Raw genomic sequence first — 56,766 nt, 5'->3', positions numbered from 1 at the left:
CGCCGAGTAATCCCCCCATGCAGTATTTGCCAGAGACCAAGGCAGCCGTTCAAGGCTGCCTTTGCACATCCGGCCCCGCCTTTCGCATGCAGCAATAACAATGATCAAACTGCAAGCATTCCAGCTTGTCAACACGACAAGGAAATAATTGTCGTATTTCTCACAGTAAGTAACATCAAGCAAGCTTTTGCCGTTACAGCCAAGGCCGCTTTACGCTATCATGAAGATACCGGCCCTCTGCTCGCGCGCGCCGGCTTTTTGAAAGTGTGATTGTGGAACAGATCGGCAACTTCAGCGCTTCAGGCTGCAACATCGGCGATTTACAGCTATTTCGCGATGGGGCGGATAGCCAGACGGCCGCCATGCTGGCGCCCTGCCCCGTCATGCGCCTCGAAGCGGGCGAAGCCATTGCCGACACCCAGGGCACCAGCCTGTACATCGTGCTGCGCGGCTCGCTGGCCGTGGCGGCCGACACCCACACGGGCATGGATGACGGCACCGTCAGCAAGGTCTTGCCCGGCGAAAGCGTGGGCGAACAATCGGTGCTCGACGAAGCGAGCAACCTGGCCGCCATTTCCGCCCTCGAGGAAACCGATTTGCTGGTGATCGACGCGGCCATCGTGTGGGAATTGATCGAACAATCGAACGGTCTGGCGCGCAACCTGCTGCGGCTGCTGTCCTTCCGCATCCGCGCTGCCAATGCCCTGCTGCGCCGGCGCCAGAAACTGGGCGAGTTCTACCGCCAGCTGTCGATGGTCGACAGCCTGACGGGCCTGTATAACCGCGCCTGGCTGACCGATTTATTGCCGAACATGATAGTCACGGCCCACGGCAGCAACTCGCCCCTGTCGCTGGTGATGATAGACCTCGACCATTTCAAGCGTTTCAACGACACGCACGGCCACCAGGCGGGCGACCAGGCGCTGCGCATCGCCGCGCAAGTGCTGGGCGCCGCCCTGCGGCCCACGGATTTTGCCGTGCGCTATGGTGGCGAGGAAATGATGGTGATCTTGCCCGATACCAACGAAAACGTGGCCCTGCGCGTGGCCGAGCGCCTGTGCGAGCGCATGCAGCAAGCCGTCATCTTCGCCGACATGCGCAGCCCGCTGCCGCACATCACGGGTTCCTTCGGCGTGGCCAGCCTGGCGGCCGAACAGGACGACGAAGGCCTGATCGCGGCGGCCGACGCGGCGCTGTACCGCGCCAAGGCGAACGGCCGCAACCGCGTAAGCACCTGATAAAAAGCCCATGGCGTCGTGGCATTGCCTCGCCGTAATTCGTACCGTCTTCGGCAATGCGCCTGGCCCTGGACATTTTCTCAGGCGCTTCCCGCACCTCAAGTAAGGATGATGCTCAGGCAGCCTTGCTGTCGGCCGGCTTGGCAGGCGTAGTTGGCGCCGCAACATCATCCTTCTTGCTGCTGTGCGCGGCGACGAAGTCCGCATAGCCCTTCTGCACCAGCGTATACGTCTTGTCGATATTGCTGGCGATATCGCCTTGCAATACTTTCAAGCCGCCCAGGATATCGCGCGCTTCCTTGAAGCCTTTTTCCATGCCGCCGCTGATGGTGTCCATGAACTTGGTCAAGGCCGTGTCGTCGTCCAGGCCGGGGTTCTGCTTTTTGAACGCGTCAAAAAACCCCGTCGACAGCGATACAATGCGGCTCGCCGTCGCTTCGGCGCTATTGTCCTGCGAGGCCGCGTTCTGGATCGCGTCGTCGCCGTACTGGCCCTTCAGCGCTTCATTGATGTTGGTGATGGCCGTCTTGTACAGCAGCGCCAGCGGTTCGTTTTCCGAACCGATCGACACATTCAGCGACGCCTGCATGATGGAAGCGTTCAACTGCAGCTTGGTGCGGTCGTTCACGCTCATTTCAGTGTTGACGCCGTCCTTATGCTGGACTTTATCGTCCTTGCCGGCAACACCCGTACTGACGGAAGTCACGGAAGGAGCGGAATTGCCGCCTGCGGCGATGGGAATTGACACGATAGACCTCCTTGAACGGGCAATGTATGCCACCATGCGGGAAACGCGATGATGACCATCCTCTCGTGTAGTATCGGCAGGTTTTCAGAAAACTGAAGCGGCCCGGACAATTAAGATAACAATTAAGCAAGTAACGACCATCAATGACTACCCAGACCTTTCTTTGGCACGACTACGAAACCTTTGGCGCCCAGCCGCGCCGCGACCGCCCGGCCCAGTTCGCCGCCATCCGCACGGATGCCGACCTCAACGAGATTGGCGATCCCATCATGCTGTATTGCCAGCCCGCCAATGATTTCCTGCCCGACCCGCAATCGTGCCTGATCACGGGCATCACGCCGCAGCAGTGTCTGCAGCTGGGCGTGCCCGAGCACCAGTTTGCCGCCACCATCGAAGCGGCGTTTTCGGAGCCGGGCACCATCGGCGTGGGCTACAACACCATCCGTTTCGACGATGAAGTCACGCGTTTCCTGTTCTGGCGCAACCTGATCGATCCGTATGCGCGCGAATGGAAGAACCATTGCGGCCGCTGGGACATCCTCGACGTGGTGCGCATGACGCATGCGCTGCGCCCGGAGGGCATCGCATGGCCAAAGCGCGACGATGGCCAGACCAGTTTCAGGCTGGAACACTTGAGCAAGGCCAATGGCCTGGTCCACGAAGCGGCGCACGATGCGCTGTCCGACGTGCGCGCCACCATCGCCCTGGCCCGCCTGATCAAGGAAAAGCAGCCAAAGCTGTTCGAATTCTGCCTGGCCCTGCACAAGAAGGACCGGGTCGCCAGCGAAATGGGCATGCACCTGGCCGCCGGCGAGCGCCAGCCCTTCCTGCACGTGTCGGGCATGTTCCCCGCCGAACGGGGCTGCCTGGGCGTCGTCTGGCCGCTGGCCACGCATCCGAGCAATAAAAATGAGATCCTCGTCTGGGATTGCGCCTACGATCCGCGCGAACTGTTTACCCTGGACGCCGACACCATCCGCACGCGGCTGTTCACGCGCAAGGACGCCATGCCCGAAGGCATGACCCGCCTGCCCGTGAAAAGCGTGCACCTGAACAAGTCGCCCATGCTGGTGGGTAATTTAAGGACCCTGTCGCCGGCCATGGCCGCGCAATGGGGCATCGACCTGGACGCGGCAAAGGTCAACGCGCAATTTGCCGCCACGGCGCCGAACATGGACGCCATCTGGGCCGAAGTGTTCCAGCGCCCGGGCGCCAATGCCGCGCTGGACGTGGATGAAGATTTGTACAATGGTTTCGTCAGCAACGACGACCGCCGCCTGCTCGAATCCTTGCGCCGCGACACGCCGGCCAAGCTGGCCACGGCCCGGCCCTCGTTTGCCGACGAACGCCTGCAGGAGCTGCTGTTCCGCTACCGCGCCCGCAATTTCCCGCAAACCCTGAGCGAAGCGGAAAGCCTGCGCTGGGAACAGCACCGCGCTGCCCGCCTGTTCGACGGCGACGGCGGCGCCCGCACCATCGAAATGCTGTTTACAGAAATCGATACCTTGTCGGAATCCGTGGATGAGCGGGGGGAAGAAATCCTGGGCGAGCTGTACGACTATGCGGAGATGGTCGCGCCCATGCGCGATTAGTCGCACCTGACCAAACCTGCTGCGCGTCGGTATAGGTGGCCTGCGATGCTCACCGTACTACAGTACGGTTGCGCTTCTCGGCCACCTCTCCCTTCCGCTCGCTACGGTTTTGTCAGGCGCTGTGTTGCTGACTATATATCGTTCTTAAACCGAACGGTGCGCATTGATCGCATCGCGCGTTTCAATGGCCACGCGGCGCGCCGCGTCGGCGAAATCTTCGCCCGCCTGCGGCGTGGCGTAGATGATGGCGCGCGACGAGCTGATCATCATGCCCATGCCGTTCGCCGTCTGGCCCGCGCCGACGGTGGCGGCAATGTCGCCGCCCTGGGCGCCGATGCCGGGCACCAGCAGCGGCATGTCGCCGACGATGGCGCGCACCTGCGCCAGTTCTTCAGGGAAGGTGGCGCCGACGACGAGCGCGCACTGGCCATTCTTGTTCCATTTGTCGGCCACCAAACGCGCCACGCGCTGGTACAGGGGCACGCCGTCCGTGTCGAGGAATTGCAGGTCCGAGCCGCCCGGGTTCGAGGTGCGGCACAGGATGATCACGCCGCGGTCTGCCCACGCCAGGTAGGGGTCGAGCGAATCCTCGCCCATGTACGGGTTCACGGTGACGGCGTCGGCGCCGTAGCGCTCGAACGCTTCGCGCGCGTACTGCGTGGCCGTGGCACCGATGTCGCCCCGTTTCGCGTCGAGGATCAGCGGGATGTGCGGGTAGTTCTCGCGCACGTAGCGGCAGATGTCTTCCAGCTGCTTTTCCGCGCCCAGCGCGCCGAAATACGCGATCTGCGGCTTGAAGGCGCAGGCCAGGTCGGCCGTCGCATCGATGATGCGCGTGCAAAAGGTGGTGATTCCATCGGGCAAGTCGCGCAGTTCGGCCGGCAGTTTCGCCAGGTCGGGGTCCAGTCCCACGCACAGCAGGGAATTATTGGCCGTCCACGCGGCGGATAATTTATTGATGAAATTCACGGCACACCTTCTCTATATTCAGTTGCAAACCCCGTATTGTAACGCGGCGCAGGCTTGCCACGGCGTCGCAACGCGGCCAGGCGCCGCGGCCGGCGCTTATTAAACCGACATTGCGAGCCGTTTCAGGTATATTTGCCTCACCTCCCTTACTCTGCACGGAACCCATCATGCAAATCACCAATCAATTCACCAAATGGCTGCGCCTGGCGCTGAGCGTCACCGTCCTGGCCGGCATCCTGACGGGCTGCGGCTACAACGACTTCCAGAGCAAGGACGAGGCAACCAAGGCTGCCTGGGGCGAAGTGGTCAACCAGTACCAGCGCCGCGCCGACCTGATTCCCAATCTGGTGAACACCGTCAAGGGCTACGCCACGCATGAGCGCGAAACCCTGGAAGCGGTGACCAAGGCGCGCGCTGCCGCCACCAGTTTCCAGATCACGCCCGAAGTGCTGAACGACCCGGCCGCCTTTGAAAAATTCCAGCAGGTGCAGGGGCAGCTGTCGTCCGCCCTGTCGCGCCTGATGGTGGTGTCCGAGAAATATCCGGACTTGAAGGCCGATACCAGCTTCCGCGACTTGCAGTCGCAGCTGGAAGGCACGGAAAACCGCATCACCGTGGCGCGCCAGCGTTACATCACGGCCGTGCAGGATTACAACGTGCATGCGCGCAGCTTCCCGAACAACCTGACGGCCATGATCTTCGGCTACAAGGTCAAGCCATCGTTCACGGTGGAAAACGAAAAAGCCATCTCGACCGCGCCAACCGTCAACTTCGGCAAATAAGATGAAAGCCTGGTCTTATCTGGCGGCGCTGGCGACGGCGCTGCTGCTGTGGACGACGCCACCGTCCGGCGCGCAGGGCTTGCAGCCCGTGCCGCCGCTGGCGGCCCGCGTGACGGATAACGCCGACATGCTCGATGCCAAGCAGAAAGCGGCGCTGGAAGGCGTACTGGCCGATTACGAAGCCAAGACGGGCAGCCAGATCGCCGTGCTGCTGGTCAAGAGCACGGAACCGGAAGCCATCGAGCAATACAGCATCCGCGTGACGGATGCGTGGAAGCTGGGCCGCAAGGGCGTCGATGACGGCGTGCTGCTGATGGTGGCGAAGGACAATCCCTCGTCCCTGCGCCGCCTGCGCATCGAGGCGGGCCGCGGCGTGCAAGGCGTGCTGACGGATGCGCAATCGAAACGCATCCTGCAGGACGTGATCGCCCCCCATTTCAAGCAAAACGATTTCTATGGCGGCCTGGTAGCCGGCGTGGGAGCGATTGCCACCCTGCTGAACCAGGAGCAATTCCCCGCCCCGGCCCAGCAGAAAGCGCCGGCCACCGTGGAAGCGGGCGGCATGACCTTCTGGCTGCCCTTGCTGTTCTTCGGTTTTCTCGTCGTACTGACCCTGTTCCGTTCGCGCGGCGGGCCTACGCGGCTGCAGCGCGGCAGCAACTGGTCCAGCGGCGCCACCGGTGTCGTGCTGGGCAGCATCCTGAACCAGGCGCTGAACAACCGCAGTGGCGGCGGCTTCGGCGGCGGCGGTGGTTTTGGCGGTGGCGGAGGCGGCGGTGGTTTCGGTGGCGGCGGCGGCGGTTTTGACGGCGGCGGCGCCTCGGGAGATTGGTAATGACGAAACAACTGACATTCGGACAACGCTGCGGACGGGCCCTGAAGCACTTGCGGGGCACGCCCGCGACGGCGCGCCAGGCCTTTCCGGAACGCACCCTGAAAGCCATCGAGACGGCCATTGCCGACGGTGAAGCGATGCACCAGGCGGAAGTGCGCCTGATCGTCGAGGCGGCCCTGACGCCGGGCATGGCTTACCAAGGCGTGAGCAACCGCGAGCGCGCGCGCGAACTGTTCGCCCAGTATGGCGTGTGGGATACGGAAGACAACGTTGGCATACTGATCTACATCAACCTGGCCGAACATCAGGTCGATATCGTAGCCGACCGCAACGTGGGCCGGCGCGTCACGCCGGAGCAGTGGCAAGCCGTGTGCCGCACCATGACGGGCGGCTTCAAGGACGGCAATTACCACGACAGCACGCTCGATGCCTTGAAGCAGCTCAATACCCTGCTGCAAAGCCACTTCCCCGCCAACGGTACGCGCGGCAACCAGTTGCCGAACGAACCCATCCTCCTCTGATTCCTGTCCAGGGATTAAAATCTGCCATTGCCGCGCACAATGGCAGCGCGCCCCACCCGCCCAGGAGAACACATGAAACTGATCAATAAAACCGCCATCGTCACGGGCGCCACGCAAGGCATCGGCCTGGCCTGCGCCACCCGCCTGATCGCCGAAGGGGCGCAGGTGATGCTGGTCGACATCAAGGAAGAAGGCGCGCAGGCCGCCGCCGCCCTCGGCCCGCAGGCGCATTTCTTTTGCGCCGACGTCAGCCAGAAGGCGGACGTGGACGCCATGCTGAAGGAAACCCTGGCCCAGTTCGGCCACATCGATATCCTCGTCAACAATGCGGGCGTCACGCACGCGGCCGATTTCCTCGACGTGTGCGAAGACGATTTCGACCGCGTCATGCGCATCAACCTGAAATCGATGTTCCTGTGCGGCCAGGCCGTGGCGCGCGAAATGGTCAAGCGCAGCAGCGGCTGCATCATCAACATGTCCAGCGTCAACGCGGAACTGGCGATCCCGAACCAGGTGCCGTATGTGGTGTCGAAGGGTGCCATCAACCAGCTGACCAAGGTCATGGCCCTGAACCTGGCGCCGCACGGCGTGCGCGTGAACGGCATCGGGCCGGGCACCATCCTGACGGAACTGGCCAAGCAGGCGGTATTGTCCAGCCCGCAGGCGCGCCACACGATCTTGTCGCGCACGCCGCTGGGCCGCTGCGGCGAACCGGAGGAAGTGGCCGGCATCGCCGCCTTCCTCGCCAGCGACGACGCCACCTACATGACGGGCCAGACCATCTATGTCGATGGCGGACGCATGGCACTCAACTACACGGTGGCCGTGAAGGAATGAGGGCAGCTCAAGGCAGTTATATCAAAAACCAATAATGGATATCTGAAAAGACCATTAGACACATATCGTGCGACGCAGCATAATGCACCTGTCTCCACTATTCTCCTCCAAGAAAATAGTTTTAAGCCCGCTTTCACCAGCGGGCTTTTTTTTGCTGTCACGCGTGAAACATAGTCATTCTTGCCATGACGTGCAACTTCCCCGATTAAATATGTCGATCGCGAAAAAATGTTGCGGCGTGTCATAGGCCCGTCATGTTCGCCCCCTATACTTGCTTCATCTGCTGTACAGGCAACCGATATGCCTGACTACAGACAGGTGTGCCGCCATGGCACACCACTCCCCTTTCATGACCATGGCGCGCGCCGGCAAGGCGCGCGACGTGGTGAGTACCAGGCAACTCTCAACTCTTGACCCATTTCATTTGGGTTTTTGGCCCGCGCCCCCGCGGGCCTTTTTTTTGCCTGTACGGCAAGCTCTTGTGCAAAAACATGGCGTCTTGCCACGCGCATGATATTGTGACTGCCTTTCCACCAGCCCTCACGCATCATGCCTGTACCATTGCCCGAACTCTGTTTTGCCGAACGTTACGAACGCCTGCGTTACCGGACGGCAGTGGTGCTGTACATACTGGTCATTGTGATCGGCGATATTCCCGGCATGCGCGCAGACGTGGGCCAATATGCCTCGGGCGGCGTGCTGCATTCCTTCGGTTATGGCGTGCTGGCCCTGATCCTGTTCAGCGGCACGAGCGGCGGCATGGCACGCCGGGCACTGCTGTCGGTGCTGATGGTGGCGGCCATGGGCGCGCTGGACGAATTCATCCAGAGTTTCCTGCCCTACCGCCATGGCGCTGTCAGCGACTGGGTGGTCGATGTCACGGCCGCGACGGCAGTCTGTCTGCCCCTGTATTTCCTCTGGCCGAAAATGGTCGCTGCCGCCCTCGGCAAGAACGCGCCGCTGCCCGAAGCCTGAACCGGGGCCTGGCAAGCCGTCAGGCGCGGTCCGCTTCGCTGTCCTGCCATTCCAGCCGCAACTGCCGCTGGCCGCGCGTGCTGCCTGTGCCCAGGCGCCGCATCAGGGCACGCGTCTCGCGCCGGCTGCCGGCGCCCACGGCGCGCGCCGCATCGCGCTGCATGTCCAGCAACTGTTCCGAGCGCGCCAGCCGCACCAGGCCATGCAAGGCCTGGGCCAGGACATGGCGCGCGCGGGCATCGTGCGCAGTGCCGCCCACGGCCAGCACCAACTCATCGATCAGTTTTGCGGTAGGACCAGATGACATTTTTTCTCCCGATTCAGCAGTGAGGAAACGTGCTGGAGCACGAACGAATGATTGCCAGCATCTTTATACCAAGCACGGCAATTAACCCATTGATCTAGCTCAATGGGCAATGACAGCTGCCGAACATCCCTGCCCCGCCATGCTCTTACATGCAGCAATCGCTGCCATCCGCATCACCGTGGATGCCGATCCTGAGTGTTCGACCATGAGGAGACCAAGATGAGATCGAAAAAAACCCTGCTGCTGGCCGGCCTGAGCTGTATCTTGCTGGCGGCCTGCCACGCCAACGACAATACCAATCTGGCACGCAGCAATAGCGGCGAAACCTATGCCGCACCGGCCGGCACGACGCCGCAAAGCAGTATGGCCAGCCGCACCACCAGCACGGCCACCGACACCGGCAACGCCATGAGCAGCAGCACGAGCAGCGACATGCGCAATGACACGCGCAATGACATGAGCCCATCGAGCATGAACATCAGCTCGGCCACGGTACAATCGATAGAAACCGTGCCGCACAGCATGGATCAAGGCAGTGCCGACATGCAGTCAGGCACATCGGGCACGGCCGGCAGCACTTCGGGTGCGGCGGGCAATATGCTCTACCGCGTCACCTTGCGCCTGGACGACGGCACGACGCGCACCTTCATGCAGAACAGCCAACCGGCCTTCCAGATCGGCGACCGGGTCAGCGTGCAAAAAGGCGTGATGCAGCGCTATTGAGACCGGCCCAAGCGCGACTGGCCAAAGCCGGCCGGCCGCTGTCCCGGTTCCGGTCCCGGCCTCTGTCTCGCTGCCGCACCTGGCCCGCTCAGGCCAGCGCCAGGGTCAGCGGCCGGCGGCGTCCCTGCACCACGGCCGAGGGCCAGGCCGGGTCGTGCGTCAGGTTGTGCAATTGGTTGCCGTCGAGCAGAAACGTGTCTTCCACCGTACTGCCGGGCAAGCTGGGATGGAAGGCCAGCGCCATGCCCCGCTTGAGGAGGATTTCCGTGTGTGCGCCGGCCGCCACTTCGGGCGCCAGGTAGCCATGGATGCCGCCTTGCCGGCTGGTGCGCACCGTGTCGGGCTGGCCCGCATACGCGTAGGCGCTGTCGAGCGCGTGATACACCATGCTCAGCGCATGGCCCGTTTCGCAGGCGTCGAGCGCCACCGCTTCCAGCGCCAGCATGGCGGCATCGGCATCGTCCATGGCCACCGCCCCGCCGTCGGCGCGGCGCTGCGCGGGACCGAAGCGCCGTTGCCGGCTGAGGCTGGCGCACAGGCCGAAACGCCGCGCGCACAGGGCCAGCACGGCTTGCGTGCCCAGCAGTACCTGGGCAGGCGGTGCGCGCCGGTAACGGTGCTGGCGGTCCTCGCCGCTGACCAGCACGTGCACGGCCTGCAAGCCCCGCAGCCACAGCGCACGCACGCAGGCGGCAGCCAGTTCCTGCTCGCTCCAGTCGGGGCGGGCCTGGCGCAGCGCATCCGCCGCCGCGCCGGCAGCCAGTTGCCCCACCTGCCGGTAACGCAGTTGTTCCGATTCCAGCAGCACCAGCCGCTCTTCGCGCAGGGCCACGGGCAGGCTGCGTTCGTGCAAGCCGGGCCGGTCGGACAGCACGGGCGCGCCGCCGGCCGCATGCTGCACGAAATGCTCGCGCAGCTCATACAGCTGCGGCTGCATCCAGGGCGACACTTGCCACGTCCACGGTCCACGCACTTCTTCCTCGCGCATGCGCATGGCTTCCGCTTCGTCCGTCAGGATGTAGGCGGCGCCGCGCGTCACCAGCACTTCCGCACAGCCGCACTCGGCCGTATGGCTATGGCTGTTCGACGCGCCCGCCGTGGCCCACGCAAACCAGTCCACGCCGCGCAAACGCACGGCGCCGGCACGCTGGTCTTCCAGCCAGCCCCGCATCTGCGCCAGCTTGTGCGCCACTTCCAGTTCCAGCGGCCAGTTCATGGCCGCTCCCTGCCGCGCACCGGACACGCGCATGTCTCCAGCCCGCAGGCTGCCTGCCAGGCTCCTTGCTTGCTATGCATAACTGCCCTCCCATCCATGGAGACATATGACAGGTACACACGAAAAAAGTTCGGCGCCCGGACTAGTCCCAGGCTTGCAGTCTATGACTTCCTTCTATTTTTTCAAGCGGCTATTTCGCCAGTTCGATGAGGACGGCCGTGTACATCTGCAAGTTCAGCAGCAGCTGCTTTTCCGTGATGAACTCGTGCTCCGAATGCCCCGTGTACACGGTGTGCGGCATGGCGGGGCCGAAGCTGACGGCGTTCGGGAACAGCCGCGAATTGGTGCCGCCGCCGATGGCAACGGGCTGCGGATTCGCCATGCCCGTGTAGTGTTCGAAGACGGACAGCAGGGTGGGAATCTGCGGCGCCGCCGTCTGCAGCCACGGCTCGCCGATCTGCACCTGCAGCGCGGCCGGCACCTGGCGCCGCGCCTTCCAGCCATCGAAGGCGGCCGTCACCTGCTGGCGCAGCACGTCGGCTGCCTTGCCTTGCGGGCGGCGCAGGTTGATGTTCAGTTCCAGCTCGCCGCCCTGTTGCCTGAGCACGGTGGGCGCCACCGTCATCGGCCCCATGAAGCCGTCGCGGTAGGCGATCTGGCCGAAGCGCTCGCCGTAGATGCCCGTGCCCACCAGTTCATTCAGGAACGACAACATGTCGGCCGCCTGCGTGCCCTGCCATGGCTGCACGGCCAGCGCATCGGCCAGCATGCTGATGGCGTTGACGCCGTCTTCCGGCTTCGACGAGTGGGCCGACACGCCCAGCGCCGTTACCGTCAAGGTATCGCCAGCGCGCGCGTAGCTGTAGCGCATGCCCTGTTGCGCCTGCGCACGGGCGCGGATGGCCGCTTCCAGCGCTGCCGGCGCGCGTTCGATGACGGCCGTCGCGTCTTCCGGTATCTGGCTGCCGAAAAAGCCGCCCGTCAGCTTCGCCAGCACGGGACCGCCGGCGGCCGGCAAGGCCGTGCGCGGCGGCAAGGTCAGCTTGATGGAGCCATAGCCCTTCTCGGCCGTCACCACCGGGTATTCCGCATCGATGGTGATGTTGACTTGCGGCGGCGTGTGGGTCTGGAGGAATTGTTTCAGCGGTTCCCAGTCCGATTCCTCGGCCATGTAGACGTACAGCTCGATGCGCTTGCTCAGCGCTACCTGTTTGTCCTGGATGGCTTTCATCGCGTACAGGGCCGTGGCTATCGGTCCCTTGTCGTCTTCCGTGCCACGCCCCAGCAACTTGCCCGGTTCGCTGCTGCGGTCCAGTTCGAACGGCGAACGGGCCCACTTGGCGGGATTGACGGGCTGCACGTCGCCGTGCGTGATCACGCCCACGCGCTCGCTGCCCTTGCCCATGCCGATGATCACCACGTGGCCATGGTCGTGGAAATCGAAACCCAGGCGCTGCGCCTCGGCCGCCAGGTAGCGCTTGAAACCCGTGTGCTGGGGATTGTCGGAAAACGGTACGGCCGGGTCGGCCACCGTGTTGTAGCTGATCATCTTCGCCAGGCTGGCGATCAGCGGTTCGGGATAGGTGACCAGCGCGTAACGGGCCGTGTCCTGCGCCTGCAGGCTGACGGGCGCGGCGTGAACGGAGGGTTGCAGCAGCAAGCCGATCAGGGACAGCAAAACAGGTTTCTTGAACATGGCGGGGCGGATAAAGTGGGGAGGCCCACTCTAGCACCGCCCGCACCGATTTCCAATCGATACGAGTTTTTTACCGATCAGTACGCAAATTCCCGATTCGCATTATCATGTGCGCAGCCTGTCTTCCCCGCCGCGCTGTCATGGGTGACCCTGCCAGCGTCAGGGGATAGACAAATCGTCCATTGTGATTTTCCACCACGTCCCGATATCGCTACCATGATTCCATTTTCCATACTCGACCTGGCGCCCATCGCCGAAGGCAGCAACGCCAGCCAGTCGTTCAAGAATACGCTCGACCTGGCGCAGCACGGCGAACGCTGGGGCTACAACCGCTACTGGCTGGCCGAACACCACGGCATGCCCGGCATCGCCAGCGCCGCCACGGCCGTCGTCATCGCCCATGTGGCGGCCGGCACGAAAACCATCCGCGTGGGTGCAGGCGGCGTCATGCTGCCCAACCACTCGCCGCTGGTCATCGCGGAACAGTTCGGCACCCTGGAAGCGCTGCACCCGGGCCGCATCGACCTGGGCCTGGGCCGCGCGCCCGGCTCCGACCAGACGACGGCGCGCGCGTTGCGCCGCGACCTGCAGTCGGACGCGGAACAGTTTCCGCAAGACGTGCTGGAATTGATCGATTACATGTCCGACGAGCCGCGCCAGCGCGTGCTGGCCGTGCCTGGCAAGGGCGCGAAAGTGCCCGTGTGGATACTGGGGTCGAGCCTGTTCGGCGCCCAGCTGGCCGCCCACCTGGGCTTGCCTTATGCGTTCGCTTCGCACTTCGCGCCGCAGATGATGATGCAGGCCGTGGCCTATTACCGCGAGCATTTCAAGCCGTCGAAGCAGTTGGCCAAGCCATACGTGATGCTGGGCTTTAACGTGTTTGCCGCCGACACGGATGCCGAAGCGCATCTGCGCGCCACGTCGATGCAGCAGGCGTTCGTCAATCTGCGCACGGGCCGCCCGTCGCGCTTGCAGCCGCCCGTGCCCGGCTACCTGGAACAGCTGGGTCCGCAGGAACGCGCCATGCTCGATTCCGTCCTGTCCTGCACGGCCATCGGCGCGCCGGACACGGTGAAGGCGAAGATGGCCGCCTTCATCGCCGAAACGGGCGCCGACGAGCTGATGATCACCTCGCAGATCTTCGAACACCAGCACCGGCTGCGCTCGTATGAAATCACGGCGCAGGTGCATGCGGAGCTGGCGCAGCAACAGTAACAGACCCTTTTCTTCCTCCCCCGGTATATCCCCATATACCCTTTCCCCGGCCGTCGGCAACGATCGCCGGGATTTTTTTGCCCGCCGTTTTGTCTGCAGTCTTGTCTACCCCCTGCCGCAAAATCAGCCCTGCCCGGCAGGAAATGTGCAGCCCCGCTATCATGCTCATCCAAAAGCATTATTCCAAGAAAGCTGTACCGCATGAAATCTGCAAGCTCTTCCGTCGATGCCAGCACCCTGCTGAGCTCCACCCGCATCCTGTTGTTCGCCCTGTCCGCCGGCGTGCTCGTCGCCAGCCTCTACTACGTGCAGCCGCTCACCTCCATGCTGGCCGCGTCGTTCGGCGTCAGCGTGCCGCAAGCCGGCTACCTGGTCACGGCCACGCAAATCGGCTATGTGCTGGGCATCGTCTTCCTCGTGCCGCTCAGCGACGTGCTGAACCGCCGCAAGCTGCTGACGTGGATGCTGATCGCCAAGATCGCTGCCCTGCTGCTCGCCGCCACCAGCCAGAACATCATCGTCTTTGCCATCGCCAGCGTCCTGATGGGCATCACGTCCAGCGCCCTGATGGTGGTCACCGCCATGGTGGCCTCGTATGCGCCCGACCACAGCCGGGGCCGCATGGTGGGTACCGTCATGACGGGACTGTTGCTGGGCATCTTGCTGGCGCGTACCGTGTCCGGCACCGTGTCGCAGATCAGCGGCGGCTGGCGCACCGTCTACGTGCTGGCCGCCATCGTCGTCGCGGCCCTGCTCGTCATGCTGCGCCGCATCCTGCCCAATGAAGCGCCACGCGGCACGCTGCACTACGGCAAGCTGATGGCCTCGCTGGCCGACATCATCCGCCAGGAACCGCTGCTGCGCCAGCGCGCGCTGTTCTCGGGCCTGGGCCTGGGTACCTTCAGCGTGTTCTGGACGGGCCTGACCTTCCTGCTCAGCGGCGCGCCGTATCACTATTCGGAAATGCAGATCGGCCTGTTCGGCCTGGCGGGCGCCACGGGTGCCTTTGCCGCGAATACGGCAGGCCGCATGGCCGACCGCGGCTATGCGCGCCAAGCCACCTGGCTGCTGGCCGTCGCCTCGATCGCGGGCTGGGCCCTGATCGGCTTTGGCGCCCATTCGCTGGTGTTATTGCTGATCGGTATCGTGCTGCTGGACATGGGCGTGATGGGCCTGCAAGTGACGCACCAGTCCATCATCTATAAGCTGGCGCCGCACGCGCGGGCGCGCGTGACGACCGTGTTCATCGCGGGCGGCTTCATCGGCGCCTCGGCAGGCTCGGCCCTGGCCAGCGCCAGTTTTGCGGCCGGCGGCTGGCCCGCCCTGTGCATGGTCGGCGGCGCCATGCCGCTGTTGCTGCTGCTGGTGTGGAGCAGGTACCGCCACACGCAGCGCCGGCTGGAACGGGCATAAGAGGCAAAAAAAACCGCTCCATCGAGCGGTTTTTTTACGTTTTTACTGCGCCTGTTCGCGCGCCTTGCCGAATGCGTCGCCCGCCTTCCAGGCCGGCATTTTCGCGGCGTTGGCCACGGCCTGCCCCAGGTTCAGCGTGAATTGCGCCTGCTGCGTCATGCCGGACAAATCCCAGCTGGCATCGTACTCGTCGGTGACCTGATGGTAGCGGGGACCGTAGGCGGCCGCCTTGGCTTTCGACGCTTCCACGTCCTTGATGTACTCGCGTCCCCCATTGATGGAAAACGCGGGCACGCCTGCCTTGGCAAAGCTGAAATGATCGCTGCGGAAGTAGCCGCCCGCCAGGTCGGGACGCGCTTGCGCGATATGCATGCCCATGGCTTTCGCCACCGTGGCCGCCATGGCGCCCAGGTCCGTGCGCTCGCTGCCTTGCGCGCCGATGTCATGCGTGGCGCCCACAAAGTTCAGGCTATCCAGGTTCAGGGCGGCAGCCGTCTTGTTCAAGGGCCACAGCGGATCGGCCGCGTAGGCGGCGCTGCCCAATAAACCCTGTTCTTCGGCCGCCACCCACAGGAAAATCTGCGTGCGCTTGGCCGGCTTTTTCACGGCTTCCTGCGCCATGGCCAGCAAGCCGGCCGTGCCCGACGCATTGTCGACGGCGCCGTTGTAGATCGTATCTCCGCTGTCTCCCTGCTTGCCCAGATGGTCCCAGTGGCCGCTGTAGATGACGGCTTCATCCTTGAGTGTCGGATCGGTGCCCGGCACCATGCCGGCGATATTAAACTGTTCCACCTTGCGCACGGCGGATTTCATTTCGCCGATCAAGCTGGCATTCAATGCGACAGCCTTGAAATCCTTGCTTTCCGCCTGCGCGCGCAAGGCGTCCAGGTCCTGTCCACCGGCCGCAAACAGGCGGCGTGCCGCGTCTTCCGCGATCCAGCCTTGCAACGGCGTGCCGGCCGTGCGGTCCGCCAGCTGGAAGCGCTCGCTGCCGCTCCAGCTGTTCTGCACCACGCTCCAGTCGTACGATGCCGATGGTTTCGTGTGGATCAGCAATACGCCAGCGGCACCCTGGCGCTTGGCTTCCTCGAATTTATACGTCCAGCGGCCGTAATAGGTCAGCGCCTTGCCAGCAAAGCGGTTCGGTTCAAGCGCGGTCGGCTGCGGGTCGTTGACCATCATGACGACGATCTTGTTTTTGACATCGGCACCCTTGAAATCGTTCCAGCCCTCTTCCGGCGCCGTGATGCCATAGCCGACGAACACGAGGGGCGCGTCGAACGTGTGCGCGGCCACGGAGTCGCCCGTGGCCCACACCCAGTCCGGGCCGAATGCCAGCGGCACGGCCTTGCCGCCCGCCACGGCTTGCAGGCTGCTGTCTTGCGGCAAGGACTTCACGCCGGCAATTTGCACGCTCTGGCGGTAGCTGTTGCCGCGCACGGGTTTCAGTCCGGCCATCTGCGCCTGCGTTTCCAGGTAAGCCACCGTCAGGTCGGCGCCCCGCTGGCCCGTGCCGCGGCCTTCCAATAAATCGTTCGACAGGAAGGCCAGGTGGGCGCGCAGCGGCGCTTCCTGCACGATGGGCAAGCCGTGCGCGGCAGGCGCGGCGGCGTGCGCAGAAAACGCCAGCGCCAGGCTGGAAGCGAGCGCCGTGAAGGCCAGGGAAGAAAACAGCTTCTGCATAAGATCCTTTTGATAAGAGGAGGAAAGCGGTCCGGCGGATAGCCGGGCCGGCGATTGTATGCCATGGGGCAAGCACGTCAAAATGCGGACGAAAAAAATCCCCGCGGCAAGGGCGGGGATGGGCGATGGACGCTGCGTCAGACCAGCAAGGCGGCCGCCAGCGATTCGATTTCCTCGGCCGATTCCTCGAGGATGGTGTGCAGGGTGCTGCCGCCGATGCCGAAGTCGATCTTCGCGGCCGCCTGGCGACGCGCGGCGCTTTCCGGCGGATGCAGGGGCGAGCCGACGGGCGACAGATCGTTGGCCAGCACCAGGGTCGCGCCCAGGGTGCGGGGCGGGAACGGGCTGCCGCCATGCCACATGCCTTCCACGGCCTGCAAGACCATGTCCGGCACTTGCAGCTGGCGCAGCACGCCGCGGCCGATCAGCTTTTCGCCGTATTCGATCCAGTCTTCCGTATTATCGTCCAGCAAGCCCGGATATTCCTCGGCGCGCGACAGCAGATAGAAGCCGCCCACTTCGTGCACGATGGCGGCGAACATGGCCGTTTCCACGTCCACGTGCGTGACTTTGCGGGCGATCACCTGGCTCAGCGCAGCCACGTGGGCCGTGTGTTCCCACAGCTTGGCCGCCTTGGCGCGCAATTGCGGGTCCGTGATCTGGCTGCCCAGCTGGCGCACGATGACGGACGCCACCATCGACTTCAACGTGGCAAAGCCCAGGCGCGAGACGGCTGCGCGCACATTGGCGATTTCATTGCCGGAACGGTTGTAGGCGGCCGAGTTGGCCAATGCCACGACCCGCGCCGACAGCAGCGGCTCGGCCATGACCATGCGGGCGGCCGCTTCGATATGGCAATCGGGGTCGTCCAGCGCTTCCTGCAGCTTCAAGGTGGCCTTGACGTTGGCGGGGAACGTCAGCTCGCCCTTGCTCGCTTGCAGCGCGATAATCTTGAATACTTCCAGTCTATCCATGGGTCAATCTCCGGTACGGGCCTGTTCAGGCTCTGCTGTGTGGATGGGCCGGAATGCGCTCCCGGCCCGGCTCCCGTTTCCGGCAATATTACAGCAAGTTTATACTCAAACCTATTACTTTCCGGAAACTTTTCCTGCCACGCCTTCGACAAAATAATCCATCTTCGTCAGCGCTGCATCGTCCAGCACGCCTTTGTCCAGGCGCACTTTGCCGTCGTTATCCTTGATGGGCGCGCTGAAAGGATTGAGTTTTCCAGCAACCAAGTCTTTCTCGCGCGCCAATACAAACTGTTTCACATCGGCGGGCACGGCAGCGTTGATGCCTTCCAGCTTGACCATGCCATCCTTGATGCCGCCCCAGGTGCTGCTGGACTTCCACGTACCGTCCAGCACGGCTTGGGCCTGTTTCGTATAGTAGTCGCCCCAATGGTGGGTGACGGCGGCCAGCTGCGCCTTCGGCCCGTACTTTTTCATGTCCGAATGGTAGGCAATCGCATACTTGCCCTTCTCTTCCGCCGCCTGCACCACGGCGGTCGAGTCCGTGTGGTGGGTGACCACGTCGGCGCCCTGGCCGATCAGAGTGATGGCCGCGTCGCGTTCCTTGCCCGGGTCGAACCAGCTATTGACCCACACCACTTTCACTTCCGCCTTGGGGTCCACGCTGCGCATGCCGCGCGTGAAGGCGTTCACTCCCTGCAACACTTCCGGAATCGGGAACGCCGCCACGTAGCCGGCCACATGGGTCTTGCTCATCTTGCCTGCCAACACGCCGGCCAGGTAGCGGCCTTCGTAGAAACGGGCGTTGGTATTGGCCACGTTGGGCGCCGTCTTGTAGCCGGTCAGGTGGATGAACTTCACATTAGGAAATTGCTTCGCCACTTTCAAGGTGGGATTCATGTAGCCGAACGAAGTCGTGATGACCAGCTTGCTGCCCGTTTGCGCCAAGTCGCGGATCACGCGCTCCGCATCGGCGCTTTCCGGCACGTTTTCCACATACTTGGTGGTGATCTTGCTGCCCAGCGCCTTTTCCATTTCCTTGCGGGCCAGATCATGCTGGGTAGTCCAGCCCGCGTCGCCGATGGGACTGATGTAAACAAAACCGACATTCAGCGGCGCGGTGGCGGGCGCGGCGGCCATGGCGGCCATGGCGGGCATGGCGGACATCAGCGCGGCACCGCAGGCAGCGGCGCACAGTAATTTCTTGGACATGGTTTTCCTTGTGGTGAGTGATTAATTTCCCGGATTGAAATTTTTCCCCAACGAAGCGGGCATGTTGAGCTTGATGTAATTGGCATTGCTGGAAATGAGCACGAGCACGACGATGGCCGCCACATACGGCAGCATCGACAGCAGCTGCGACGCGACGGGCACACCCAGCGCCTGCGCGTGGAAAGTCAAGATCGTGATGCCGCCAAACAGGTAGGCGCCACCCACCACGCGCGCGGGGCGCCAGGTGGCAAACGTGGTCAGCGCCAGCGCGATCCAGCCCCGTCCCGCCACCATGCCCTCGACCCACAGCGGCGTATAGACGAGCGACAAGAAGGCGCCGGCCAAGCCGCAGCAGGCGCCGCCGAACAGCACGGCCGCCAGGCGGATGCGGCGCACGGGGTAGCCCAGCGCATGCGCGGACGCGGGCGACTCGCCCACGGCGCGCAGCACCAGACCCGCCCGCGAGCGGTACAAAAACCAGGCGATGGCCACGCACAGCAGCAAGGATAAATACACCATCGGATGCTGGCGGAACAGGGCCGGTCCCAGCACGGGGATGTCTTCCAGCAAGGGGATGCCGTAGCGGCCATTCTGCAAGCTGTTGCCCACATAGTTCAGGCCGATATACGTGGACGCGCCCGCGCCGAACAAGGACAAGGCCAGGCCCGTCGCGTACTGGTTCGTGCCCAGCCATACGGTCAGCCAGGCAAAAAAGCCCGACAGCACCATGCTGGCCCCTGCCCCCGCGAAAAAGCCCAGGGTGGGGCTGCCCGTGTTGACGGCCACGGCAAAGCCCGTGATGGCGGAGACCAGCATCATGCCTTCCGCGCCCAGGTTGACCACGCCCGCCTTTTCATTGACGAGCAGTCCCAGCGCGGCCAGCATCAGCGGTGTGCCCGCATTGATGCTGGCGGCGACCAGCGGTGCAATCGTCAGGGCCAGGTTATCCATGTTTTCTCCAGCGCAGTTTGTATTGGATCAGCACATCGCAGGCGAGCAAGGCAAACAGCAAGATGCCCTGGAACACGCCCGTGATCGCGCTGGGCAAGCCGAGGCGCGATTGCGCCAGTTCGCCGCCGATGTAAAACAGGGCCATGACGAAGCTGGAAAAAATCACGCCCACGGGATGCAGCCGCCCCACGAAGGCGACGATGATGGCGGCAAAGCCGTAGCCGGGCGAGACCGTGGGCGTCAGCTGCCCCATCGGTCCCAGCACTTCGCAGGCGCCCGCCAGGCCGGACAGGGCGCCGCAGATCAGCAAGGACGACCACAGGGTCTTGCGCGAGGAGAACCCTGCATAGCGGGCGGCGGCCGGCGCCATGCCGCCCACGCGCAGGCGGAATCCCGCAATGCTGCGCGACAGATACAGCCAGCCGCCCAAGGAGGCCAGCAAGGCAAACACGATGCCCACATGCAAGCGCGTATCGCTGACAACCATGGGCAGCAGCAAGCCGTCAGACAGCAGTTTCGACTGGGGGAAATTGAAGCCTTCCGGATCGCGCAGCACGCCATACACGAGATAGCTGAGCAGCAACTGGGCGATGTAGACGAGCATCAGCGAGACGAGGATTTCGCTGGCGTTGTAGCGGTCGCGCAGCCACGCCACGAGGCCCGCCCACGCCATGCCGCCCGCCATGCCGGCCAGCAGGGACACGCCGATGATGGCCGCGCCGCCCACGCCATCATCGAGGTACAGGGCCGCCGCGCCGCCGCAGATGGCGCCCAGGGTCAGTTGCCCTTCCGCGCCGATGTTATAGATGTTGGCGCGAAAACAGATGGCCAGGCCCACGGCGATCAGCAGCAGCGGCGCCACCTTGAGGCCCAGCTCGGACCAGCCATGCGCGTCGCGCAAGGGTTCCACGAAGAACACGGCCAGGCCCGCCAGCGGATCGTGGCCCAGCGCCATAAACAGCAGCGCGCCGCACAGCACGGTCAGCAGCACGGCCAGCACGGGCGACAGCCACGACATCAGCCGCGAGGGCGCAGGACGGGCTTCCAGGCGCAAGGCAAACTTAGCCATGGGCAGCCTCCTGCGGCCATAGCCCGCTCATCCATTGTCCCACCAGGCTCACGCTGGCCTCGCCCACGTCGAGCGATGGCGAAATTTTTCCCTTCGCCATCACCAGCAGGCGGTCGCTGATGTCGAACAATTCATCGAGTTCCTCCGACACGACGAGCAGCGCGCAACCGGAGTCGCGCAGCGCCAGCAATTCGGCGCGGATTTGCGCGGCCGCGCCCACGTCCACGCCCCAGGTGGGCTGCGCCACCACCAGCACCGTGGGTTCGCGCATGACTTCGCGTCCGACTATGTATTTCTGCAAGTTGCCGCCCGACAGGCTGCGCGCCAGCGCCTGCGGCCCGCCCGCCTTCACCTGGAAGCGCGCGATGATGGCGGCCGCCCGCTGCGCGATCACCTTGTGGCGCACGAAGCCATGGCGGATGGTGGCGGGTGTCTGCAAGCTGAGCAGGACGTTGTCGGCCAGCGCCATGTCGGGCACGGCGCCCCTCCCCAGCCTTTCCTCCGGCACGAAACCGAAACCGAGGGCCCGGCGCCGGCCCGGCGGCAGGCGTCCCGCCGGCGTGCCGTTCAGCACGATGCTGGCGGGGGCCGCGCGCAGGTCCTCGCCCGACAGGGCGGCCAGCAATTCCTGCTGGCCATTGCCGGACACGCCCGCAATGCCGACGATCTCCCCCGCGCGCACGTCGAAACTGATATCGCGCAACTCGGTGGCGAACGGGTGGCTCTTCGGCAAATGCAAATTCTTGACGCTCAGCATGGCCGCACCGGGCGTGCGCGCCACGCGCGTGACGGCGGGCGGCTCGGCACCGATCATCATGCGCGACAGGCTGGCCGCCGATTCCTGCGACGGATCGCACACGCCCGCATTCTTGCCGGCGCGCACCACCGTGCACGTGTGGCACAGGGCGCGGATCTCGTCGAGCTTGTGGCTGATGTACAGGATGCTGCAGCCTTCGGCCGCCAGCTGGCGCAAGGTGGTAAACAGTTTTTCCACGGCGCCCGGCGTCAGCACGGAAGTCGGTTCATCGAGGATCAGCAGTTGCGGCTTGGCCAGCAGGGCGCGCACGATTTCCACGCGCTGGCATTCGCCCACGGAAAGCGTGTGCACGTGGCGCTGCGGTTCCAGGTCCAGGCCGTACTGGCGCGCCGTCGCCTCGATGCGCTGGGCCAGCTCCGCCATGTTGGTGCCGGCGGGCAAACCGAGGGCGATGTTTTCCGTGACAGTCAAGGTATCGAACAGGGAAAAGTGCTGGAACACCATGGCGATACCGAGCGCCCGCGCGGCCGACGGGTTGGCGATTTCCACTTCGCGGCCATTCCACACGATGCGGCCGCCATCGGGCTGCACGGCGCCGTAGATAATTTTCATCAAGGTCGATTTGCCGGCGCCGTTTTCACCGAGCACGGCATGGATCTGCCCCGGCGCGACGGTCAGATGGATGCCGTCATTGGCCACCACGGCCGGATAGCGCTTGCTGATATCGAGTAATTCCAGGCGTGCCGTCATTGTTTTTTTCATGCCTCGCTGCGGGGTCGCCGGCGTCGGGGCCGGTAAGAAAAATCAAGCTGCTGTCTCTATCGTATCGGCATCCGCGGCGCTTGGGGGGCAGGCGCGGCGGCGTGCATTTCTATTTCCTCAAAAAAACAACACCTGTATACAATTTTGAAAAAAATTATCAGCTTTACAGCAGCAGCCTTGCCCCGCAAGGACGAGAAGGTGCGATGATTATATGCAAGAACTGATAGTAAGTATGCAGATAAGACATATCGCCCGGAGCGGCGATTCTCGCATCATGGATTGAACGGCGCGCAATATGCCCCATCGCAGCGCTTCATGCGCGCTAGTGAGCTAGTGGGCCAGCCCCCTGCGCCCTGCCATCACCAGTTCCCGTTTCTCAACACCGCCATCAGGAGCCGAAAGTGCCAAAAACCATACCGTGTCTGTTGCTCTGCCTCACCACCACCCTGGGCGTGGGCGCAACCGCCCAGGCTGCCGAATGGAGCGATACCGCGCTGAGCTGGCGCGCCGGCAATGATTACCGCGAGCCGTTCAATCCGGACGACATCAAGAAGAACATCTTTGCCATCACGCACGCCAGCGGCTACAAATACGGCAGCAACTTCGTCAACCTCGATTTCCTCATGTCCGACAGCAAGGACCCTGGCGCGCTCGGCAAAACGTCCGGCGCGCAAGAGGCGTATCTCGTCTACCGCAACACCATCGACATCGGCAAGGTGCGCGGCAGCGACATCAAGTTCGGCCCCGTGCGCGGCGTCGGCGTCACCCTGGGCTTCGACGTCAACACGAAAAATGACGTCGGCTACAACTCGCGCAAGCGCATGCTGGTGGCCGGCCCCACCCTGATGTGGGACGTGCCCGGCTTCTTCAACACCAGCCTGCTGTTGCTGCGCGAAAGCAATGCCCCCAGCGGCGCCTTCCCGCCCATCTCGCAAGTCACGGGCCGCTACACCTATAAAACGCACGCCATGCTGACGGGCGCCTGGGGCATCCCCCTGTCGCCGCTGTTCGCGTTCGAAGGTTTCTTCAACCTCATCGATTCAAAAGGCAACGATGAAGTGGGCCGCAAGACGGCAGTGGAAACGAATATCGACATGCAGGTGATGTTCGACGTGGGCGCAGCCCTGGGCAGCCCCAAGAACACCTTCCGCGTGGGCCTGGAATACCAGTACTGGAAGAACAAGTTCGGCAACTCGCCTGCCACCACGGGCAACGTGGGCCAGACGGCAAAGACGCCGATGATACGCGCGGAGTACCATTTCTAAAATTCACTGTTACGCATCAACACACACGGTCGCGCCTGATGCCAGCATGAAGCTTTCCTGCTGGCGCAGAGCGCGACCGTGGAGCAACTGCCGGCAATCCCCCCGATACGGCTCCCCCTCGCCCGCCTGTCGCCGCCACGGTCCAGCCACGCGCATCTCGCAAGACGCGATGACATGGCAGGTACTTGGCATCAGCTGCCATTGCACATGATTTGACAGGCCTGCCGCCCTCCCCGATACTTGTTCCACCCTGTAGCCAACCCCACGAGCGCATGCTGCCTCCGCAGCCGCTTTTGCCAGCACGAATGAACAGTTCTCCCCTCACCGCCCCCTACATCGGCCGCTTCGCCCCCTCCCCCTCCGGTCCCCTGCACATGGGTTCGCTCGTTGCCGCCATGGCCAGCTATCTCGATGCGAAGGTGCATCGGGGCACATGGCTGTTGCGCATCGAGGATCTGGACTATGACCGCAATGTCGAGGGTGCCGATCTGGGCATCCTGGCCAGCCTGCAGCGCTGCGGCATGCACTGGGATGGCGAGGCGACGTGGCAGAGCAGGCGCCTGCCGCTGTACGAGGCGGCGCTGACACAGTTGCAGGACGATGGCCTCGTGTATGCGTGCGGCTGTTCGCGCAAGGAAATCCAGGATTCGGTGCTGCAGGCGGGCGGGCCCAAGGGTGGAGCCGCCGTGTATCCGGGCACTTGCCGCCATGGCTTGGCGCCGGGCAAGGCGGCGCGGGCCTTGCGGCTGCGCGTGCCGCAGGGGCCGCCAGCCGTGTATGGTTTTACGGACCGCTGGGCGGGTCCCCAGCAGCAAGACCTGGCTGGCGAGGTGGGAGACTTCATCGTGCTGCGCGGCGATGGCTACTGGGCCTACCAGCTGGCCGTGGTGGTCGACGATGGGGAGCAAGGCATCACGCACGTGGTGCGCGGGGCGGACTTGCTCGATTCCACGCCGCGCCAGCTGTATCTGCAAGATGTGCTGGGATTGCCCCATCCCGGCTTTCTGCACGTGCCTGTCGTCACCAACGGCAGCGGCGAGAAACTGTCGAAGCAGACGGGCGCCCTCGCCTTCGATACGGGAACCAGCGCCGCCGACCTGCTGGCGTCGGCGCTATTGCCCGCCGCCCGTTTCCTCAGTCTCGACGTGCGCGCCGACAAGGTGGACGACTTCTGGCGGCAAGCGATTCCCGCCTGGGCGCAGCGGCTGGCGCGCCTGCCCGAACAGGCATAAAAAAACCCGCCGCGGCGAACCGGGCGGGTAGCAATGCAGGCGCCAGCACATGGCCGGCGCCTGAAGTCCGGCAATTAGAAGTTGCCTTTGAATTGCACCCCAAACTGACGCGGCTCATTGATGAAGCCCGTGCGGTTGTTGAAGTCGATGGCGCCCGTGATGCGCTGGGTGTCGGTGATGTTACGGCCAAAAGCGGCCACTTCATACTTGCCGGCATCCCAGGTGTAGCCCACGCGCAAGCCGCCTTCGACCATCGGCTTGCCGGTGAACTCGGTTGCCTCATACAGGAAGAAGTTGATCTTGCTGCGGTAAGCCCAGTCCGTGAAGACGAAGAATTCGCCGTTTTCCATCGGAATCGAATAGCGGCCCGTGGCGGTGATCGTCCACTTCGGCGCTTGCGGCAATGGATTGCCGTCGATGATGGCGCGGTTGCCAGTGGTGAGCGGATCGGTCACGGTGCAACGCGATTGCGCGCAGGTGGCGATCGACAGGCTCGGGTCCTTGATTTCCGTGAAGTTGTAGCTGCCGCCCAGCGACATCTTCAGGCTCGGCGTGACAAAGCCTTCCAGTTCCAGTTCCGCACCGCGGCCATTCGTCTTGGCAGCATTGATCAGGCGCGTCACGTTCGACGTACCGCCGACCACCGTCAGTTGCTGGTTTTTCACCTGGTAGTCATACACGCTGAACGCTACGCGGGCGCGGCGGTTGAACAGGTCGGCCTTGATGCCCGCTTCATACGAGGTGATCGTTTCCGCGTCGGCCACGGTCACTGGCACATCCTTGCTGGCTGGCGCGATACTTGGCGCGCGGAAACCGGTGGCGATACGGGCGTAGAAGTTCACGTCCTTGTTGTACTTGTAGGTACCGCTCAGGTCCCAGTTGACCTTGGCTTTGCTCACATCGGCGCTGGTCGGGTTGACTTGCGCGATGTTGATCGCCTCTACCGTGTTGAAATCCTTCTTGTCCTTGGTGTAGCGCAAGCCGGCGCGCAGCATGAAGTCATCGTTGACGGCGTAGTTGACGGAACCGAACGTTGCCCAGGCCGAGTTCTTCTGGCGGCTGGCCAGGTGCGTGGTCAGCACGTGCGTGTCGGTATCGAAGTTGTCGGTGAAACCGTTGGCATCTTCGTTGAAGTAGTACACGCCTGCCTGCCAGTTGAGCGGACCGGCATTTTTCGATTCGGCGCGGAATTCTTGCGAGTATTGTTTCACGCTGGTGATGCCGCCAGCCGTTTCAACCTGGAAAGGAATGAAGCCGGGGCCCGTCGGCGTGCCGCCGTCGATGTCGCCATGCGACACGTAATTGCCGACTTGTTCAAAGCCGGTGATCGAGTACAGCTTGACGCCATCCAGGTCCCAGCTCAGGCGGGCGCTGGCGCCGTTGGTGCGCAGGCGCTGGAAATTCGGCGCGTTCGTGAACGACTTGTTCGGGTCGAAACCGTCGACGATATCGTTCGTGCCCTGCTTGATCATGTTGGCGTAGAACACGCGCGCGCTGCCCGTCGTGTTGCGCTGGTGCACATTGAACAGGGCGTTGAACGTGGTGTTCGGTGCGTACAGCAATTGCACGCGTTCCGCGTGTTCGTTGTAGCCGTCCAGCGCGTTTTTCTGGCCCGTAAACGTGTTGTCGACGTAATCGTCGCGGTGCTGGCGCAGGGTCGAGAAGCGCAAGGCCCATTCTTTGCTCAGCGGCACGTTGACGGCGCCATCGAAATTGCTCGTGTTATGCGTGGCCGTGGAGACGTTGTAATAACCCTCGACCTTGTCCAGGTTCGGCTTGACGGATTCGAACTTGACCACGCCGGCAGGCGTATTGCGGCCAAACAAGGTGCCTTGCGGGCCGCGCAGCACTTCCACGCCAGCCACGTCAAAAATCGGATAGCCCTTGAGGATAGGGTTTTCTTGCACGACATCGTCGTAAATCAGGGAAACAGGTTGCGATGCAAAGATGTTGAAGTCGGTATTGCCGTAGCCGCGGATGTAGAAGCGGGGGAAGGTGCGGCCATTCGACGATTCCACGTTCAGGCTCGGCACTTTGCCGGCCAGCACGCGAATGTCTTGCCCGCTGGACACCAGCACGTCGAGCTTCTCGTCGCGCAGCAACGACACGGAGACGGGCACGTCGCGGATATTTTCCTTGCGGCGCTGCGCCGTCACGGTCACGGTTTCCAGCTGGCTGGCGGCAGGGGCCGTATCAGCAGCGACTTCATCAGCGTAAGCCGAGCCGATAGGCAAGGCAGCGGACAGTGCCAGCATAGCAGCGCTTTTGGCGCACAAACGCTTGTGCATCTTGGACATCTTGATCATGTTGTTTCCCAGAAGTTTAAAAAAGAATTGCGAAACCTGTCTCCGGGTTATGTACGGCGCTGGATGATCGTCTGCACCATCTCGGTGCAGCAGCGCGAGCGGATGTTTCTCCGCTCTCGGCGTCACTGGCTCTGCCCTGGCTGTCGTCCAAGCTGACAGCGGTTCTGGCCGCATCTCTGGGATGTCTGATGAACACCGACTTTGAAGTAAGGCGCCAATTTAATTCAAGCGCCTTATGCGCTGCAAGAATATTGTTATGTAAAATATTCATTCATCAACATAAAGGGCTGACTAGTGGTTATTCAGCCACAATAGCGTGCTCGCCTTGCTATTTCCGCCGATGCCATGCCGCGCGACGCAGCTTTTTCGCGTGGCCAGCCGAAAGCGGAATTGCTGACCTGCAAGACAGCCCCGACGGTAAAAATAGTTGTAATATCGCCAGACTTGAGCTGCCATGCCGCCCCATTCCAGTGCGGCGGCAGCACCCCGCACCATCGCCGATCGCCTCCATGCCAGAACCAAGCCAGCCCAGCCACGCCGTCCCATCCTCCATCGCCGCCGCCCAGGCGGCACATTTACTGCTGGGCGCCCATTGCGACATCGTCTGGAGCACGAAAACCTTCGGCCAGTTCGATGCGGACCAGCCCTCCTGGCGCGCCTTCACGGGCCAGACCGAGGCCGAACTGCTGGGCCGCGGATGGATCAACGCCCTGCATCCGGACGACCGCAACTTGCCTTACGTCATGCCGACGCACCTGACGACCGTGTTCGAAACGGAATACCGGCTGCGCCACGTCAGCGGCGCCTACCGCAATGTCATCGTGCGCATGCTGCCCGTGCGCGCGCCCGACGGCAGCGTGTATGAATGGCTGGGCTCGCATTGCGACGTGACCCAGCAACGGCAGACGGAACAGCGGCTGCGCCTGGCCATGCAAGGGGGCCGCATGGGTACGTGGGAAATCGACCTGGGCAGCGGCAGCATGGCCGGCTCCGATGCGTTCAAGGCCAATCTGGGCCTGCCGCCAGCCAGCCACATCGATTACGCCCAGCTGACGGGCACCATGCTCGACGGCGACCTGCAGCATTGGCAGACGGTGGTGCACGCGGCCATCGCCAGCGCCGGCGATTTCGAGATCGACCTGCGCGTGCGCTGGCCCGACGGCTCGCTGCACTGGGCGCACATGCGCGGCACCTGCGCCAGCGACGGCGCGGGCAACGTGATCGCCCTGTCCGGCATCTCGCTCGACCTGACGGCCAGCAAGCAAAACGAGGAAACCCTGCGCCTGACCCTGGCGGCCGGCGAAGTGGCCACCTGGAACTGGGATATCGTTGCCGACCGGGTCACGGCCGACAGCAATATGGCGCGCCTGTTTCCCGTCAATGCCGATGCGGCCACGGCGGCGCCGCTGGCGCGCTACCTGGAGATCATCCATCCCGATGACCGCGAGCAAGTCAGCGCGCAGATCGCCGAGGCGCTGCGCGCGCACACGCCGTTCGAGGCCAGCTACCGCGTCAGTTCCGGCGACGACGATGGCGAGTATCGCTCGGTCATCGCGCGGGGCCGCGCGGAATACGCGCCCGATGGCACGCCCCTGCAATTGCCCGGTGTCCTGCTCGATATCACGCGCCAGAAACAGGTGGAAGATGCATTGCGCCGCAGCGAGGAACGCTACCGCACCTTGATCGAGCTGATGGACCAGGCCTTTTGCGTCATCGAAATGCTGTACGACGAGCAAGGCCGCCCCATCGATTTCCGCTACCTGGAAGGCAACCCGGCCTTCGTCAAGCAATCGGGGCTGGACAATGCCATCGGCAAGACCATCCGCAGCTTCGTGCCCGATCACGACCAGCACTGGTTCGACCTGTACGACCAGGTCGTCAAGACTGGCGAACCCGTGCGCTACGAAAACGAAGCCGTGGCCATGGAGCGCTGGTTCGAAGTGTTTGCCGCGCGCCTGGGCGGCCCCGGCAGCCGTTTGCTGACGGTGCTGTTCAGCGACATCAGCGAGCGCAAGCGCTCGGAGCAGCAGCTGCGCCAGCTGGCCGACAACCTGTCCGAGATGGACCGGCGCAAGACGGAATTCCTGGCCACCCTGGCGCACGAACTGCGCAACCCGCTGGCGCCCATCCGCAACGGCTTGCAAATCATGCGCCTGGCCGCCGACAAGCCCGCCACCGTGGCGCGCGTGCGCGACGTGATGGAGCGGCAAGTCAATCAGATGGTGCATCTGGTCAATGATTTACTGGACGTGGCCCGCATCACGCGGGGCCAGATCGAACTCAAGCTCGAACGAACGGACTTGAAAACCATCATCGCCAGCGCCGTGGAAACGAGCATGCCGCTGATCGAGGCGGGCCGCCACCAGTTGCAAGTGGAGCTCGACGAGCAGGCGCTGCCGCTCGAAGCCGATCCCACGCGGCTGGCGCAAGTGCTGGGCAATTTGCTCAACAATGCCGCCAAGTACACGCCCGCCGGCGGCCACATCGCCTTGCGCGCGGGACGCGATGGCAACGAGGCATTGATCGAGGTCAAGGACAGCGGCGTCGGCATCCCCGCCGAGTCGATCACGACCGTGTTCGACATGTTTACCCAGGTGGGACAAAACATGGGCCGCGCGCAGGGCGGGCTGGGCATCGGCCTGTCGCTGGTGCGGCGCCTGGCCGAGCTGCATGGCGGCAGCGCCACGGCGGCCAGTCCCGGCGCCGGCCAGGGCAGCACCTTCAGCGTGCGCCTGCCGCTGCTGAAGGTGGCAACAACAGCGGTGACGGCACCGGCCGCCGCCGTCAACACTGCCAGCGGCTCGCACTTCCGCGTGCTGGTGGTCGACGACAATGTCGATGCGGCCGATACCCTGGCCGCCGTGCTCGACATGATGGGCCATGCCACGCACGTGGCCCACGACGGCGCGCAGGCCCTGGCCGTGACGCCGCAATTCTTGCCAGACGTCATCTTCCTCGACATCGGCCTGCCCGGCATGAACGGCTACGACGTGGCGCGCGCGCTGCGCCAGCTGCCGGCCGGCGCCGAAGTCGTGCTCGTTGCCTTGACGGGCTGGGGCGCCGAAAACGACCGCAGCCAATCGAGCGCGGCCGGCTTCGACCACCATTTGACCAAGCCGGCCAACCTACTCGCCATCGGCGAACTGCTGGCCACCCTTTCCACTCCCAAAATACCTACAGACCATGACCGACTCTCATAACCACGTCCGCCGCCACCTCTTGCTGGCCAGCGGCGCCGCCCTGCTGTGCCCCGCACCGCTGCTGTTTGCCGCGCCCGCCACCAGCATCGCCACCGCCCAGACGCAGCTGGCCGCGCTGGAACAGGCCGCAGGCGGACGCCTCGGCGTTGCCGCCTGGCGCCACGGTAGCGAGCTGCGCGTTGCCTACCGCGCCGACGAACGCTTCCCCCTGGCCAGCACCTTCAAGGCCATGCTGGCGGCTGCCGTGCTGGCCCGCAGCACCAGCCAACCGGGCTTGCTGGACCAGCAGGTGCGCTACGAGAAAAAGGAACTGGTCACCTATTCGCCCATCACGGAAAAGCATCTGGCCGACGGCATGACCGTGGCCGAACTGTGCGCCGCCACCTTGCAGTACAGCGACAATAGCGCGGCCAATTTCTTGATGAAAATATTAGGCGGGCCGCAAGCGGTGACGGCGTATGCGCGCAGCATCGGCAATACGATGTTCCAGCTGGAACGCTGGGAAACGGAACTCAATAGCGCCATCCCCGGCGAAGTGCGCGACACGGCCAGCCCCACATCGATGGCGCACAGCTTGCAGCAACTGTTATTGGGAAATAGCTTGCCTGCGCCGCAGCGCCAGCAGCTCGACGCCTGGATGCGCGGCAACACGACAGGCGACAAGCGCATCCGCGCCGGCGTGCCGGCCGGCTGGCAGGTGGCGGATAAAACGGGCTCGGGCGCGTATGGCAGCGTCAACGATATCGGCGTTGCCTACCCGGCCAGCGGCGCGCCGCTGGTGATCGCCGTGTATTACACGCGCGAACAGAAAAAGGCGGATACGAATCAGGACATCATCACGGCTGCCACGCGCATCGTGGCTGCCGCATTGACCTGATTAGATCCAACCCTGATAAATGCGTCGCGAGCAGAAGATCACGACGCGCAGCAGGTTTGATCAGGTCGTTGGAGGCAGTGCGGCCATGAAACCCGCGTAGGTCGACCACGCGGGATCGGCCGCGCTGCGGATTTCAATCGGGAACTTTGGACGCGGCGCCAGCGCCGTGTTCAGGCGGTTGAAAAACTCTTCGCCCGACTGCGTGTAATAAATCCACTCGCGCAAGTTCTCGCCCGTCGATACCAGCGCCAGCGTGGCAAAGCCTTCCTCTTCCACCACGGGCGCCAGCGCCGCTTCCAGCTCTTCCATGTGCTCGCGCTCGTTCGGCGCGGGCATGCCCGTTTCGTCCTCATAACGCCAGGCAATGATGATGCGGTCCGGCTGCGACGACAGGTCCCAGTCGTCATGGAAGGCGTCGACATAGCGGTAGATGATGGCCATCTCGTCGCTGTGCGTGACGATGGTGCCCCAGCTGCGGGCGGAAGTGGAATTCTGGTTCATGGTTGCAACAGTCAAAAAAATAAATCGAGGGGGCGCAGCTTACAGTACCGGCGGGCAAGTCACATTCCACGCGTCATACTGGGCGCCGCTCTTGCGCAGCCAGACGCGGGCGTAGCTGTCGCGGTCGCTCTTGAACACGAGCGCATAGCGCTCTTCGGCGCGCGGTGCTGCAGCGCCCACGTCGACGGCTGCCAGCGCAAACTTCAGCGCGCGCAATGGCGCACATGCCGTATTACCTGCCATCAATAATCGCGCCCGCTCCAGCAGCGGCTTCTGGTACAGCAACACGCCTTCCAGTTCCGCATCGGGGACGCGCTGCAGCATGCGCACGGGTTCGGCCACCGCGCGGCAGGTGCCACGGTCGAGCCAGGCGTAATATTCCATGCCCGCCTCCTGCCAGCGCGCCTGCTTGCCCTCGCCGTGCAGCACGAACTTGGTGCGCTGCGTACGGCACAGCGCACCATGCCCGCGGTATGGCGCCGTTTCCACGCTGCCCACCACTTCGCTGCCGCGGCTGCCAACCACGGGCACGCTCTCGAACACGGTGCGCGCTGCCGGCTCGCCCGGATATTGCTGCGCATAAAATTCCAGCAAGGACGCGCGCTGCTGCGCATCCACCGCCACCGCCTCGGCAGCACTGGCAGAGAGGCACGCAGCCGACACTACACACAGCGCCAAGGGGCGCACGAAATATCTTGGCATGGCATTCCTTCAATCGACGTTCCAGGGCGGGTATCGCCCAAGCGCAGATTATATAGTTACCAGGAAATACCAGGAGCGTGCGGCGTCACGACGCGCGGAAGCTGACGAAACCGATTGGATCTTTAGTCGGCAGTTGACTTGCTGGCCAGTACTTGCAACAAGACGTGCCGCTTGGCCGCCAGCGCCGCATCTGCCAGGCTCCACGCCTCCAGCCGCCGCGCATACGCCGGCGTCATCATCCAGCCAAACACTTCCGCCTTGTCTTCCTCGGGGCCGTAGGCCGCGTACAGGCTGACGAGACCCGGCTGCGGATGGCCCAGGTTCTGGAAGCCCTTGCCATAGGCCGTGGCGCCGCCCTGGCCGTAGGCTGTGCCGGGTGGATTCAGAGCCAGCCAGGCGGGGTCGCGGTAATAGAAATCGTTGAACAGCCGGTATTCGATGAAGTGGTAATACTCGTGGTGCACGCGCAGCTCCATGCCGGATGGACACATCGCGGCCAGCATGTTGTCGGCGTAGACGACGCTGTCGATTTCCGGCGCCGGCATGGCCAGGCGGCGCTGGCCGTCCACGCTCAAGTCTTTCACCAGCACGACGTGGCGCAAGCCTGTTTGCGTGAAGACGCGGGCAGGATAGCGTTCCATGGCCGGCAAGACTATGCTGAGCAGCAATTGCAACCCCGCGCGATCCTGCTCCGACTCGGAAAAGGCGTGTGCCGCGCTGCCGGGCATGGACAAGGTCCAGGCCGGCACCAGCTGCAAGGCCGCCAGGCGCGCCGTGGCGATGGCCTGCAGTTGCGCCACGCTGGCGTCCTCTGGTGCGACGGGCGCATAGCGCACGTTCCAGTCGCATTCGCTGCGCATGCTGTCTTGCTGGGCGGCACGTTCGAATGCCAGTGCGTAGGCCGCCGATGGGGCGGGTGGGACGACGCTGGCGCACGCGGACAGCAATGCAAGGGCAATACAGGACAGCAGGCGGCAAGCAGGCATGGAATCTTTCACAGGCATAAAAATGGGGCGCAATTGCTGCGCCCCATCATACAAGCTGCTAGTTCCCTACGCCATCAGCGCTGGTAATTCTTGAAGAAATTCCAGCTGATCACGGTGGCGTCCGGGCCCAGTTCATCGCTGAACGGCCAGCCGGGAGGACCGCCGCTCCACGCGTGGTTCATGCCCTCGACCGTGTACTTTTGTGCGATGACGGCGCCGTTGTGCAGATAGGTGTCGATGGAATAGCTGCGGCCATACGGCACCGTCTGGCGCACGATGCTGTCGGCACGGTAGCGCACGCTGTCATTGTCGAGGCCATCGTCGCCGTAATCGCTGGTCTGCAGGAATTGCTCGATGGTTTGCTCGCCGTTGACCGGGTTGACGACGATGTCGGACGTGCCGTGGAACACCATCGTCGGCATCAGCCGGTGCGGCGAACCCGAGCAGCGCCACGCATCCTTGCCCCGCACTTTCGGGTCGAAGGAGCTGCCGTTGAACAAGGAATCGGCGGCCGTGATCATGCCCGTGGCGCCCTTGTACATGCCGCCCGAATGCACCATCACGGCGGCAAACACGTCCGAATAGCAGGCGGCCATGATGGACGCCATGGCGCCGCCGGCCGAGATACCCGTCACATACACGCGGCTGTCCTGCACCGCATATTTATTCTTGACCTTGTTCAGGATGCCCATCAGCACGGCCGGCTCGCCCGTGCCCCGCTCCTGGTTCAGCGGCAACATGAAATTCCAGCAGCGCATGGGATTGGCCGTGACGTTCTGGCGCGGATAGACGACGATGAAGTTCTCGCTGTCGGCCAGTTCGTTATAGCGGCTGACGGCGGCCATGCTGTTGGGCTCGGACCCGCAGCCGTGCAGCATCAGCACGACGGGCAGCGGCGTGTTCGGATTGTAGTTGCTCGGCAGCCAGACCTGGTATTCGCGCGAACCCCACAGGCTCGCATAGAGGCCAAAGTCCCACTGCCCGGCAGCCGCCGGCAGCGCGGCCAGCAAGCCGCAGGCGGCGATGATTGCAGATAATAAGTGACGCAGTTGCTGATGCAGATTTGCCATGCCAGTCTCCCATGATTGTTATTGACGACGAGAACAGTGACAACAAACCGGCTTGATGCATATCAAGCCGGCACTTCCGACCAGCGGGACCGGACCCGGCGGGTCCAGCCCCGCTAGTTGAGAACCTTAGAACTTGTAGCCGGCCTTGGCGATGATCTGGCGCGGCGGGCCATAGAAGCCGTCGAGGATGAACAGCGCAGGAATGTTGTAGCCATCCGTGCGGTAGCGTTTATTGCCCAGGTTGCTGCCATGCAGGCTGAAGGTCCAGTTCTTCGGCGCTTCCCAGACGACGCCAGCCGTCCACATGCTGTAGCCGCCCTGCGCCAGCACTTCGCTCAAGTCCGTGGTCGGATACACCTTGCTGCGGTAGCCGTAGCCGACCATGCTGCGCAGGGCGCCGCCAAACACGTCGCGGTCCGTGCGCGTCAGGTTCAGGCCCACCTGGCGCTGCGGCGTATTGCTGAACTTTTGCGTATCCGCAATGTTCTTGCCGCCGCTCATGAACTCGTCATAGCTGGCATTGAGCAAGGCGAGGAAGCCGTTGACTTCCCACTGGCGGTTCGGCCGCCACGAAAATTCGAACTCCGCGCCTTTGACTGTCGCCTTGCCTGCATTCGTGAAATCGCCATAGAAGCCGGGCAAGCCGCCCGGCTGCACATAGCTGGTGAAGACGGACAACTGGATATCCTTGTAGCGGTTGTAGAACAGGGCCACGTTGGCGTCGAAGGTATCGTCCGGCGCCGCGTACTTCATGCCCACTTCCAGCGCGTCGAGTTTTTCATCCTTGTACGGGCGCGCGGAATCGGGCACGACCAGGTTATTGGCGCGCACGTTGTAGCCGCCCGACTTGAAGCCGCGCGACAGGTTGCTGTAGAAATTCGTCGTCTTCGACGCTTCGTAGCGCACGGACAGTTTCGGCGATGTATTGCTGACCGATAAAGACTTGTCGAAATCGGCCGCCGTCTGGATCGGGCGCGTAAAGCCCGCGTCGGCAAAAGCGCGGTTGAGCACGATGGCGCGCTTTTCCTCGCGCGTGTGGCGCAAGCCCGCATTGATGCTCCACGCCTTGCCCACGGGCCAGGTCCAGTCCGTGTACAGCGCCGTGCTGTCCGTCTCCACCGTGCTGACGGCGGCCTGGAACTGCCGTCCCAGGAAATTGTTGTAGATGCCGCCGCCGGCCGTGCCTTCGAAGCGGTACAGGCCGATCACGCCCGCGCCATAGTCGCCGCTGTACGACGCCTGCAATTCCAGGCTTTTCTGTTCGTCGCGCGAATCGCCGAACACGTCGGCGATGGGCTGCGGCAAGCCGTCGAAGTCGATGGTTTGCTCGGACGTGCTGCGCCGCTTGGCACCGATTACTTTCACGGACCAGTCGTTCGACAAGGTGTAGTTGGCCACCAGCGAGCCGCCCCGGTTGTGCGTGAAGTTGTTTCCCGGCATGCCGCTCTGGATGTCATACGCATCCGTGCTGGCGGGCCGCTTGAGCGGATCGAAGGCGCTCACGCCCATGCGCTGGAAGCCCCGCACGCCCGATTTGTCGTCGGTGGCGTCCAGGCTCAGCACGACGGTCAAAGGGATGTCTTGCGGAAAGTAGCCGACGGACAGCCGCGCGGCCGTGCTGTCCTGGTCGCTGACCTGTTCGCCGTTGAACGTGTTGCGGCCGAAACCGTCGCGGTCCAGCTTGGCGGCCGCCAGGCGCGCGCGCCAGGTGCCGTTTTCATTGGCCACATTGAAGGCAGCCTTGAAGTTGCGCTGGTTGTAATTGCCGATGCCCACTTCCGCCGAGGCGCCGTTTTCCTTCGCCAACGGGCGCGAGATGTACTTGATGGCGCCGCCGATGGTGTTCTTGCCGTACAAGGTGCCTTGCGGGCCGCGCAGCACTTCGATGCGCTGCACGTCGAACACGTCGAGCAGGGCGCCTTGCGGACGGGCCATGTAGACGTCGTCGAAATAAATGCCCACGCCAGGGTCCACGCCCCAGACGGGGTCGGCCTGGCCCACGCCGCGGATGAAGGCCGTCAGGGTGGTATTCGTGCCGCGCGAGGCGTACACGGTCAGGTTCGGCACGCGCTCCTGCAAGTCGGCCAGGTTCTGGATATTCGCCCGTTCCAGGGCCTTGGCGGAAAACGCCGTGACGGCCAGCGGCACGTCCTGCAGGCGCTCTTCACGGCGGCGGGCGGAAACCGTCACGGTTTCCATGCGCTCCTTTGCATCGCTGGCTTCCTGGGCGCTGACGGCAGTCGCCGGGTTGGCTTCCTGCGCCTGGGCCTGGGTGGCAAACGCGCCGGCAACGGCGAGGGCGGCGGGCATCAATTTCAAAGCAAGTTTCATAGCGTCTCCAATGTCAGGCTTGCTTACCACCAGGGAAGACTGCCGGATTCCAGGATCGCAAGACGTAACGGTACCCGCGCGCATAAAGCGAGCACCTGCCCTGCGATGACTGTTTCCCGGCCCCCTGCCCGTGCGGCGAGTGGCCTGTTTATTTTGAATGTGTGGCGAGAAAGGACTGCAACAAGGTATTCACACGCTGCGCCTGGTCCAGGGGCGTGGCGTGGCGCGAGTTCGCGATGATTTCGATCTCGCACTGCTGAAACTGTGCGGCAAAGGCCCGCTTGCTGGCGACGGGCGTGTAATCCTGGTCCGCCGCCATGATGAAGACGGGCATGGCCAGGGCCTGGAAATGAATGTCGATATCCCAGTGGAAAATGGCGTCCAGCGCGGCCAGGTAGGCGCGCTTGTCCATGCCCGCCATTTGCGTGGCAAAGCGTTCGACCAGGGCCTGCTGTGCCGGATCGGGAAACAGTTTCTTGCCGATGATCTTGCCCATGGGTTTCAAGCCCAGGGTGGCGATCACGGTGCGGCGCAGCCAGTAAGCAAACAGCAGTGCGGCGGGCTTGCTGCCCTGGAACGGTTGTGAATTGATCAGGCACAGACTGGCCACCCTGCCGGGGGCGCGGTTGGCCATTTCCAGGCCCACCATGCCGCCCAGGGAAAAGCCGACGATGTGCGCACGCGGCACGTCGAGCTGGTCCATCAGATTGAAGAGGTCGTTGGCGAAATCACCGATCTGCCAGTCCCCGTTGGGCGCGGGACTGGCGCCATGGCCGCGCATGTCGGGCACGATCAGGCGATAGGTACTGCCGAGGGCGTCGATTTGCGGGCGCCAGTCTTCGGCGCAGGAACCGAGGCCGTGCAGCAAAAACACGGGATCGCCCTGCCCTGTCTCTGTGCCGGGACCGAGGTCGAGGTAATGCAATGGAACATCGGATGTCGTGTGACGCCGCATTCTGTCTCCTTGCTGTTGAACATGCTTTGTGTTCAGGTGCAGGAATATGTTTTCCTGCTGTTGGAAAACATAATACGGAATCCGAATTCCGATTTCAAGTTAAATCGCTAAATATCTCAAGTCAGGTAATTTAAAGCAACACGTACCAGTTCATCCTCGAGTGCGGCGGCCGACAAAAAGGACAGCGAGCCCGACAAAACGTGCTGATTCAGGATGCCCAGCAGCACGGGCGGCACCACCATCATCGCCTGCGTGGGGTTCGGGTGGCGGATGCTGGACGACTTGCTGGCCAGCACGGCAACCGTGCGTTGCGAAATCAGATGGTTGATCTGGTGCACCTTGTCGCGGAACTGCGCGTCCTGCGAACAGCGCGTGATCAAGGCGCGCAGCACGCCGCGCCGGCCCGTGTTGACCGCCACGAACATGGCGACCATGGCGCGGATGAACGCTTCCAGGCTGCGCCCTTCCCACTGGCGCAGCTCCGTCAGGGTCTCGACCTTTTCCACCATGTCGGAAAAAAAGCGCTGCAGCAGCAAGCGGCTCAGGGTGTCCTTGTCGCCCAGCAAGCGGTAAAACGTGCCCACGGATGTCTCCGCCAGCTTGGCCAGGTCGGCCACGCCGATTTCATCGAAACGGTTTTCCGCCAGCAACTGCTCGCCCACCAGCAGCAAGCGTTCGAAGGCCAGCTTGCTGCGCGCCTGGGTGGGCTCCGGTGGAACGATCAACTGCGGGAAGGGCATCGGGAAGGAAGGCATGCGGCGTCGGCGTCTCGAAATAGTGGAACCTGAGTTCCGTTATGGGTGCGCGTATTGTAACGCGGGAGACGGCCGATGGGGAGCGCCGCGTGGCGCCCTGGCGTGCGCTAGCGGCCCTGCCACTCCATGTAGACGTCGGCGCGCTGGTAATGGGCGTCGCCGGCTGGCCGCGCCACATGCGTAAAGCCGCTGCTTTCATACAGGCGGATGGCCGGATGCAGCTTGCTGTTCGATTCCAGGAACAGCAGTTGCGCACCGGTGGCCTCGAAGGCGTCGAAGGCCCGCTCGATCAGCCGGCGCGCGATGCCCAGGCCCTGGCATCCGGGCGTGACGGCCATTTTCGACAGCTCGATGCTGGCGTCGCCGGCGCGGATCAGGGCGCAGGTGCCGACGATCTTGCCATCGAGGCGCGCGAGAAAGATCTGCCCGCCATCGTCGAGAATCGAGCGTTGCGGATCGGACAGCACCTTGTCGTCGAGCGCCTCGACATAGAAATACCGCTCCAGCCATTCGATATTCAGCCGCTTGAAGTCGGCCGCATATTGGGGCTCGTAGCCGATGATTTCCACGGCGGCCCGCTCGCGCTGGCGCCGGCAGGCGGCGATGGTCTCGCCGAAGCCTTGTGTCTGCAGGCGCGCTTCCGCCCGGTCCAGGCTGGCCATCAATTGCGGCGTGCCGTGGTCGAACACCGTATCGACGGCGGCGCGCACATCGTCCCACAAGGGCGCCATATTGCGCAGCAGTGCCTGCCCGGACTCGGACAGCGCCAGCAGGCGGCGCCGCTCATCCTTGGCGTCCGGCAGCTCCGCCACCACGCCGGCATCCAGCAGCTTGCGCCCCAGCTGCACCACTACCGGGTGCGTCTGCCCGATTTGCGCGGCCAGGGCCGTGATGGATGTGGGGCCGTTGTCGCGCAGCAGCAATAACAGGGGGAAACAGCGCGACGTCAGCTCGACGCCGGCCGCCACATAGCTGGTATCGACACCGGCATACAGTTGATCGGAAAGACGGCGCAGGCGGCTGGCCAGCATCAGGGAGCCGTAGGTTTGCAGGGAGGAGGACATGTTGGGCAGGATATATGTAAGTAGTTACGTATACCCTAACGCAAACAGGCTTTCCAGGTCAAGGGCAGGCTGAACTATTCCTCATCCTCCGCCAGCGCCTCTTGCAGCCTGGCCCGAAACACGGCCGCGATCAACTCTTCCAGTCCCGGCCACACCTGCGTCAGCCAGCGCTTGCCCTCCTCGCCCGGCGCCACATAGGGATCGTCGCGCGTGGCGCACGCCAGGCCGATGGCGATGACTTGCCCCGCATCGTCCAGGCCGGCCGCGATCATGGCGTCGATGGGCAAGGCGATCAACTCGGCAGTCAGATGCGGACGCAGCAGGCAGGCGGGTGCGATGATGGCGAACGACGCTTCCACGTAACTCCAGCAGTTGGTGGGCCAATGGGCAGCTTTGACGGCGTCGACAAAGGCCGCGTCGCTGAAGGCATCCGGATGGGCTTGCACCTGCGCATAGAAGGCAGCAAGGGCGACGAGTTGCGGCGGGGAAGTCCAGGTGGGCATCGGTCATTGATCCAGGCAACGCCGCTCCAGGCTGGCGGCAAAGGCGGACTGTAGCATGTTCAAGCGGCACGCCGAAACACGGCTGGCCCGGGCATAATGCTGGCATCGCTCTCGACCTTGATCCCTGTATGCCAACCGCCTTTGAACGCTGGAAAACCGAACTTTTAATTGTGGGCAACATCGTCCAGGACGGCGATACCTCCACGCCGCCCGATGAAGCCCATCGGCGCTTCCAGCGCTACTGCGCCATGCTCGATGCGCTGACGGGCAAGGAAGGTGGGCAGTACGCGCTGGCCGTTTTCCAGTCCGTGCAGGCCGAACATGATTACGGCGCCTACCAGACGGCCAACCGCGCCGCCTGGCGCTTCGGCGAAACGGCGTATTGCGCTGCCCTGCTGCACGAACTGCCGCGGCTGATCGCCAGCTTGCCCGACTGGGCGGGAGACTTTCTTGTCGGCATAGCCAATGGCGCGGGCACGCCCAACGCCTCCACCATCAGCTGCTTCAACGCCCTGCTGGCCACGGCGCCGCCAGCGGACCAGGCGCAGATTACGGCTTTTATCGCACAGCAGGAAGACGATGGCTGGTTCGAGCATTGCCCTGGCGTGCTGGGACATCCATAAGGCCGCGCCGCCCCGCCTGTCTGAATAATTACTTGAGGAAGTCCATGTCGGTCTACACCATCACCATCCCCTGCTTTGCCCAGATGCTGCGCGCGTTGACGACGCTGTTACGCAAGGGCGAGGAACACGCCCAGGCACTGGGCTTCGATGCGCAACACCTGCTCGATGCGCGGCTGGCGCCCGACATGCACACCCTGGCGCGCCAGGTGGAATTCACGTGCACCCAGGCACAGGAAGCCATGTGCCGCCTGACGCAGCGGCCACTGCCCGCACTGGCCACGCCCGCGAACATGCCCGAAGCCAAAACGCTGATCGAGGACACCCTGGCGATGCTCGCTTCGGCGGACCGCGCAGCGATCGACGCTGGCGCGCAGCAGCCAGTGTCGATCGCCCTGGCCGGCGGCCTGACCTTCGACATGACGGGCCAGGAATACGCCGTCAATTGGGCCACGCCCCAGTTCTATTTCCACCTGGTGACGGCGTACAACATCCTGCGCCACAACGGCGTGCCGCTGGGCAAGGCCGAGTATGTACAACATATGTTTGCCTATGCACGCCAGCCATAGGCACCAGGACGCCATGGAGGGCGAACGCTACGCGGGCGTCATGCCAGGCCGGGACGGCGCTGCCGGCTACCACTTGTTCCTGCTGCCCGGCGAAGCCGGCGCCCTGCCCTGGCAAGCGGCGCTGGCCTGGGCCGCGGCGCGCGGCGCCTGCCTGCCCACGCGCAGCGAACTGGCCTTGCTGCACGCCAACCTGCGCGACACCTTCCCGGACGCCTGGTACTGGTCGTCGGAAGCGGACGCCATCCTGCCCCGCCTGGCCTGGAGCCACGATTTCGATAACGGCACCCAGTACAACTTTCGCAAGACCTACAGCGGCCGCGCCTGCGCCGTGCGCCGGGTCGAGATGGCGCAACCGGCGGGCGCAACCGTCCCCTTGCGGCTGGGCGAACGCTATGCCGGCCTGATTCTCGGCAAGGATGGCGCGCCCGACTACCATCTGCTGCTGCAGCCGGACGAGTGCGAGCCGGGGTACCAGTCGTGGCAAGCCGCATCAAGCTGGGCCGCCAGCCTGGGGCACAGCCTGCCCAACCGGCACGAGCAGACCTTGCTGTATGCGACATTGAAAGAGGCATTCCGGCCGAACTGGCACTGGTCGAGCGAGCCGGGCGACATCGAAGACGAAGCCTGGTGCAAGGATTTCGACACGGGCGTCACCTATCAGACTTTGCGCGAGTTCGAAGGCTATACGTGCTGCGTGCGCCGGGTGCTTGTATAGTGCGCGTTTGCTCAGCCGAGCTGTCCCATCAAGGAAAACCATGCTGTTATCACTCGACGATCCCCTCTGGCCCACCCTGGAAGGCGGCTACCGTATGCCCTACGACGTGGCCGAGGCGCTCAAGGCCATGCAGGCGGGCGAAGACGTCTGGCATGAGCTGTGGGAAGAGTTGCACCACCAGGGCGACGTGGGCGTCGCCTCGTATGCGGCCGTGCCCCAGCTCGTCCACCTGCTGGGCAGCGCGCAAGCGCGTGAGGAAGATTTCTATGCGCTCATCGCCTTGATCGAGCTGGAGCGCCACCGCCCCCACAATCCGCCGCTGCCGGACTGGCTGGCCGACAGCTACCGCGATGCCTGGGCGCAACTGCCCGCCATCGCCGCGCGCGACCTGCAGGGCCAGCTCGACCCCGTCATGCTGGAATCCATATTCGCAGTGCTTGCCCTGGCCAAGGGCAACTTGCGCCTGGGCGCCCTGCTGCTGCAGATGGACTCATCCGAAGCGGATGAGTGGCTGGAAGAGCGGCTGGGCTGGTCCGAGGTCTACGGCAAGGACGCGTAAGAGTCAGAAACGCTCGTCGCGCAGCGCCGGCATCACCAGTTCGCGCACGAACGAGGCATTCGACAGGCTCAGCAGCATGCGCACGACGGCGACAACGTCGTGCACGGGGATCAGCTCGCCCTCGCCCCGCGCGGCGGCGTCCGCCAGCGGCACGGACAAGCCATCGTAGGTATTCAGGTAACCGAGCTGCAGCGCCGTCACGGCCAGCCCCTGTTCGCGGAAACCTTCGCGCAAGGCGTCGGCGATGCCATTCAAGGCGAATTTCGACGCGCTGAACGTCACTTCCGGGCGGCCGCTCTGGCGCAGGCCGGACGTGGACCCCGTCAGTATCAGTTGCGGCTTGCTGCTGGCCAGCAAGCGGGGCACCAGGCGCTTGAGCAGCAGGATCGTCGCCGTAATATTCGTATTGACCATGTCGACGATGGCATCGTCCCCATCGCCGAGGAAAGCGTAGTCATCACTAAAGGCTTTTTCTTCCCACACGCCCAGGTTGTAGATCACGGCGTCCAGCGTGGCGGGTGCTGCACGCGCAATGCGTTCCACGGCCTCGGCGGGCGCTGCCAGGTCGGCCGCGATCCATTGCAGCTGCGCGCCCTGGCCGGCAGGCAAGTCGGCAGGCTGCTGGCGCGACACGCCGATGACGGCATGCCCGTCCGCGAGCAAACCGTCCACCAGCGCGCGCCCCAGGCCCCGGCTGGCGCCCACGATCATGATGTTCATACTGTGTCCTTTGCAATGAAGTCAACGCCGATGATAGCGGCGTTGTATTAAGCACAGCTGAGGCTACTCCCCATTCCCCCGCGTTTACTCACACGGCGGAAATGCGTATGCTAGGTCTGGCAATCTCCGATAACACACAAGAACGAGACACATGCCTACTTCCGACACCGCCGCAAGCAACGCCGCAACCCGCCCCCTCACCCAGCAAGACTACAAGACCCTGTCCTTGGCCGCCCTGGGCGGCGCGCTGGAGTTCTACGATTTCATCATCTTCGTCTTCTTTGCCAACGCCATCGGCCAGTTGTTCTTCCCGCCGGAAATGCCGGAATGGCTGCGTCTGCTGCAAACCTTCGGCATCTTCGCGGCCGGCTACGTCGTGCGTCCGCTGGGCGGCATCGTCATGGCCCACTTCGGCGACTTGATGGGTCGCAAGCGCATGTTCACCCTGTCCATCCTGATGATGGCCGTGCCGACCCTGCTGATCGGCCTGCTGCCCACGTATGCCACCATCGGCCTGGCCGCCCCGCTGCTGTTGCTGCTGATGCGTATCTTCCAGGGCGCGGCCGTGGGCGGCGAAGTGCCGGGCGCCTGGGTGTTCGTGTCCGAACACGTGCCCAGCCGCTTCACGGGCTTTGCCTGCGGCGTGCTGACGGCGGGCCTGACGGTCGGCATCCTGCTGGGCTCGCTCGTGGCGACGGGCTTGAACACCGTCTACACACCGGCAGAAATCACCGATGGCGCCTGGCGCTATCCATTCTTGTTGGGCGGTATCTTCGGCTTCGGCGCCATGTATCTGCGCCGCTGGCTGCATGAAACCCCCGTCTTTGCGGAAATGCAGCAGCGCAAGGCGCTGGCCACGGAAATGCCCCTGAAATCCGTGCTGCGCAGCCACCGCGGTGCCGTCGTCGTATCGATGCTGCTGACGTGGATGCTGTCGGCCGGCATCGTCGTCGTCATCCTGATGACACCGGCCCTGCTGCAAAAGATCCACCACATCGCGCCGCGCACCACCCTGATGGCCAATACCGTGGCCACCCTGTGCCTGGCTTTCGGCTGCATCATCGCCGGCATGCTGGCCGACCGCCTGGGCGGCAAGCGCGTGATCTTCGTCGGTTCCGTGCTGCTGGCCATTTCCACGTACCTCTTCTACACCACCGTCGGCAGCCGTCCCGACCTGCTGCTGCCCCTGTATGCGATGACGGGTTTATTTGTCGGCGTCGTCGGCGCCGTGCCCTACGTGCTGGTGCAGGCGTTCCCGGCCCAGGTGCGCTTCTCGGGACTGTCGTTTTCCTACAACTTGTCGTACGCGATTTTCGGCGGCCTGACGCCCGTGGTCGTGACCCTGATGTTGAAGAACAACGTGCTGGGCCCCGCCTATTACGTGATCGGCGTGTGCGTGGTCGGCATGCTGACGGCGCTGTTCATCAAGGACCAACGGCAGACAGTGGGACGCTAGACTCGCGCCCCTCCGGCATCCATCCCAGCAATATTTCCCCAGGCAGGCGCCAAGTGCGCCAGCCATCTCTTACAGGTTGCCAGCATGCATGTCCACACTCCCGCCCTGATCATCATCGACATGCAGCAAGGCATGGCCAGCCCCGCTGCCGGAAGCCGTAACAATCCCGCCGCGGAACGCCAGATCGCCACCCTGCTGCAAGCCTGGCGCGCAGCGGACGCCCCCGTCGTACACGTGCGCCATATCTCCCGGACGCCAGGCTCGCCCTTCTGGCCCGGCCAGCCCGGCGTGGAATTTCAGGCAACGCTGGCGCCTTTGCCGGAAGAGCATATCGTAGAGAAAAATGTGCCGGATGCCTTCATCCACTCGGGGCTGGAACGCTGGCTGCGCGTGCGCGGCATCGGCAAGCTGGTCATCGTGGGCGTCAGCACCAACAATTCTGTGGAGTCGAGCACGCGCACCGCGGGCAATCTGGGCTTTGCCACGCAAGTCGTCGCCGATGCGTGTTTTGCGTTTGCTCAAGTCGATTATGCAGGCACGCCAAGAACGGCGGACGAGGTGCATGCGATGGCGCTGGCCAATTTGCTTGGCGAGTATGCTCAAGTGGTGGCAACGGCGGAGGTGATCGACGCGCTGTCCCGCCCAAGCCTTGCGCCGGCGCAGCATCTTGCCCGCTAAGCTGGCACACGACATTCTCGCTGAAAGAGCCGTTGCGCGAAGGCCTGCGCACAGTGCCGGTCGGCGCGCACAAGCCAACGCCGCCTTCGGGCGGCTTTTTTTTGCTCCATTTTGTCGCGCTGCACCAAAATCTGAAAAGACATTTCACATCGCGGAATTTCAAACGGCGGACTCATCAATTAATTCTCTCACTTTTTGAAAATTCATTTCATATCCTGAAAAATTATAATTAAGTCGTTGAAAAAGAACGATTAAATTTAAGTTATATGTCTTATATAAGACTTGAAGATCGACGCGAATCGGCCTACTATTTAGTCATGCAGTTTGCTTCGACAAGACGTTGTGGCGCACTCGGCGATTTTCTCAAACATAGCTTTTCTTTTTAGGAGATTCACATGTCCCAATATCAAGACGACATCAAGGCTGTTGCCAGTTTGAAAGACCAACAAGGTAGCGCCTGGAACGCCATCAATCCCGAGTCCGCCGCCCGCATGCGCGCCCAGAACAAGTTCAAGACGGGCCTGGACATCGCCAAGTACACGGCGAAGATCATGCGCAACGACATGGCCGCCTACGATGCGGACCCATCCAAGTACACGCAGTCGCTCGGCTGCTGGCACGGTTTCATCGGTCAACAGAAGATGATCTCGATCAAGAAGCACTTCAACAGCACCGACCGCCGCTACCTCTACCTGTCCGGCTGGATGGTTGCCGCCCTGCGCTCCGAGTTCGGCCCGCTGCCAGATCAGTCGATGCATGAAAAAACTGCCGTCTCGGCCCTGATCAAGGAGCTGTACACCTTCCTGCGCCAGGCCGATGCCCGCGAACTGGGCGGCCTGTTCCGCCAGCTGGACGCGGCCCAGGGCGATGCCAAGCAAGCGATCCAGGCGAAGATCGACGGCCACGTGACCCACGTCGTGCCCATCATCGCCGACATCGACGCCGGTTTCGGCAATGCTGAAGCGACCTATTTGCTGGCGAAACAGTTCATCGAAGCGGGTGCCTGCTGCATCCAGATCGAAAACCAGGTATCCGACGAGAAACAATGCGGCCACCAGGACGGTAAAGTGACGGTGCCGCACGAAGACTTCCTGGCCAAGATCCGCGCCATCCGCTACGCCTTCCTGGAACTGGGCGTGGACGACGGCATCATCGTCGCCCGCACGGATTCGCTGGGTGCCGGCTTGACCAAGCAGATCGCCGTCACCAATGAGCCAGGCGACCTGGGCGACCAATACAATTCCTTCCTCGACTGCGAAGAAGTGTCGGCCGATGCGCTGGGCAATGGCGACGTCATCATCAAGCGCGAAGGCAAGCTGCTGCGTCCGAAACGCCTGCCGAGCAACCTGTTCCAGTTCCGCGCCGGTTCCGGCGAAGAGCGTTGCGTGCTCGACTGCATCACTTCCTTGCAAAACGGCGCCGACCTGCTGTGGATCGAAACGGAAAAGCCGCATATCGCGCAAATTGGCGGCATGGTCAGCGAAATCCGCAAGGTCATCCCGAACGCCAAGCTGGTGTACAACAACAGCCCGTCGTTCAACTGGACCCTGAACTTCCGCCAGCAAATCTTCGACGGCATGAAAGCGGCAGGCAAGGACGTGTCCGCCTACGACCGCGCCCAGCTGATGAGCGTGGAATACGACCAGACGGAACTGGCGATCGCCGCCGACGAGAAGATCCGCACCTTCCAGGCCGACTCGGCCCGCGAAGCCGGCATCTTCCACCACCTGATCACCCTGCCGACCTACCACACGGCAGCCTTGTCGACGGACAACCTGGCCAAGGAATACTTCGGCGACCAGGGCATGCTGGGCTACGTGGCCGGCGTGCAGCGCAAGGAAATCCGCCAGGGCATCGCCTGCGTGAAACATCAAAACATGTCCGGCTCGGACATCGGCGACGACCACAAGGATTACTTCAGCGGCGAAGCGGCGCTCAAAGCAGCGGGTAAAGACAACACGATGAACCAGTTCTGAGTTTTTGGCTTGGCTGTAGAGTGAGAAAGCCCGCTTCGGCGGGCTTTCTCGTTAACCGAAGGGCAATCGCAATCGCTATCGATAGCGTTCTGCCCGGCCGTGCTGGCAGTCCTGTCATTCAATGCGCAAAAATGAATGAATACTGTCGTTCATCCAGCTCGACAGTGTTAATGCACCGCTGCATTGCAGCCCCTTCCTGCATTTCCTCTATTTGCCGATGGCAAAGCCTTTAAAAATTTTTGATCATTTATTTCTCCGCAAAGTCTGGTCTGGAGCGGCCGCAGATTCAATGGAAGGGGGAATTGCTTACCGGCCCAAAATGAATGTATTGGGCGGCTATGGCCGGCTGGCAGCGGGTGTCCGTTATCCAGTGCCCCGCCTGCCTGCTGCCGTTTTTTTGCAAGCGGCTGGCTGATCATTGGCCGCACCGGAAAATGTCCAGGAATTTTCCCGAAACTTCACATGCAATATCGGCTTGGCTGCCCTTGATTGGGTCTCATCCTTCAAGATATGATGGCAAAAAAATTAATTTTGGGAAACTTACACGATACACCCACATTCCGCTCCCGCGCGTCAAAAGCTGAAGCGACATATTTTGCAACCGAGCGAGAAACGCTCAATCAGAAACACTCACTACAAAGGATTTTCAAGCATGGCAAATGATTTGGACGAAGTAACTGGCCCGATAAATGAACAGGGGCGCGACATCAACGTCATCAGCAAGCAGATTCCCGTCCAAGTCGGCACCGGGTCGCTCATATTTGAAATCGCCCTGTGGGCGGTCCTTCCGCTGATCGGCGGCTTGGCGCTGCTGACCGGCGCGTTGCCGCAAACGTACGGCTTGGCACTGCTGGTGCTGGGTGCGCTGCCAGGCCTGGTCTTCCTGTTCATGAAGATCTCCGCCCTGGCGTATCTGCGCAAGCTGCAGCAGAAAATCCAGGCCGATGCGTCACAGATCGACAATTACCTGGAGCAGCGCGTCGTAGTCCTGAACAACGTGGTTGGCCTGGTCGCAAAAGCGATCGACCTCGACAAGGACGTGATGAAGTCGGTAGCAGCTTACCGGAGCGGACAGAACGCCGATGCCGAACGCAATCAGGCATCGCAGAAAATCGACGGGATTTTTTCCCGTATCAGCATGGCGTGCGAAGCCTACCCTGATCTGAAGGCACAAGCCGTCATCGCCGATGCCATGCGCCAGAACAGTTATCTGCAAAAGGAAGTGACCGCCGCGCGCACGCTGTATAACGATACCGTCGGCATGTGGAACCAGGACGTCTTTGCCTGGCCGACCAAGCAGATCGTAGCGGCGCGGCAAGGTTATACCACGCGCATTCCTTTCACTGCCTCCGCCGAAACCAAGGCCGCCGCCCGGAGCGTCTTCTTTTGATCAACGATGTCCATGAACCATTGGAGCAGTATTCTCTCCATTTCAAAAATGCTCACGCCAGCAATACGTCGGACTTTTTCGAAGACCTCGTGCGCCAGTCCGGCGTGGACGAGAACGCCAACATCGCGACGGTGCAGGAACTACGCGTGCTCGAAAAGCAGGCTGCGGGCGCCGGTTCCAGCAACAAATGGTGGCGTATCCTGCGCGGCGCCAGTATCGTAGCCGCGCTACTGGCGGCACTCTATCTCTACGCCTATTACGCATGGCCATGGCTCGTGGTCCCGGCGATTGCGCTTGCCGTGGCGATTCATACGCTCAACCGCATCATCAACGATTCCGACGCGCAGTTAAAGCGGCTGCAGGAAGCCTGCGACGCGAAACGTGCCGTGGCCTGGGGCCAGATGGTGCCGCTGAACCGCCTGTACGACTGGGACATCATGGCAAAGCTGATGCAGCAGACAGTGCCCCGCATCGCATTCGACCCGTATTTCAGCAACGGCCGCATGGAAGAGCTGCGCAAGAGCTTTGGATGGTTTGGCAATCTGGGGGACGACCACTCGATCGTGTTCTCGCATAGCGGCGTACTGAACGGCAACCCGTTCATTCTTGCACGCACCTTGTCCCACTCGATGGGCAGCAAGAAATACGATGGCTCGCTGGCTATCAGCTGGACGGAACAGTACCGCAATTCGCAAGGCAAACTGGAAACCAGAACCCGCCACGAAACTCTGCGCGCATCGATCGAGCGTCCGATGCCCGAGTACGAAAACCAGACATTTATCGTCTACGGCAACGAAGCGGCGCCGGATCTCGTGTTCAGCCGCCACCCGTCAAAACTCTCCAGCCTGGAGGACGGCTTCTTCGACAAATGGCGGAAGAATCGCGCCATCAAGAAGCTGGAAGAAAAGTCGCGCGATGTCGACGAGGGGCATACTTTTACGGTGATGGCCAACCGCGAATTCGACGCCTTGTTCGATGCCACGGACCGCAACCATGAAGTACAGTTCCGGCTGTTGTTCACGCCGTTGGCGCAACAGGAAATGCTCAAGCTGCTCAAGGATAGCCAGACAGGTTTTGGCGACACGTTCGCATTCGAAAAAACCCGCATGATCAACGTGCTGGAATCGGGACATATGCGCGCGACCGACATCAGCGGCGCCCCGGAGAAATTCTTTGCCTACGAACTCGCCCAGGCCCGCCTGTTTTTCAACACCTATCACAACGATTTCTTCAAGTCGTTCTACTTTGGGATCGCCCCGCTGCTTGCCATCCCCTTGTACCAACAGCATCGCCCGCACTCGGACATCTATCAAGACACGTATTCGCACAAACCCTGTTTCTGGGAGCATGAAGCGATTGCCAATTACCACGGCGAGGCGATGTTCAAGCATCCCGAGTGCGTCACGCGAAGTATCCTGAAGACATCCATGCAACAAGAGGCCGACGGATCGCAGAAAGTGCATGTAACGGCCAGCGGCTTCCGCAGCGTCGCGCGCACCCACTACGTCTCGGTAAGAGGCGGAGATGGCCGCTCCCATCAGGTTCCAGTGCATTGGGACGAGTACTTCGAGGTCGAAAATAGCGCCAACATGCTGGTAAAGGAAACGGCCTCGCCAGGCAACGCCGCCACGGATGATGCCCCGTTGCCGCCGGCGTTTTCCCAGCGCGGCATCGATGCCGAGAGGACCGTGCTTCGCCGGTCGATTGTTTCGGCGGTTTTGGCTGGTTAGGGCGACTTTGCGGACTGCGTGCAGATCATCGTCAGCATCGCGGTAAATTCGGTGATTACGGTGATGGCGGGGTCGATTGCGGGGATTCTGGCCCAGCGACCGGGCTGGGTGGCGGTGCAAAAGTGGATGATGGCAAGTGTTGACGGAATTGGCGATGAAGATGGCTAATGAGTGCAGGATATAGAGAGCCGATGGTGAGCTTTTGCTCTCCCCGCATACAGCCGCCAAACTAGAATGCCGTTCAGTCCACGCTGAACGGCATTTTTTATGCTTAACACCGGCCGGCCCTCGAAGCGATACCGTCGAGACCAAAATGACTTAACGGCAATCGATATCGATCTCGTTCTGCCCGGCCTTGCGGCCCTTCCTGTAGACGAATTCGCATAGGCTGATACTGTCGTCCATTCTCTTCGACAGAGTCACCTCACCATGCGCGCCGTAACTGCATTGCAACCACTTACCCTCAGGATAGCGGCCTTCCAGGCGATAGCTGAGCGTCGTTTCCCCTTTTTTCTTGCGCTCCCCGCTGGCTACGAGCTGCCCCTTGCGCTCCGGTGCGCCATCGATCGGCGCTGCAGCACTCAGGTAAAGCGGGCTATCGATATACGGCGTCCAGCCAGCCGGCACGGCATTCAGGCTGATCGAGGTCGCAGGCACGCTCTCCGGGCAAGCATAAGGCGCGCTCACGGCAGCCTGCGCGAACACAGGGAAAATGCAGCAGGCGGCGCCGGCCAACAAACGTTTATGTTGCATGGGTGCTCCTCTATTCGATGACGAAAAAAGCATCGGCATTGTTGCTGGGATCGATATGCATGCCATTCTTGTACTGGCCTTTGGAACGCAAGGTTCGCGAAGTCACGATGCCCAGACGCTTGCCCGTCCACTGGTCCATGACAATGATGCCGTCCAGCGCCTGCCCCATATACAAGGCCGCGTGATTGCCTCGTTGATGATTCGCATACTTCCCGTTGACAAACGTGGCAATGGCCGTGCCCTTGCGCAATAGCCGATTTCCCAACACTGCCTCCCCCTGCTTCCAGCTCAACGTGGCAGGCGCACCCGCGTAGTGACGGACCAGCGCAACGCATTGATGGTTGCCGACCATGGTGGTTTTTTCCAGGTCGTCGACTTTGCTGTAAGTGTAGGACATGAGACTCTCTCCATGGCTTTGTGGGAGAGGCTTACGATACATTGGGGAAACTATGAGGGGTTGAGAAGCAACAAGGTTTGTGGGGAATAATGGTTACTCAGATTGGATTGTGTATCTGTATTCGAATGAATACAGTTATCTCAGAAGACGATCACAAAAAGCCACGCACTTCAGCAACTGGTTGTCCCAGATCAAGGACGACAAGACAAATGCAATCATCGCTCAGCACATCGTCCGCCTGGAAAACGGGCTGGGTGACGTGAAGGCAGTTAGCCGCGGCACAAGTTTGTATTCAGCGGCTGAAACCCAACGGGCGGTAGAAATTGGATACAAAAAAGCCCGCAATACGGCGGGCTCATTTCGACATAAAAATCTTCTTACAAATCTAACGGAGCAATCCAGGTGCCGGTAATTACGATTCCTTGCGCCCCTGGTATAGGGGCAGGTGCCGCAAGATGGAAGTTGGCATCACTTGCAGTTCCTTTTACATGCAGCACAAACTTACCACCAGTGCCCCCAAAGACTGATTTAGCAGCGCCTGACAGCGCGGAAACAGTGATCGTTGACGCTACAGCTGAAGAATCCCCAGTTGCACTACCACTGTAAAGAAACTGGCTATCACCACCATAAACCGCATCATCCTTTGCAACGACAAGGCCGCCCTCGCCAGGAAGTCCAGCCGCGAAAGCAACTTTGTAGAAACCGTCTTTAATAATCGACATAAAGGCTCCAATACATTGCCTGGCATTATTGCCATAGCTCTACGGATAGTAGCCGGATTAATTCCAATAGTCGATAAAAACCCGCGTCAAGAAAAAGGCTGGCTTTCATGCTGGCGCGACAAGACATCAACACTGCGAGGCGGGATCATGTTCGTCATTTGGGCACGGATTGATGCTTTGGGTGCAGTGGAAGCCTTTAGGTCTTCGCCGGCATGAGTTCATAGCCTATCGAAGATTCGAAGGGTCGGACCTGCCCATCGAATCGACCAGTTGCTGCCCGCTACGCGGACGCGAGCAGCTTCGCGCGCCGAGGGCGTATGTTCGTAGCTCTGACTGAGCTGGCTTCTGCTGTGTTCAATGCATCAGCCCGTGCCGGATAGCAGACCTGACCCCACGTCGCTAGCGAGAGCGAGCGTAATTGGTTAGGAGTATATTTTTCCGTTGGCGGTACACAACATGCACCTAAGCAACAGCACTAACATCGCAGGCGCTCTGGTTGACGTGGCATAACGGACAGATGACTTGGGTGCCCCATATTTTCTCAATGGTGCAATTTAACAACATATATTATCCATTGGTAACATATTTATTTGAACCAAAAGTCTCTAGATCTTTTGGCTCTTATCGATTGAGCCTAGTTCCTCACGAACAGCGGTGTGCAACGAGAAACTTACCGTGTCTACACTTTTTCGCTTCGTACATCCATCAGACCATACTTGCTATCCTATTGCTGCTAGTGGAATAATCGGTTAAAACATTCACAGACTAGATAACCCAGTGAATAAACGAAATTTATAACGCTATCGCTAGACAATCTGATTGCAGTGCTGCATCCTAGGTGTGTAAATACAGTGTTGTATCCTAGTTGCATATAATTTTTTGCATGAAGGCCGATCGATGTATCGAAAAAAGAACCTCAAATGACACTAACATTTCAGACGCAAACAGTGGATGCAACCTGGGGATGCGCATACCAACAGGTGGTCGATACGCCTGGTTTGCAAAACGTGAAATTATGCTTTGTGGAAGTCACTAATCTTGCTACCTTCGCTGCAGTCATCACCCGAGGGGTTCTAGACAAGTCATGGATGACAAGTCTAGATCCAATCGATTACATGTCCTACGACATGACCGTAACTGAGACTGCAAACAAACTCGTCGGAATTTTCCAAGCTACTAGCACCACAGGAACGCTTGGCGCAGACTTTGGCGAGTTGATGGTGACGATGATTTCTGCATATGCGCTGGAAAAAATATTCTCACATCTGAGGCTTCCCATCGCCGAATTATGGAAGCCAAAACTGAGTGGAAACGAAGGGTTTGATTTTCACACAACCTGCCCTGCCGACCTTGTTAATTTTGGTGAGGCAAAATATTCTAGTAACACGAATCCATATACATTGGCGATATCGCAAGCAGAAGACTTTATCGACCACGAGAAACATTTCCGTGATGGCGTTCATCTCAAGAGCCTCGTTAGTTCGAATTGCGTAAAAAACCTAACAGGCAAACAGTTTGGAATGGTTGCAGCATTTTCTATCCAAGGAAAAAACCCAGATTTGATTTTTGCAAACGCAGCCAAATCTGCCGCCGCATTAGCAGCAAAAAATAAAGTGAATAGTATTTATTTGGTTGGAGTGAAATAATGGCGAAATCGAAAATCACTTCGATTAAGGAGTCAAAAACCGTCTTGCGTGATCTTTCAAACCTTTTAGAGCAGCTTCACATTAATGGACCAATAAGCTCCAACATACTTGAAGACGTTGCATTATACAAAGAATTTCACCCAAAATTATTTTCCTCTGTCGAACAGCGGATTATTTCCACAATGGGTCTTTTTTATAAAATTCAGAAACCAGAAGACCTATATTCGCTGATGATGTCTGCGGTTGGTGATGGCTACAAAAAACAGTATGGGAAATCGTTAACTCCTGTCCAAGTCAGCGTGCGCAGAGCTGTCGATGACAATCAGTTCATTTCTATCTCAGCGCCAACTAGCGCTGGCAAGTCATATTCCATACGGGACTTTATTTCACAACAAAATGGCGACGCTGTAGTGATTGTGCCATCTAGAGCGTTGATAGCGGAGTATATTTCGTCAATCCGCCGTGGCTTTGGAGCATCAAAGAATGTGTTCGTTTCTCCTTTCGTTGACAAGGTATTTAAAAAAAGAAATTTGCGATATATTTTTGTTCTTACACCAGAGCGTGCGCGTGAACTTTTTCTGCAAAGTGATGCTTTTAATATTTCTGTATTTTTCCTTGACGAAGCTCAAATCTCAGAGGAAAAGGATCGAGGCGTTATTTTTGATATCCTAGTCAGACGGGTACAGAAGCATTTTCCAAAAGCAAAAATAATTTTCGCCCATCCATTTGTGGACAATCCAGAAGCTCAATTAAAAAAGCACAATATTGATGAGTCAAAAAGCTATGCCAGATCATATACTCACGGCACCGTCGGAAAAATAAGTGTTTACAAACACAGTAACGGACGCGATTTTTATTTCTCTCCGTTTATTAAGAAGGGGCACCTTCTATCAAATTGCGCAGAATTCGATGGGGGTTTCGCGCGCTTCGCATTTAATGGCACGCACTCAATACTAATTTTTGTTTCTAAAGCATCAATCTACAATGGAAATTTTTTACATCCGTTCAAAGAGTATATCGATGCGTTCCCGGATGTCATCGATACACATGCATTAAACATAATAAAGGAAGTTGAGCACGCGTTAGGTGCGGATCAAAGCGGCCACCGTTCAAAACTAGTCGCACTACTCAAGAAAGGCGTCGTTATCCATCACGGTTCAGTACCGTTGGACGTGCGGTTCCTGGTCGAAGAATTTATCAGGCAGAAATACGCTCGCGTATGCTTTGCAACGAACACTTTGGCACAAGGTGTAAATATGCCATTTGACATCGTCTGGCTACATAGCATGCGAATTAACGGCGACGAGTCAGCTGATAAATCGTTATCATTCAAAAATTTGACTGGTCGTGCAGGGCGATTGTCATCAGAACAGATATTTGACTTCGGCTACGTTTTTACCTCTAATCCGATTCTTTACACGGATAGAATTAACGACACATATATTTTAAGCGAAATTTCAGTGCTCGATGAAGATTTCTCGGAAGCGTCTTATGATTTCCAAGAATTGATTGAGTCAATTCGCACTGATTCCTTCGATGATGAACACAACCTCCCCCGAACAAAAGTTGAGCGCCTTTCCCAGCCACACATTTTTACCGCTTGCCGCCAAATCCTAGATTTGCTTTACGCTAAAGAAACGATTCGCGCAAGCATTGAGGGTGAAGAAAAACGTGAAATTCGCGAAACTATCAAGAATCAGTTAAAGACTATATTCGAAGAGGCAATAAATCGTGAGCTTTTTTATGGAGAAGAAGCAGTCTTCCGTACAGCTATTACAATTTTCTTGTTAGCGATCGGAGGCCGCACCTTCCGGGAGATCGCCGGCATTCGGTATAGTAAGATTTCGCGGAGGAATTTCGGTCATCAAGGAGAAGCTGAATTCGCTCAACCAGCGGAAAGTCTTCCAAACAGTCAGCTAAAACGACGATTCCCCTTATTTGCGGGAGTGCAAGCAAATGACGTTAGTTACGATGCTGTCGTGTTTGACACGTATGACTATATGGACAAAGTTGTGTCTTTCTCGCTGTCTGATGTGTTTATGGCGGCCTTTAAACTCTATGGCGACGTAACCCACGACTCTCGATCAATCAAGATGTCAGGCCTGCTACGCTACGGGACCGATAATGTAGAGCATATTTTGTTAATGCGATATGGTTTCGCACCAGAAAGCGTTGCCGAAATTATTCCCTATATTCGGCTTGTTACTGAGAATGAGATTGTATTTTTACCTGGGATTTACTCAGCACCTCAGAAAATTCGCGATATTGTGGAATGGTATCTCCCTGAAACGACTGGAATTTAGGCGTAGTGTAAGGACTTTCGAGAATATCGGGAGCTGAATGCTGTCCAGTTAGCATTCTACTCAAATCGCTCAGCAACGATTTTCAAAAATCGCCCTAATTAATCAATGAAGGGCATGAAGCAGCGCCTTCTCCTAAGATAGGCAACCGTCTTTCCTGCTCGATATTTCAGCAGTTGATGCAAACGACAAGCCCAGTTTGACCACTCGTTCCATCTCCGTTGATAACATTCGGCCAAGGTTCGCACGCACCGGTGTCAGGTCTGCCATTCTGACACGGACTGATGCGTTGGGCGCAGTACAAGCTTGCTGAGTC

At 61.3% G+C, this 56,766-nt stretch carries 52 protein-coding genes (1 of these 52 running past the window's edge); 27 read left to right on the top strand and 25 right to left on the bottom strand.

Going from position 1 to position 56,766, the window contains the following annotated elements; all coding sequences use genetic code 11:
* Together VPH41_RS24510 and VPH41_RS24505 are read left to right on the top strand one after the other, a co-directional pair.
* Positions 1–10, top strand: partial view of an HPF/RaiA family ribosome-associated protein gene (locus VPH41_RS24510; RefSeq protein ID WP_328571811.1) — the final stretch only. It extends 368 nt beyond the left edge of the window; 10 of the gene's 378 nt are visible here — the last part of the coding sequence; its start codon lies beyond the left edge, outside the window; its stop codon occupies positions 8–10.
* Positions 11–272: 262 nt separating this feature from the next.
* Complete coding sequence (locus VPH41_RS24505) at positions 273–1,238, top strand: GGDEF domain-containing protein (protein ID WP_152283573.1); 966 nt, start codon at positions 273–275, stop codon at positions 1,236–1,238.
* A 115-nt stretch (positions 1,239–1,353) separates the two neighbouring features.
* Here VPH41_RS24505 and VPH41_RS24500 read toward each other — a convergent pair whose 3' ends face one another.
* On the bottom strand, positions 1,354–1,986 hold the full coding sequence (locus tag VPH41_RS24500; RefSeq protein ID WP_328571810.1) for a DUF5610 domain-containing protein: 633 nt from the start codon (positions 1,984–1,986) through the stop codon (positions 1,354–1,356).
* Positions 1,987–2,129: 143 nt separating this feature from the next.
* Here VPH41_RS24500 and sbcB point away from each other — a divergent pair, with 143 nt between their 5' ends.
* Positions 2,130–3,578 (top strand): exodeoxyribonuclease I, encoded by a 1,449-nt coding sequence (gene sbcB / locus VPH41_RS24495; protein WP_328571809.1) that lies wholly within the window; start codon positions 2,130–2,132, stop codon positions 3,576–3,578.
* Between the two features lie 144 nt (positions 3,579–3,722).
* Here the strand turns inward: sbcB and pyrF are convergent, their stop codons facing one another.
* Positions 3,723–4,547, bottom strand: a complete 825-nt coding sequence (gene pyrF, locus VPH41_RS24490) for an orotidine-5'-phosphate decarboxylase (RefSeq protein WP_328571808.1) — start codon at positions 4,545–4,547, stop codon at positions 3,723–3,725.
* Positions 4,548–4,714: 167 nt separating this feature from the next.
* On the opposite strand from pyrF, the gene VPH41_RS24485 reads away from it, so the two are divergent.
* The 5 genes from VPH41_RS24485 (at position 4,715) to VPH41_RS24465 (ending at position 8,497) form a co-directional block, all read left to right on the top strand.
* Entirely contained in the window at positions 4,715–5,329 is a 615-nt protein-coding gene (locus VPH41_RS24485) for a LemA family protein (protein ID WP_152257261.1), read from the top strand.
* Position 5,330: 1 nt separating this feature from the next.
* Positions 5,331–6,164 carry a TPM domain-containing protein gene (locus VPH41_RS24480; protein WP_328571807.1) on the top strand — a complete coding sequence of 278 codons (834 nt, stop codon included), beginning with the start codon at positions 5,331–5,333 and terminating at the stop codon, positions 6,162–6,164.
* Positions 6,164–6,685, top strand: coding sequence for a TPM domain-containing protein (locus VPH41_RS24475; RefSeq protein ID WP_152257263.1), 522 nt, complete (start codon positions 6,164–6,166; stop codon positions 6,683–6,685). The genes VPH41_RS24480 and VPH41_RS24475 overlap by 1 nt, the downstream gene beginning before the upstream one ends.
* 72 nt (positions 6,686–6,757) lie before the next feature.
* Positions 6,758–7,522, top strand: coding sequence for an SDR family NAD(P)-dependent oxidoreductase (locus tag VPH41_RS24470; RefSeq protein ID WP_152283569.1), 765 nt, complete (start codon positions 6,758–6,760; stop codon positions 7,520–7,522).
* 549 nt (positions 7,523–8,071) lie between these two features.
* Complete coding sequence (locus VPH41_RS24465; RefSeq protein WP_328571806.1) at positions 8,072–8,497, top strand: VanZ family protein; 426 nt, start codon at positions 8,072–8,074, stop codon at positions 8,495–8,497.
* 19 nt (positions 8,498–8,516) lie between these two features.
* Here VPH41_RS24465 and VPH41_RS24460 read toward each other — a convergent pair whose 3' ends face one another.
* The gene (locus tag VPH41_RS24460; protein WP_152257265.1) at positions 8,517–8,804 is read right to left on the bottom strand and encodes a hypothetical protein; all 288 of its coding nucleotides are present in this window, start codon (positions 8,802–8,804) and stop codon (positions 8,517–8,519) included.
* A 219-nt stretch (positions 8,805–9,023) separates the two neighbouring features.
* Here VPH41_RS24460 and VPH41_RS24455 point away from each other — a divergent pair, with 219 nt between their 5' ends.
* Positions 9,024–9,527, top strand: coding sequence for a hypothetical protein (locus tag VPH41_RS24455; RefSeq protein ID WP_328571805.1), 504 nt, complete (start codon positions 9,024–9,026; stop codon positions 9,525–9,527).
* Between the two features lie 88 nt (positions 9,528–9,615).
* On the opposite strand, the gene VPH41_RS24450 is transcribed toward VPH41_RS24455, so the two are convergent.
* Together VPH41_RS24450 and VPH41_RS24445 are read right to left on the bottom strand one after the other, a co-directional pair.
* On the bottom strand, positions 9,616–10,743 hold the full coding sequence (locus tag VPH41_RS24450) for a M24 family metallopeptidase (RefSeq protein WP_152283567.1): 1,128 nt from the start codon (positions 10,741–10,743) through the stop codon (positions 9,616–9,618).
* Between the two features lie 190 nt (positions 10,744–10,933).
* On the bottom strand, positions 10,934–12,421 hold the full coding sequence (locus tag VPH41_RS24445) for a dipeptidase (protein WP_328571804.1): 1,488 nt from the start codon (positions 12,419–12,421) through the stop codon (positions 10,934–10,936).
* Between the two features lie 234 nt (positions 12,422–12,655).
* Here VPH41_RS24445 and VPH41_RS24440 point away from each other — a divergent pair, with 234 nt between their 5' ends.
* Together VPH41_RS24440 and VPH41_RS24435 are read left to right on the top strand one after the other, a co-directional pair.
* Entirely contained in the window at positions 12,656–13,654 is a 999-nt protein-coding gene (locus VPH41_RS24440; protein ID WP_328571803.1) for an LLM class flavin-dependent oxidoreductase, read from the top strand.
* Between the two features lie 201 nt (positions 13,655–13,855).
* Positions 13,856–15,067 carry an MFS transporter gene (locus tag VPH41_RS24435; RefSeq protein ID WP_328571802.1) on the top strand — a complete coding sequence of 404 codons (1,212 nt, stop codon included), beginning with the start codon at positions 13,856–13,858 and terminating at the stop codon, positions 15,065–15,067.
* A 42-nt stretch (positions 15,068–15,109) separates the two neighbouring features.
* Here the strand turns inward: VPH41_RS24435 and VPH41_RS24430 are convergent, their stop codons facing one another.
* The 6 genes from VPH41_RS24430 to VPH41_RS24405 form a co-directional block, all read right to left on the bottom strand.
* Positions 15,110–16,750, bottom strand: coding sequence for a M28 family peptidase (locus VPH41_RS24430; protein WP_328571801.1), 1,641 nt, complete (start codon positions 16,748–16,750; stop codon positions 15,110–15,112).
* Positions 16,751–16,887: 137 nt separating this feature from the next.
* Positions 16,888–17,724 carry an HDOD domain-containing protein gene (locus VPH41_RS24425; protein ID WP_099379493.1) on the bottom strand — a complete coding sequence of 279 codons (837 nt, stop codon included), beginning with the start codon at positions 17,722–17,724 and terminating at the stop codon, positions 16,888–16,890.
* 114 nt (positions 17,725–17,838) lie between these two features.
* Positions 17,839–18,933 (bottom strand): BMP family ABC transporter substrate-binding protein, encoded by a 1,095-nt coding sequence (locus VPH41_RS24420; protein WP_442906316.1) that lies wholly within the window; start codon positions 18,931–18,933, stop codon positions 17,839–17,841.
* 21 nt (positions 18,934–18,954) lie between these two features.
* Complete coding sequence (locus VPH41_RS24415; RefSeq protein WP_328571800.1) at positions 18,955–19,884, bottom strand: ABC transporter permease; 930 nt, start codon at positions 19,882–19,884, stop codon at positions 18,955–18,957.
* Complete coding sequence (locus VPH41_RS24410; protein ID WP_328571799.1) at positions 19,877–20,953, bottom strand: ABC transporter permease; 1,077 nt, start codon at positions 20,951–20,953, stop codon at positions 19,877–19,879. The genes VPH41_RS24415 and VPH41_RS24410 overlap by 8 nt, the downstream gene beginning before the upstream one ends.
* The gene (locus VPH41_RS24405) at positions 20,946–22,472 is read right to left on the bottom strand and encodes an ABC transporter ATP-binding protein (protein WP_442906315.1); all 1,527 of its coding nucleotides are present in this window, start codon (positions 22,470–22,472) and stop codon (positions 20,946–20,948) included. Before VPH41_RS24405 ends, VPH41_RS24410 begins: the two co-directional genes overlap by 8 nt.
* Positions 22,473–22,924: 452 nt before the next feature.
* Between VPH41_RS24405 and VPH41_RS24400 the strand changes: the two genes are divergently transcribed.
* Together VPH41_RS24400 and gluQRS are read left to right on the top strand one after the other, a co-directional pair.
* Positions 22,925–23,737 carry an outer envelope protein gene (locus VPH41_RS24400; RefSeq protein ID WP_328571922.1) on the top strand — a complete coding sequence of 271 codons (813 nt, stop codon included), beginning with the start codon at positions 22,925–22,927 and terminating at the stop codon, positions 23,735–23,737.
* A 305-nt stretch (positions 23,738–24,042) separates the two neighbouring features.
* Positions 24,043–24,969 carry a tRNA glutamyl-Q(34) synthetase GluQRS gene (gene gluQRS / locus VPH41_RS24395; RefSeq protein ID WP_328571798.1) on the top strand — a complete coding sequence of 309 codons (927 nt, stop codon included), beginning with the start codon at positions 24,043–24,045 and terminating at the stop codon, positions 24,967–24,969.
* Positions 24,970–25,043: 74 nt separating this feature from the next.
* Here gluQRS and VPH41_RS24390 read toward each other — a convergent pair whose 3' ends face one another.
* Positions 25,044–27,275: a TonB-dependent receptor gene (locus VPH41_RS24390; RefSeq protein ID WP_328571797.1), complete on the bottom strand. Its 2,232-nt coding sequence runs from the start codon at positions 27,273–27,275 to the stop codon at positions 25,044–25,046.
* Between the two features lie 509 nt (positions 27,276–27,784).
* Between VPH41_RS24390 and VPH41_RS24385 the strand changes: the two genes are divergently transcribed.
* Together VPH41_RS24385 and bla are read left to right on the top strand one after the other, a co-directional pair.
* A complete protein-coding gene (locus VPH41_RS24385; protein ID WP_328571796.1) occupies positions 27,785–30,475 on the top strand; it encodes a hybrid sensor histidine kinase/response regulator in 2,691 nt (896 codons plus the stop codon).
* Positions 30,459–31,352, top strand: a complete 894-nt coding sequence (gene bla, locus VPH41_RS24380; RefSeq protein ID WP_328571795.1) for a class A beta-lactamase — start codon at positions 30,459–30,461, stop codon at positions 31,350–31,352. The genes VPH41_RS24385 and bla overlap by 17 nt, the downstream gene beginning before the upstream one ends.
* Before the next feature lie 60 nt (positions 31,353–31,412).
* On the opposite strand, the gene VPH41_RS24375 is transcribed toward bla, so the two are convergent.
* The 9 genes from VPH41_RS24375 to VPH41_RS24335 form a co-directional block, all read right to left on the bottom strand.
* Complete coding sequence (locus VPH41_RS24375) at positions 31,413–31,853, bottom strand: DUF695 domain-containing protein (RefSeq protein WP_328571794.1); 441 nt, start codon at positions 31,851–31,853, stop codon at positions 31,413–31,415.
* Between the two features lie 39 nt (positions 31,854–31,892).
* Entirely contained in the window at positions 31,893–32,555 is a 663-nt protein-coding gene (locus VPH41_RS24370; protein WP_328571793.1) for a hypothetical protein, read from the bottom strand.
* 122 nt (positions 32,556–32,677) lie between these two features.
* Positions 32,678–33,415, bottom strand: coding sequence for a hypothetical protein (locus VPH41_RS24365; RefSeq protein WP_328571792.1), 738 nt, complete (start codon positions 33,413–33,415; stop codon positions 32,678–32,680).
* Positions 33,416–33,615: 200 nt separating this feature from the next.
* Positions 33,616–34,611, bottom strand: a complete 996-nt coding sequence (locus tag VPH41_RS24360; protein WP_152283552.1) for an extracellular catalytic domain type 1 short-chain-length polyhydroxyalkanoate depolymerase — start codon at positions 34,609–34,611, stop codon at positions 33,616–33,618.
* 126 nt (positions 34,612–34,737) lie between these two features.
* Entirely contained in the window at positions 34,738–36,942 is a 2,205-nt protein-coding gene (locus VPH41_RS24355) for a TonB-dependent receptor (RefSeq protein ID WP_328571791.1), read from the bottom strand.
* 148 nt (positions 36,943–37,090) lie between these two features.
* The gene (locus VPH41_RS24350; protein ID WP_287777231.1) at positions 37,091–37,897 is read right to left on the bottom strand and encodes an alpha/beta fold hydrolase; all 807 of its coding nucleotides are present in this window, start codon (positions 37,895–37,897) and stop codon (positions 37,091–37,093) included.
* A 116-nt stretch (positions 37,898–38,013) separates the two neighbouring features.
* Positions 38,014–38,652 carry a TetR/AcrR family transcriptional regulator gene (locus VPH41_RS24345; RefSeq protein ID WP_226939040.1) on the bottom strand — a complete coding sequence of 213 codons (639 nt, stop codon included), beginning with the start codon at positions 38,650–38,652 and terminating at the stop codon, positions 38,014–38,016.
* A gap of 107 nt (positions 38,653–38,759) precedes the next feature.
* Positions 38,760–39,716: a bifunctional helix-turn-helix transcriptional regulator/GNAT family N-acetyltransferase gene (locus VPH41_RS24340; RefSeq protein ID WP_328571790.1), complete on the bottom strand. Its 957-nt coding sequence runs from the start codon at positions 39,714–39,716 to the stop codon at positions 38,760–38,762.
* A gap of 74 nt (positions 39,717–39,790) precedes the next feature.
* The gene (locus VPH41_RS24335) at positions 39,791–40,219 is read right to left on the bottom strand and encodes a hypothetical protein (protein ID WP_328571789.1); all 429 of its coding nucleotides are present in this window, start codon (positions 40,217–40,219) and stop codon (positions 39,791–39,793) included.
* A gap of 128 nt (positions 40,220–40,347) precedes the next feature.
* Here VPH41_RS24335 and VPH41_RS24330 point away from each other — a divergent pair, with 128 nt between their 5' ends.
* Genes VPH41_RS24330 through VPH41_RS24315 form a run of 4 tightly spaced genes read left to right on the top strand, consistent with a single transcriptional unit; the run spans position 40,348 to position 42,682 of the window.
* On the top strand, positions 40,348–40,842 hold the full coding sequence (locus tag VPH41_RS24330; protein WP_328571788.1) for a hypothetical protein: 495 nt from the start codon (positions 40,348–40,350) through the stop codon (positions 40,840–40,842).
* A gap of 44 nt (positions 40,843–40,886) precedes the next feature.
* The gene (locus VPH41_RS24325) at positions 40,887–41,408 is read left to right on the top strand and encodes a DUF1993 domain-containing protein (protein ID WP_328571787.1); all 522 of its coding nucleotides are present in this window, start codon (positions 40,887–40,889) and stop codon (positions 41,406–41,408) included.
* On the top strand, positions 41,392–42,123 hold the full coding sequence (locus VPH41_RS24320; RefSeq protein WP_328571786.1) for a hypothetical protein: 732 nt from the start codon (positions 41,392–41,394) through the stop codon (positions 42,121–42,123). Before VPH41_RS24325 ends, VPH41_RS24320 begins: the two co-directional genes overlap by 17 nt.
* A 40-nt stretch (positions 42,124–42,163) precedes the next feature.
* Positions 42,164–42,682, top strand: a complete 519-nt coding sequence (locus VPH41_RS24315) for a hypothetical protein (protein ID WP_328571785.1) — start codon at positions 42,164–42,166, stop codon at positions 42,680–42,682.
* A gap of 3 nt (positions 42,683–42,685) precedes the next feature.
* On the opposite strand, the gene VPH41_RS24310 is transcribed toward VPH41_RS24315, so the two are convergent.
* Positions 42,686–43,402 (bottom strand): SDR family oxidoreductase, encoded by a 717-nt coding sequence (locus VPH41_RS24310; protein WP_328571784.1) that lies wholly within the window; start codon positions 43,400–43,402, stop codon positions 42,686–42,688.
* 151 nt (positions 43,403–43,553) lie between these two features.
* Here VPH41_RS24310 and VPH41_RS24305 point away from each other — a divergent pair, with 151 nt between their 5' ends.
* The 6 genes from VPH41_RS24305 to VPH41_RS24280 all read left to right on the top strand — a co-directional run bounded on the left by VPH41_RS24305 (position 43,554) and on the right by VPH41_RS24280 (position 50,800).
* The gene (locus tag VPH41_RS24305) at positions 43,554–44,858 is read left to right on the top strand and encodes an MFS transporter (protein WP_328571783.1); all 1,305 of its coding nucleotides are present in this window, start codon (positions 43,554–43,556) and stop codon (positions 44,856–44,858) included.
* A gap of 84 nt (positions 44,859–44,942) precedes the next feature.
* The gene (locus VPH41_RS24300) at positions 44,943–45,536 is read left to right on the top strand and encodes a cysteine hydrolase family protein (RefSeq protein ID WP_328571782.1); all 594 of its coding nucleotides are present in this window, start codon (positions 44,943–44,945) and stop codon (positions 45,534–45,536) included.
* A 395-nt stretch (positions 45,537–45,931) separates the two neighbouring features.
* Positions 45,932–47,512: an isocitrate lyase gene (locus VPH41_RS24295; RefSeq protein WP_328571781.1), complete on the top strand. Its 1,581-nt coding sequence runs from the start codon at positions 45,932–45,934 to the stop codon at positions 47,510–47,512.
* Between the two features lie 652 nt (positions 47,513–48,164).
* Positions 48,165–48,902, top strand: coding sequence for a LemA family protein (locus VPH41_RS24290; protein ID WP_152283541.1), 738 nt, complete (start codon positions 48,165–48,167; stop codon positions 48,900–48,902).
* Positions 48,899–50,632 carry an MAG1210 family protein gene (locus tag VPH41_RS24285; RefSeq protein WP_328571780.1) on the top strand — a complete coding sequence of 578 codons (1,734 nt, stop codon included), beginning with the start codon at positions 48,899–48,901 and terminating at the stop codon, positions 50,630–50,632. The genes VPH41_RS24290 and VPH41_RS24285 overlap by 4 nt, the downstream gene beginning before the upstream one ends.
* An 18-nt stretch (positions 50,633–50,650) precedes the next feature.
* Positions 50,651–50,800 (top strand): hypothetical protein, encoded by a 150-nt coding sequence (locus tag VPH41_RS24280; RefSeq protein ID WP_328571779.1) that lies wholly within the window; start codon positions 50,651–50,653, stop codon positions 50,798–50,800.
* A 150-nt stretch (positions 50,801–50,950) separates the two neighbouring features.
* On the opposite strand, the gene VPH41_RS24275 is transcribed toward VPH41_RS24280, so the two are convergent.
* From VPH41_RS24275 to VPH41_RS24265, 3 genes are all read right to left on the bottom strand, one after another.
* Positions 50,951–51,385 (bottom strand): STY0301 family protein, encoded by a 435-nt coding sequence (locus tag VPH41_RS24275; RefSeq protein ID WP_328571778.1) that lies wholly within the window; start codon positions 51,383–51,385, stop codon positions 50,951–50,953.
* Positions 51,386–51,395: 10 nt separating this feature from the next.
* Positions 51,396–51,782, bottom strand: coding sequence for a BPSL0067 family protein (locus VPH41_RS24270; protein ID WP_328571777.1), 387 nt, complete (start codon positions 51,780–51,782; stop codon positions 51,396–51,398).
* Positions 51,783–52,159: 377 nt separating this feature from the next.
* Positions 52,160–52,504: a GrlR family regulatory protein gene (locus VPH41_RS24265; protein ID WP_328571776.1), complete on the bottom strand. Its 345-nt coding sequence runs from the start codon at positions 52,502–52,504 to the stop codon at positions 52,160–52,162.
* A gap of 920 nt (positions 52,505–53,424) precedes the next feature.
* Here VPH41_RS24265 and VPH41_RS24260 point away from each other — a divergent pair.
* Both VPH41_RS24260 and VPH41_RS24255 read left to right on the top strand, forming a co-directional pair.
* The gene (locus VPH41_RS24260) at positions 53,425–54,150 is read left to right on the top strand and encodes a hypothetical protein (protein WP_328571775.1); all 726 of its coding nucleotides are present in this window, start codon (positions 53,425–53,427) and stop codon (positions 54,148–54,150) included.
* Complete coding sequence (locus tag VPH41_RS24255; RefSeq protein ID WP_328571774.1) at positions 54,150–56,453, top strand: DEAD/DEAH box helicase; 2,304 nt, start codon at positions 54,150–54,152, stop codon at positions 56,451–56,453. Before VPH41_RS24260 ends, VPH41_RS24255 begins: the two co-directional genes overlap by 1 nt.
* Positions 56,454–56,766: the final 313 nt, after the last annotated feature.

The sequence above is a fragment of the Janthinobacterium sp. P210006 genome (assembly GCF_036231885.1).
Taxonomy (GTDB): Bacteria; Pseudomonadota; Gammaproteobacteria; order Burkholderiales; family Burkholderiaceae_D; genus Janthinobacterium; species Janthinobacterium violaceinigrum.
The sequence above is the reverse complement of the archived record's forward strand: the minus strand, read 5'-3'. Positions and strand labels throughout refer to the sequence as shown.

What these genes read in the sequence shown, in the direction of transcription:
- VPH41_RS24270 (WP_328571777.1), bottom strand. Translation starts at nt 51,782, where the DNA reads ATGTCCTACACTTACAGCAAAGTCGACGACCTGGAAAAAACCACCATG.
- VPH41_RS24365 (WP_328571792.1), bottom strand. Translation starts at nt 33,415, where the DNA reads ATGCGCAGCGAATGCGACTGGAACGTGCGCTATGCGCCCGTCGCACCA.
- gluQRS (WP_328571798.1), top strand. Translation starts at nt 24,043, where the DNA reads ATGAACAGTTCTCCCCTCACCGCCCCCTACATCGGCCGCTTCGCCCCC.
- VPH41_RS24485 (WP_152257261.1), top strand. Translation starts at nt 4,715, where the DNA reads ATGCAAATCACCAATCAATTCACCAAATGGCTGCGCCTGGCGCTGAGC.
- VPH41_RS24455 (WP_328571805.1), top strand. Translation starts at nt 9,024, where the DNA reads ATGAGATCGAAAAAAACCCTGCTGCTGGCCGGCCTGAGCTGTATCTTG.
- VPH41_RS24475 (WP_152257263.1), top strand. Translation starts at nt 6,164, where the DNA reads ATGACGAAACAACTGACATTCGGACAACGCTGCGGACGGGCCCTGAAG.
- VPH41_RS24390 (WP_328571797.1), bottom strand. Translation starts at nt 27,275, where the DNA reads ATGATCAAGATGTCCAAGATGCACAAGCGTTTGTGCGCCAAAAGCGCT.
- VPH41_RS24420 (WP_442906316.1), bottom strand. Translation starts at nt 18,933, where the DNA reads ATGTCCAAGAAATTACTGTGCGCCGCTGCCTGCGGTGCCGCGCTGATG.
- VPH41_RS24415 (WP_328571800.1), bottom strand. Translation starts at nt 19,884, where the DNA reads ATGGATAACCTGGCCCTGACGATTGCACCGCTGGTCGCCGCCAGCATC.
- VPH41_RS24425 (WP_099379493.1), bottom strand. Translation starts at nt 17,724, where the DNA reads ATGGATAGACTGGAAGTATTCAAGATTATCGCGCTGCAAGCGAGCAAG.
- VPH41_RS24355 (WP_328571791.1), bottom strand. Translation starts at nt 36,942, where the DNA reads ATGAAACTTGCTTTGAAATTGATGCCCGCCGCCCTCGCCGTTGCCGGC.
- VPH41_RS24290 (WP_152283541.1), top strand. Translation starts at nt 48,165, where the DNA reads ATGGCAAATGATTTGGACGAAGTAACTGGCCCGATAAATGAACAGGGG.
- VPH41_RS24410 (WP_328571799.1), bottom strand. Translation starts at nt 20,953, where the DNA reads ATGGCTAAGTTTGCCTTGCGCCTGGAAGCCCGTCCTGCGCCCTCGCGG.
- VPH41_RS24265 (WP_328571776.1), bottom strand. Translation starts at nt 52,504, where the DNA reads ATGTCGATTATTAAAGACGGTTTCTACAAAGTTGCTTTCGCGGCTGGA.
- VPH41_RS24450 (WP_152283567.1), bottom strand. Translation starts at nt 10,743, where the DNA reads ATGAACTGGCCGCTGGAACTGGAAGTGGCGCACAAGCTGGCGCAGATG.
- VPH41_RS24315 (WP_328571785.1), top strand. Translation starts at nt 42,164, where the DNA reads ATGCTGTTATCACTCGACGATCCCCTCTGGCCCACCCTGGAAGGCGGC.
- VPH41_RS24330 (WP_328571788.1), top strand. Translation starts at nt 40,348, where the DNA reads ATGCCAACCGCCTTTGAACGCTGGAAAACCGAACTTTTAATTGTGGGC.
- VPH41_RS24385 (WP_328571796.1), top strand. Translation starts at nt 27,785, where the DNA reads ATGCCAGAACCAAGCCAGCCCAGCCACGCCGTCCCATCCTCCATCGCC.
- VPH41_RS24360 (WP_152283552.1), bottom strand. Translation starts at nt 34,611, where the DNA reads ATGGCAAATCTGCATCAGCAACTGCGTCACTTATTATCTGCAATCATC.
- VPH41_RS24255 (WP_328571774.1), top strand. Translation starts at nt 54,150, where the DNA reads ATGGCGAAATCGAAAATCACTTCGATTAAGGAGTCAAAAACCGTCTTG.
- VPH41_RS24275 (WP_328571778.1), bottom strand. Translation starts at nt 51,385, where the DNA reads ATGCAACATAAACGTTTGTTGGCCGGCGCCGCCTGCTGCATTTTCCCT.
- VPH41_RS24340 (WP_328571790.1), bottom strand. Translation starts at nt 39,716, where the DNA reads ATGTCCTCCTCCCTGCAAACCTACGGCTCCCTGATGCTGGCCAGCCGC.
- VPH41_RS24295 (WP_328571781.1), top strand. Translation starts at nt 45,932, where the DNA reads ATGTCCCAATATCAAGACGACATCAAGGCTGTTGCCAGTTTGAAAGAC.
- VPH41_RS24345 (WP_226939040.1), bottom strand. Translation starts at nt 38,652, where the DNA reads ATGCCTTCCTTCCCGATGCCCTTCCCGCAGTTGATCGTTCCACCGGAG.
- VPH41_RS24305 (WP_328571783.1), top strand. Translation starts at nt 43,554, where the DNA reads ATGCCTACTTCCGACACCGCCGCAAGCAACGCCGCAACCCGCCCCCTC.
- VPH41_RS24300 (WP_328571782.1), top strand. Translation starts at nt 44,943, where the DNA reads ATGCATGTCCACACTCCCGCCCTGATCATCATCGACATGCAGCAAGGC.
- VPH41_RS24440 (WP_328571803.1), top strand. Translation starts at nt 12,656, where the DNA reads ATGATTCCATTTTCCATACTCGACCTGGCGCCCATCGCCGAAGGCAGC.
- VPH41_RS24465 (WP_328571806.1), top strand. Translation starts at nt 8,072, where the DNA reads ATGCCTGTACCATTGCCCGAACTCTGTTTTGCCGAACGTTACGAACGC.
- VPH41_RS24335 (WP_328571789.1), bottom strand. Translation starts at nt 40,219, where the DNA reads ATGCCCACCTGGACTTCCCCGCCGCAACTCGTCGCCCTTGCTGCCTTC.
- VPH41_RS24260 (WP_328571775.1), top strand. Translation starts at nt 53,425, where the DNA reads ATGACACTAACATTTCAGACGCAAACAGTGGATGCAACCTGGGGATGC.
- VPH41_RS24460 (WP_152257265.1), bottom strand. Translation starts at nt 8,804, where the DNA reads ATGTCATCTGGTCCTACCGCAAAACTGATCGATGAGTTGGTGCTGGCC.
- sbcB (WP_328571809.1), top strand. Translation starts at nt 2,130, where the DNA reads ATGACTACCCAGACCTTTCTTTGGCACGACTACGAAACCTTTGGCGCC.
- VPH41_RS24370 (WP_328571793.1), bottom strand. Translation starts at nt 32,555, where the DNA reads ATGCCAAGATATTTCGTGCGCCCCTTGGCGCTGTGTGTAGTGTCGGCT.
- VPH41_RS24375 (WP_328571794.1), bottom strand. Translation starts at nt 31,853, where the DNA reads ATGAACCAGAATTCCACTTCCGCCCGCAGCTGGGGCACCATCGTCACG.
- VPH41_RS24320 (WP_328571786.1), top strand. Translation starts at nt 41,392, where the DNA reads ATGCACGCCAGCCATAGGCACCAGGACGCCATGGAGGGCGAACGCTAC.
- VPH41_RS24310 (WP_328571784.1), bottom strand. Translation starts at nt 43,402, where the DNA reads ATGAACATCATGATCGTGGGCGCCAGCCGGGGCCTGGGGCGCGCGCTG.
- VPH41_RS24435 (WP_328571802.1), top strand. Translation starts at nt 13,856, where the DNA reads ATGAAATCTGCAAGCTCTTCCGTCGATGCCAGCACCCTGCTGAGCTCC.
- VPH41_RS24480 (WP_328571807.1), top strand. Translation starts at nt 5,331, where the DNA reads ATGAAAGCCTGGTCTTATCTGGCGGCGCTGGCGACGGCGCTGCTGCTG.
- VPH41_RS24405 (WP_442906315.1), bottom strand. Translation starts at nt 22,472, where the DNA reads ATGAAAAAAACAATGACGGCACGCCTGGAATTACTCGATATCAGCAAG.
- VPH41_RS24350 (WP_287777231.1), bottom strand. Translation starts at nt 37,897, where the DNA reads ATGCGGCGTCACACGACATCCGATGTTCCATTGCATTACCTCGACCTC.
- VPH41_RS24430 (WP_328571801.1), bottom strand. Translation starts at nt 16,750, where the DNA reads ATGCAGAAGCTGTTTTCTTCCCTGGCCTTCACGGCGCTCGCTTCCAGC.
- bla (WP_328571795.1), top strand. Translation starts at nt 30,459, where the DNA reads ATGACCGACTCTCATAACCACGTCCGCCGCCACCTCTTGCTGGCCAGC.
- VPH41_RS24325 (WP_328571787.1), top strand. Translation starts at nt 40,887, where the DNA reads ATGTCGGTCTACACCATCACCATCCCCTGCTTTGCCCAGATGCTGCGC.
- VPH41_RS24470 (WP_152283569.1), top strand. Translation starts at nt 6,758, where the DNA reads ATGAAACTGATCAATAAAACCGCCATCGTCACGGGCGCCACGCAAGGC.